Source organism: Erwinia sp. STN24, assembly GCF_041320675.1.
GTDB classification, from domain to species: Bacteria; Pseudomonadota; Gammaproteobacteria; order Enterobacterales; family Enterobacteriaceae; genus Erwinia; species Erwinia aeris.
Genome location: NZ_JBGGPM010000006.1, coordinates 108880 through 165810 on the forward strand (window position 1 = coordinate 108880; position 56931 = coordinate 165810).

Consider the following 56931-nt stretch of genomic DNA (forward strand, 5'->3'; position numbering starts at 1 on the left):
CGTTTTCAGGAAGTAGTCGTTGATATCGAAAATAATTTGCAGATGGCGCGGCAGGATCCTGCCGATCATATCTACCGGCCAGGTTTCCAGCGCTTCCTGCATCAGCGTATGGTTGGTGTAGGAGAAGACCTGACAGGTCACTTCAAACGCGTCGTCCCAGCTGAACTTATGCTCGTCGATCAGCAAGCGCATCAGCTCCGGGATAGCCAGCACCGGATGGGTATCATTCAGATGGATGGCAATCTTATCCGCCAGGTTATCGAACGTCTGATGCATCACCCAGTGCCGGTTAAGAATATCCTGCACCGTGGCCGACACCAGAAAATATTCCTGGCGTAAACGCAGCTCGCGCCCGGAGTAGGTCGAATCATCCGGGTAAAGCACGCGCGAGACGTTTTCCGAGTGGTTTTTATCTTCCACCGCCGCAAAGTAGTCGCCCTGATTAAATTTCCCCAGGTTGATTTCGTTACTCGCCTGCGCGCCCCACAGGCGCAGCGTGTTGGTGGCGTCGGTATCAAAGCCCGGAATGATCTGATCATAGGCCATCGCCAGCACTTCTTCCGTTTCCAGCCAGCGGGAACGGCTGCCCTCTACCTGAATACGTCCGCCGAAGCGGACTTTGTAGCGGGTATTAAAGCGCTGGAACTCCCACGGGTTGCCGTACTCCAGCCAGTAATCCGGCGATTCCGCCTGGCGACCGTCAACGATATTCTGTTTAAACATGCCGTAATCGTAGCGGATGCCGTAGCCGCGTCCGGGCAGGCCCAGCGTGGCGAGCGAGTCCAGGAAGCAGGCGGCCAGGCGGCCCAGACCGCCATTGCCCAGCCCCGGATCGCTCTCTTCGCCGATCAGATCTTCCAGATCGAAACCCATTTCTTCCAGCGCGGCGCGCGCGTCTTCGTAAATACCCATTGCCAGCAGCGCATTGGAAAGCGTGCGGCCTACCAGGAATTCCATCGACAGATAATAGACCTGACGCACATCCTGCGACAGCTGCGCCCGGTTAAAACGCAGCCAGCGTTCCACCATCCGATCCCGCACCGCCAGCAGCGTGGCGTTCAGCCATTCATGTTTGTTGGCAACGGAAGGATCCTTGCCGATAGTGAACATCAATTTATAGGCGATGGAGTGCTTCAGTGCCTCGACGCTGAGCGTTGGGGCGGTATAGATGAAAGGTGCGTTCATATCAATTTTCCTGGGTTCTTTACAGCAGACGTTGATAGAGATCGCGGTAGGCCACGGCGGCCACCTGCCAGCTAAAATCCATTGCCATTGCCTGACGCTGTACGTAACGCCACAGCGAAGGGCGCGACCAGAGCACAAAGGCGCGGCGAATGGCACGGAGCAACGACCAGGCATTGCTGTCTTCAAAGACGAAACCGCTGGCAATGCCGTCGGCCAGGTTCTCCAGCGAGCTGTCGTTGACCGTATCGGCCAGGCCGCCGGTACGCCGCACCAGCGGCAGCGTGCCGTACTTCAGGCCGTAAAGCTGCGTCAGCCCGCAAGGCTCAAAGCGACTCGGCACCATAATCACGTCGGCGCCGCCCATGATGCGGTGCGAAAAGGCTTCGTGGTAGCCAATCTGCACGCCAACCTGACCCGGATATTCCGCGGCCGCCGCCAGGAAGCCCTGTTGCAGCACCGCGTCGCCCGCGCCCAGCAGCACCAGCTGACCGCCCTGCTCCAGCAGCCCAGGCAGCGCCTCCAGCACCAGATCCAGCCCTTTCTGCTTCGTCAGGCGGCTGACCACGGCAAACACCGGGGCTTTTTCGTCAATTTTCAGCCCCATCGCAATTTGCAGCTGGCGCTTGTTCTCCTGCTTGGCGTCTAACACGTCGCGGTTATAACGCGTGGTCAGCAGCAGATCCTGCTCCGGATCCCAGATCAGCGGATCCACGCCGTTCAGGATGCCGGTCAGCCGCCCTTCCATCTGCCGCTGCTTCAGCAGATCTTCCATACCGTAACCAAATTCCGGCTGGGTGATCTCGCGCGCATAGGTCGGGCTGACCGCCGTAATATGATCGGCATAGAACAGACCAGCTTTGAGGTAGGAGATCTGTCCATAAAATTCCAGGCCGTGCATATTGAAGAAAGACCACGGCAGCTGGATTTCGTCCAGATGATGCGCGTAAAACAGCCCCTGATACGCCAGGTTGTGTACGGTGAACACGGATTTTGCCGGACGGCCTCTGGCGGCCAGATAGGCGCAGGTCAGACCGGCGTGCCAGTCGTGCGCGTGAACCACTTCCGGTCGCCAGAAGGTGTCCAGTCCGCAGGCAATTTCGCAGCCCATCCAGCCCAGCAGCGCAAAACGGAGATAGTTATCCGTATAGGCAAACTGCGATTCATCGTGATACGGACTGCCGGGGCGATCGTACAGTCCCGGCGCGTCGATCAGATAGATGCCTACGCCGTCGTACTGTCCATAAAGCAGCTCGACATAGCCGGCAAAAGTATGCAGTCGGGCGACCACTTCAGTATCCGGTATCCCTTTTTTCAAGTCCGGAAACGCCGGGATCAATACGCGAGTATCAATCCCTTGTGCAATTTGCGCCGCCGGTAATGCTCCCACAACATCAGCAAGCCCGCCCGTTTTCAGCAGCGGGAAAATTTCTGAACAGACATGTAAAACCTGCATTATCGGCTCCTTTACCTTGTTCTGACGCGTTCCTCCGCATCAAATACCTGTGCTTTATTTTTGTACTTTATGCGGTTAACTGCGCCAGCCCAGCTTCGCCAGCATGGAACGCGTCACCAGCACAATGCCTTCTTCCGAGCGGTAAAAACGGCGCGCGTCATCATCCGGATTCTCACCGATTACCGTTCCTTCGGGCAGCACGCACGCACGATCTATAACGCAGCGGCGCAGGCGACAGGAGCGCCCCACTACCACATCCGGCGACAGCACAGAGGATTCGATATTGCAGAAAGAATTGATTCTTACGCGTGAAAACAAAACGGAATTCACTACCACCGAGCCGGAAATAATGCAGCCGCCCGATACCAGTGAATTCATCGTCATTCCATGACTGCCTGACCTGTCCTGCACGAATTTCGCCGGCGGCAGCGGCTCCATATGGGTACGGATAGGCCATTCACGGTCGTACATATCCAGCTCCGGCGTCACCGACGCCAGATCGAGATTGGCTTTCCAGTAAGCTTCCAGCGTGCCGACATCGCGCCAGTAAGGCGGCGCGTCTTTATCGCTTTGCACGCAGGACAGGCTGAAGGAGTGCGCCAGCGCTTCGCCGGTCGCTACGATCTTCGGCAGAATATCTTTGCCGAAGTCATGGTTCGATTCGGGAATTTTCAGATCGTCTTCCAGCAGCTGATAAAGATAGTCGGCGTTAAAGGTATAGATGCCCATGCTCGCCAGCGCCAGGGTATCGTTACCCGGCATCGACGGCGGATCGGCCGGTTTCTCCAGGAAATCGACGACTTTGTTCTGATCGTTGACCGCCATCACGCCGAAGGCGCTGGCCTCTTCAATCGGCACCGGCAGGCAGGCAATGGTGCATTTCGCGCCGTTCTCCACGTGGTCCAGCAGCATGCGCGAGTAGTCCATTTTGTAGATATGGTCGCCGGCCAGGATCACGATATATTTCGCTTCATAGCGCCGAATAATATCCAGATTCTGCGTCACGGCATCCGCCGTGCCCCGATACCAGTGCTCGGTAGTCTGGCGCTGCTGGGCAGGGAGCAGGTCGACGAACTCGTTCATCTCCTCGTTAAAAAGCGACCAGCCTCGCTGGATATGCTGCACCAGCGTGTGCGACTGGTACTGGGTGATCACCGCAATCCGTCGGATCCCGGAGTTCAGGCAGTTTGACAGGGCAAAATCGATAATGCGGAACTTGCCGCCGAAATGGACGGCAGGCTTGGCGCGGTTGGCGGTAAGGTCTTTCAGGCGCGTGCCGCGTCCGCCCGCCAGGATCAGGGCTACAGTTTGCGACGGCAATTGTCTTGCCAACATCAGAGGGTCGTTCTTATCTAAAGTGGCCATGCCTGACTCCTGTTATGGTTGTTCCTGGAACACGCACACACCGTGCGCGGCTCCATGCCAGACAGTTAACAGAATGGGGTTGTTTTCCCCGGCGAAGGGCGGAATGGCGTGCCAGCGCCCTGGTGGCAGCGTGATGTCGCACACTTCTTCGGTGGCGTTCATCACGATCAGCCAATGCTGCGACAGCCGGATCTGCATCCTGCGTTCGCCGTGGTGCCAGGCGTCGGCAGACAGCGGCTGACCGTCCGGCCCAAGCCATTCCACGTTGCCGTCGTCAATCTGCCACCAGCGATCGGCCTGAAGCGCAGGAATGCGTTTGCGCAGGTGGATCAGGGCAGCAGTAAAAGTAAACAGTCCGCTGTTGTTGTTTTCCCAGTCGAGCCAGGTCAGCTCGTTATCCTGACAGTAGGCGTTGTTGTTGCCGTGCTGAGTGTGGCCGTGTTCGTCGCCAGCCAGCAGCATCGGCGTGCCCTGCGAGAGCAGCAGCGTGGTCAATAAGCCGTGTACGCTGCGCAAACGGTGCTCGGCTACCAGCAGCGGCGCGTTCAGCCCTTCGACGCCGTGGTTGTAGCTGTAGTTGCCGTTGTGACCGTCGCGGTTATCTTCGCCGTTGGCCTCGTTGTGTTTTTCGTTAAAGCAGACCAGGTCGGTCAGGGTAAAGCCGTCGTGCGCGGTGATCAGGTTGATGCTGGCCGAAGGCAGTCGCCCTTGCTGGTTAAAGATATCGCTGGAGCCGGCGAAACGTTTGGCGAACTCAGCATTGCTGCTGTCGCCGTTCAGCCAGAAGCGCCGCATCGTGTCGCGGTACTGGTCGTTCCATTCGGCAAACGGCGGCGGAAAGTTGCCGACCTGATAGCCGTCCGGGCCGATATCCCAGGGTTCCGCAATCAGCTTGCATTGAGAGAGCAGCGGATCTTCCTGCATCGCTTCAAAAATAGAGGCGTGCGGATGGTATTCCGGCGTGCGGCCCAGCACCGTCGCCAGGTCAAAGCGGAAGCCGTCGACATGGCAAACCTCAACCCAGTACCGCAGGCACTCCAGCGTCCAGTCCAGCACGTTAGGATGGCTGATGTTGAGTGTGTTGCCGCAGCCGGTCCAGTTTTCATACTTGCCCTGCTCGTCCAGCCAGTAGAAGCTTTTGTTATCCACGCCGCGCTTCGACAGCATCGGCCCGGTTTCATCCAGCTCGGCCGTATGGTTAAACACTACGTCCAGCACCACTTCAATGCCTGCCGCATGCAGCGCTTTCACCGCCTGCTGGAATTCATCACGCGGATGCACGCCGTTCACGCCGGAAGCGTAGCGGGAATCCAGCGCATAAGGCGCCAGCGGGTTGTAGCCCCAATAGTTGGTCAACCCAAGCCGCAGCAGACGCGGCTCGTGCGCGAAGAAGGCGACCGGCAGCAGCTCCAGCGTGGTAATGCCCAGCCGCTTGAAGTAGTCGATCATCACCCGATGGCCCAGCGCGGCATAGGTGCCCTGGATTTCTTTCGGAATACCGGGATGGCGTTTGGTCAGGCCGCGTACGTGAGCCTCGTAAATAACGGTGGAGCCCCACGGCACGCGCGGCGATTTGTCGTCTTCCCAGTCGAAATCATCGGCCACGACCACGCTGCGCGGTGCAACTGCCGCGCTGTCTTTGGTATCCAAAACCTGTGGGCCGCACTGAAAACGAGGATCGTCAGTAACTTCACCGATCACTTCGCGCGCGCAGGGGTCAATCAGCAGCTTGTGTGGGTTGAAGCGATGCCCGGCTTCGGGCTGCCAGGGGCCGTGAACGCGGTAGCCATAAAGCTGGCCTGGTTTGGCGGCGGGCAGATAGCCGTGCCAGATATCGCCGGTGCGGGCGGGCAGCTCCATTCGCGTTTCAATGCCTCGCTCGTCAAACAGGCAAAGCTCTACCCGCTCGGCGTGTTGCGAAAACAGCGTAAAATTTACGCCCTTGCCGTCATAGGTCGCGCCTGTCGGCGTGGATTTACCGGGCTGCAATTGACTCATGAGGCCTCCCTGACCAGCCACACCGTAGCAAGCGGCGGCAAGGTCATACTGATTGAGTGTTCGCGGTTATGGCTCGGAATAGCCTCGCTGCTAATCGATCCCAGATTACCGACATTGCTGCCGTGATAATGCGCGGAATCGGTATTCAACACTTCCTGCCAGCTTCCCGCTTGCGTAACGCCGAAACGGTAGTCGTAGCGCGTAACAGGCGTAAAGTTGCTGACTACAATCAGTTCATTGCCTTCACGATCGCGGCGCACAAAAACAAACACCGAGTTATCAAAATCATCCACGACCAGCCACTCAAAGCCCATCTGGTCAAAATCAAGCTGATACAGCGGCGGATGCTCGCGGTAGGTATGGTTCAGGTCGCGCACCAGGCGCTGCACGCCGTTGTGCCAGTTGTCCTCGCCCTCCAGCAGATGCCAGTCCAGGCTGATATCGTGATTCCACTCTTTGCCCTGCGCGAACTCATTGCCCATAAACAGCAGCTTTTTGCCGGGGAAGCCGTACATCCAGCCGTAGTAGGCGCGCAGATTGGCGAACTTCTGCCAGACGTCGCCGGGCATCCGATCCAGGATAGAACGCTTGCCGTGCACCACTTCATCGTGCGACAGCGGTAGCACGAAATTTTCGGTGGAGTTGTAAAGCATTCCGAAGGTCAGATTGTTGTGGTGATGCTTGCGGTAGAGCGGATCTACCTGCATGTAGTCCAGGGTGTCGTGCATCCAGCCCAGGTTCCACTTGTACCAGAAGCCCAGGCCGCCCGTTTCGGACGGACGCGTGACGCCCGGAAAATCGGTGGACTCTTCCGCCACGGTCACGGTGCCGGGCGCGGCGTTGCCCAGCGTGCGGTTGGTGTAGCGCAGGAAAGCGATAGCTTCCAGGTTTTCCCGGCCGCCAAAATGGTTAGGGATCCATTCGCCTTCCGCCCGGCTGTAGTCGCGATAGATCATGGAGGCAACGGCATCCACGCGCAGGCCGTCGATGCCAAAACGTTCGATCCAGTAGAGCGCGTTGCCGGTCAGATAGTTGCTGACTTCACGACGGCCAAAGTTATAAATCAGCGTGTTCCAGTCCTGATGAAAGCCTTCGCGCGGGTCGCCGTGCTCATACAGCTCGGTGCCGTCAAATTTGGCGAGGCCGAAATCATCGGAAGGAAAATGTCCCGGCACCCAGTCCAGCAGCACGTTCAGGCCGGCCTGATGGGCAACGGCAATAAAGTTACGGAACTCGTCGCGCGTGCCGAAACGGCGCGTTGGCGCATACATGCCGGTAGGCTGATAGCCCCAGCTGCCGTCAAACGGATGCTCGTTGATCGGCATCAGTTCAAGATGGGTAAAGCCCATCTCTTTGGCATAAGGCACCAGCTGCTCGGCCAGCTCTTTGTAGCTCAGCCAGTAGTTGTTATCCGTATGGCGACGCCACGATCCGAGATGCACCTCATAAATAGAGATGGGCGCGTCAAAATCGTTGGCCCGCTGGCGCGCTTCCGACATGGTGGTTTTAGGCGGAATGCCGCAAATCATCGAGGCGCTGTCCGGCCGCATCTGCGCTTCAAAAGCATACGGGTCGGATTTCAGCCGCAGCTGCCCGTTTTTATCGATGATTTCATATTTATAAAGCTGCCCCTGCACGGCGCCGGGCACAAACAGCTCCCAGACGCCACTCTCCTGACGCAGCCGCATAGGATGGCGACGGCCATCCCAGAAGTTAAAATCGCCGACCACGGAGACACGACGGGCATTAGGTGCCCATACGGAAAAGCGGGTGCCGATAACGCCGTCAATCACGTCCGAGTGCGCGCCCATGCTCTCATAGGGACGTAAGTGGGTGCCTTCCGCCAGTAGCCAGCTGTCCAGCTCTTTCAGCAGCGGCCCAAAGCGATAGGCATCATCCACCAGGTTTTGCTGACCGTGCCAGGTGACGGCCAGCTGGTAGCGGAACATATTTTTGCGGCGTGGGATCACGCCTTCGAAAAATCCCCGTGAATCAATACATTCCAGCTGAGCACATTTCCGGCCGGTATTGGTTTCGATTACCCAAACTTCGGTGGCGTCCGGCAACAGGGCGCGCACCGTCAATCCCTTTGGGGTTTGATGCATGCCGAGTAGCGAAAAGGGGTCAGCATAATGACCGGAAATTAACGCATTAATTAACCGGCGATCCGTAAGCTCTGACATGACTGTACCTGTAATGTATGGCAGGCGATCCTTTTTCAGAAAAAAACGAATGCGCTGCTCTTCATTGAGCCAAAAGCACGCTGGCGGGTACGGCCTGACATCCTGTGCAAAAAACCGCCGCAGCGTGCGACAACTTCTGTTGAATACTCAAAACGTGATCGGACGTGGCAGACAGCGCCAAACATCCCGTAATCGGGCGATACAGCTAAGCATAGCCAGGGCGCCAGTAAAGCCAGGGTCGAATGAAGAAAAAATATTGCTTTCAGATCAAACTTTCACAGATTAGTAAGCGGCATGGAAAAGCAGGGAAGCCGGAGCGATAAAATTCCCCTCAGGGAACAAATGCAGTTAAGGCGCACGGTTAACCGCTTTCACCGATCGCGACATGTTGACCGTTGATGAATGTTTAAACAGCGCAACTGTTATCGTTAATGTTGGGAAAGATATGGAAATTAAAAATGGAAAAGTAACCTTCGCGGCACGACAGGCACGACCGCGTGCAGGTGAAAGCGCCCTGCCGTTCTGGCAGGGCGAGGCGGTCTTAATCCACCAGCAGTCGTAGCATCCGGCGCAGCGGCTCGGCGGCCCCCCACAGCAGCTGGTCGCCAACGGTAAAGGCAGAAAGATACTCCGGCCCCATATTCAGCTTGCGCAGACGGCCCACAGGCGTTTTCAGCGTGCCGGTCACCGCCGCTGGCGTCAGCTCGCGCAGGGTCAGCTCACGGTCATTTGGCACCACGGTAGCCCATTCGTTATGGGCAGCCAGCAGCTGTTCGATTTCCGCCAGCGGCACATCCTTTTTCAGCTTCAGCGTAAACGCCTGGCTGTGGCAGCGCAGCGCGCCAACGCGCACGCACAGGCCGTCGACCGGAATAGTGCGCGCCGGCTGCAGGATCTTGTTGGTTTCCGCCTGGCCTTTCCACTCTTCGCGGCTCTGGCCGTTTTCCAGCTGTTTGTCGATCCACGGGATCAGGCTACCCGCCAGCGGTACGCCGAAGTTATCGGTTGGCAGCACGCCGCTGCGGCTCATCTCGGTGACTTTGCGTTCGATATCCAGGATAGCGGAGGCCGGATTTTGCAGCTCTTTCGCCACGCCGTCGTGCAGCATTCCCATCTGTGCCAGCAGCTCACGCATATGCCGCGCGCCGCCGCCGGAAGCCGCCTGGTAGGTCGCCACTGACGCCCACTCCACCAGATCCTGGGCGAACAGGCCGCCCAGCGACATCAGCATCAGACTGACGGTGCAGTTGCCGCCCGCAAAAGTTTTAATGCCTTTGTCCAGACCCTGACGAATAACGTGGTGGTTGACCGGATCCAGGATAATCAGCGCGTCGTCCTGCATACGCAGCGTGGAGGCCGCATCAATCCAGTACCCCTGCCAGCCTGCCGCACGCAGCTTTGGATAAATCTCGGTGGTGTAGTCGCCGCCCTGGCAGGTGATAATGATATCCAGCGCCTTCAGCGCGTCCAGGTCATACGCATTTTGCAGCAGGCCCGGAGACTGACCGCCAAACTGCGGCGCGGCCTGACCATGCTGAGACGTGGAGAAAAATACCGGGCGAATGACGTCAAAGTCGCGCTCTTCCGTCATCCGCTGCATCAGCACGGAACCGACCATGCCGCGCCAACCAATTAAGCCTACTGATTTCATATTGCACCTGTTTCAGGCTGGTTTGCCCGTCTGCGAGTAGCCTTGAGCCGCCCGCTGGCGAAAGGCAAACTGTCTGCGACAAAAACGCCTGACCTGTTAGAGTAAGTGATAAGAAAGAAATATGGCTATCACCTTACAAAATGCAGCAAAAGTGGCAAGTGAATTAATTCGATTAGCGCGGCTTTTTTAGCAGAGCTGCTTATAACGGAAGACCAGCCCCGGTGGAAAGAAGGAGAAACCCATGACAGAGATGATTTCGGTGACCATATTATTGCTGCTTATTATGGATCCGCTGGGCAATTTGCCGATTTTTATGTCGGTTTTAAAGCATCTGGAGCCGAAACGTCGTCGGACGGTGCTGATTAGGGAAATGCTGATCGCGCTGGCGATTATGCTGCTGTTCCTGTTTGCCGGTGAAAAAATTCTCGCGTTTCTGAACCTGCGAACGGAGACCGTCTCGATTTCCGGCGGCATTATCCTGTTTCTGATCGCTATCAAGATGATTTTCCCCTCGCACGAAAGCAACAGCAGTGGCCTACCCGCAGGCGAAGAACCTTTTCTGGTGCCGTTGGCCATTCCGCTGGTGGCTGGCCCTTCGCTGCTGGCGACGCTAATGCTGCTGTCGCATCAGTATCCCAACAACATCGGCTACCTGGCGGGCTCGCTGCTGATCGCCTGGGGCGCTACGGTGGCGATCCTACTCTTTTCGGGGCTGTTTTTACGGCTGCTGGGCGAAAAAGGCGTTAACGCGCTGGAGCGTCTGATGGGCCTGATCCTGATTATGCTGGCCACCCAGATGTTCCTGGACGGGATCCGCGCTTATCTGAAGCTCTGATCGGGACACAACCACTGTATGAAATGTTTTGCCGCTTCTGTCGGGCGGCATTGCGCCTTTACCCCCTGAACAGGGCATCAGTTATTCGGTAGTACAGTAACAAACGCTGTCTGTACTCTCTGAAGGTCTGTATAATTTTCAGGCGAATTTATTAACTGACAGCGGATAAGATAAGTCCAAAGGATTGGCAATGATGAAAATTACGGTACAGCCTTTTAAGCTGCCGATGCGTACCCGAAACGTCTGCTATATCGCTACGGTTGAAAAAAGAGCGGATAAGACAGAGGAATACATTATTGATATAGAACGCCTGCCCAGTCAGTTTCATGAAATTTTCGCAGGTGACTATTCTCCTCACACCCTTCAAAACGATTTTTATCTCTTCAATTTTTACACGTTAGAAGCAGTCATGACCGATTCCCCTCTATTTTCGCCGGGTAAAGAAATGAATTTTTCCTGGCTCGAGCTGAAAGAATTTATGTTAAAAGCAGTGGGCGGAGCAATCACGGATTTTGTTGCTAAATACGCGCCGCAGGCCGTGGTAGCTATTCCCGTCCGGCCCGGGCTTGGCAAGCTATATGACGAAGTACTGAGTGAAAATGAACAAAATTCAGGCTATCATTACGTCTCAAAATACAGGGAATGGGGGATCTATGTCATTGAAACCTGATTGTGAAACCGGGCGTTCAGCACACGGGTTAACTCGTGAAGAGGTAATGCGTATGGCTCGACAGCATAAAACCCAGCGAGCAATCGAACTTTCATCTGCCATTCGTGAAGCTGGCGGGATCGGAAATCTGGGTGCACCGTTGCCGGATGCGATGTTACGCCGCTCGGTTCAGAAGTAATTCAGAAGCCGTTGCCTGCATAACAATCAATCGCGACTGTCAAAGAGTGGCTGCTGACGGCAAGATTTTACTGTTTGGGATCGGTCTGGTCGTGGCGTCCGCAGAGCCAACGAAGCCGGCTATTCTCGTGGGATGGTTGCCTTATTAGTTATTGCGCCCTACCTGCTGTTCCCCTTTCTGATTTTTCCTCCTTCAGCAAAAGAAAAAGGCGAGCGGCGCTAAGCCGCCCGCCGATCAATACATTAAGAAAGCAGCGCAAAGGCGATCATACCCACGATAGCGCCGGTAGTGCCGAGGATGGTTTCCATCATCGTCCAGGTCTTCAGCGTCTGCCCTTCGGTTGCGCCGGTAAAACGGCCGAACAGCCAGAAGCCCGCGTCGTTAACGTGGCTGAAAATGATCGAACCGCCCGCGATACAGATGGATAATGCCGCCATCTGCGCGCCGGAATAATGCAGCGGTTCAATTACCGGCATAATCAGTCCTACCGCCGTCAGACAGGCGACCGTTGCGGAGCCCTGAATGATGCGCACCGCGCCCGCCAGGATAAAGCAGGCCAGCGCCACCGGTAGGCCCGCGCCGGTCAGTGCATGCCCCAACGCCGGGCCAACGCCCGAATCCACCAGCACCTGCTTAAAGACGCCGCCCGCGCCAATCACCAGCAGAATGATACCCGCCGGCTGCAACGCGCTGCCGCAAATCTGCATCACCCGCTCTTTATCCATGCCCTGACGATACGCCAGGCCATAGATCGCCAGCAAACAGGCGAGCAGAATGGCGATAAACGGATGGCCAATAAACTCCAGCCACTCATAGAGCGAAGTGCCTTCAGTCGCAAAGCGCGCGCCGATGGTTTTCAGCCCAACCAGCACCAGCGGAAACAGGATCAGTGACAGGCTGAAGCCGAACGAGGGCAGCTTGCTCTCATCAAACTCAGGATGGTTGTCCTCTGTCGGCAGAGTAAATTCCACGTGTCGGCTGATAAAGTTGCCGAACAGCGGGCCGGCGATCAGCATGCTGGGGATCGCCGCGCAGACGCCGAGCAGGATCATCCAGCCGAAATCGACGTGCATCTGCGAAGCCAGCAGCATCGGCGCCGGGCCGGGCAGCAAAAACGCCGCCGCCGCCGCCACGCCAGCAAACAGCGGGATAACCAGCTTGACCAGGTTGTCGCCGGTGCGGCGCGCCACGGCGAAGGCGATGCTGATCAGCAGCACCACCGCCACCTCAAAGAACAGCGGCAGCGCGCAGATCAGCCCGGCGATGCCCATCGCGTAATGCGCGCGGCTTTCACCAAACGTTTTCAGCATCTTGATCGCTATTTGATCGACCGCGCCGGTTTCGTGCAGAATTTTACCGAACATCGCACCCAGCGCGACGACCACGGCCAGGAAGCCCAGCGTGCCGCCCATGCCTTTTTGCATGGTGGCGGCAATGTCATCCAGCGGCATTCCGGAGAAGATCCCGGCGCCGACAGAGACCAGCATCAGCGCCAGAAAGGCGTGCATCCGCGCTTTCATCACGAGGAACAGCAGCAGCAGGACAGAGCCTGCCGCGGTTAATACCAGTGTTGCAGTTGCCATGACACCCTACTTATTTATCGCACCTTCGATGGTGGCGATAGTGGTAGCCACAACTTCATCCAGCGTCTGGTTGATATCCACGACCAGCACGTCGCGCTCGTCGCTGCCCGGCTCCTCCAGCGTTTCAAACTGCGTGACCAGCATCTGCGGCTTGAAGAAGTGCCCTTTACGCGCGCGCAGACGGCCCTCAATGGTATCGAAATCGCCCTTCATATAGATGAACGACAGGTTGTCATTGCCCTCGCGCAGAATGTCGCGGTAGCTCTTTTTCAGCGAGGAACAAACGATCAGCGAAACCTGATTGGTACGCTGCATAGCAAACGCGGCGTCGTTAATCGCCTTCAGCCAGGGACGGCGGTCGTCGTCGTTCAGGGGATGACCGTCCGCCATCTTTTGAATATTGCTGCGAGGATGCAGGAAATCGCCATCCAGGAAGGCCGCTTTCAGATGATAAGCGACGGCATTGGCAACGGCCGATTTGCCGCTGCCGGATACGCCCATCAGCACAAATACATGATTGGACGGAAAAGAGTTGTTCATTGTTTTACTCCGGCGAAGATGTCAGGGACCTGCCCATTATTGTTAGCGTTATGTTGTTATCGGTAACATTGTCTGGACGCCCGTGAAGTATGGCAACAGCCAGAGCGGAAAAAGCTGGTAAATGTGAGATGGTTCAAAAAAATGACAGATTAGGAGTGGCTGCGGCACAAAGGGACAAAGAACCGGGCAGATCGGCTCTATGGGATCAAACAGAGCCGACGGGATCGGCTCTATGGAATCAAATACTGCCGCCTTCAGAAATCGTAAAGCCGACGTCGATCTGCTGCGATCCGGTTTGCTCGCCGCGAATGCGCGCCAGCAGGAGCGAGGCGGAAACCTGCCCCATTTTTTCACGCGGCGTCAGCACGGTGGCCAGCTCTGGCGTGACCACCTGGGTGATGTCGTGGCCGTGGAAGCCCGCGATAGCAATATCCTGCGGCACGCGCAGCCCCTGCCGCTGGCATTCAAACATGGCGCCTATCGCTAAATCATCGTTGGTGCAAAACAGACTGTCTGTATCAGGATAGCGCTGCTGCGCCGCCAGCATCAGCGTGCCGCCCATCGAAAAAGAAGAGGCTTCTTCCATCATGATGCTGCGCGGCTCCAGGTTCGCTTCGCGCATCGCCTGTTCATAACCCTGATGCTTCAGCAAAGTACGTTCGTCCAGCCTCGCCCCCAGATAAACCGTGCGGCGATGTCCCTTGCGCAGGATAGCGTGAGTCATCTGCCGCGCCGCCTCGACGTTATCAAACCCTACCGCCAGATCCAGGCAAGGCGAAACGCAGTCCATCATCTCCAGCACCGGGATCCCTGCGGTTTCGATCATCCGCAGGCTGGCTGGCGTGTGGGTGCGTTCGGTCAGGATCAGCCCGTCGATATTCCAGCCCAGCAGCGAGCGCATCTGTAGCTCTTCTTTTTCCGCGCTGTAGCCAAAATGGCCCAGCATGGTCTGATAACCTGCCGCATCGGTTACGGCTTCGATGCCGCGCAGCACGTCGGCGAAAACCTGGTTGGTAAGAGAAGGCAGCAGCACGCCGATCGCCCGGCTGGTGGCGTTAGATAAAATATCGGGCGCGCGGTTAGGGATATAGCCCAGCTCATCGAGCGCGGCGGCAATACGGCTTTGCAAGGCAACGGAAACCTGATCGGGATTGCGCAGATAGCGGCTGACGGTCATCTTGGTGATGCCCACACGATCGGCAACGTCCTGTAGCACCGGTCTTTTCTTCTTCATTATTTTCAGGGAGTCAGAGGGTGGATCGCTTGAGTGTAACAAAATTGGCGGGAAAACGGTGAAGGGCGCGGCAGGCCGCGCCCAAAGTGTGATCTTAAACCGGCGGCAGATCGAACAGCAGGATTTCGGCGTCGCTGGCGGCTTCCAGGCTCAGCGAAGCTTCATCCCAGATTGCGAAAGCGTCGCTGGTGCCCGCTTTTTCGCCGTTGACCGTGACATCGCCTTTCACCACCTGGATCCAGATACGACGGTTCGGCTCAACCTGTACGGTATCCTGCTCGCCCTGCTTCAGCACCCAGCGGGAAAGCGTCATATCCTGATAAACTTTCAGCGAGCCTTCACGCGCATCCGGCGACAGCACCAGCTGGCGGCCCTGAACATCCGCGAAACGACGCTGATCGTAACGTGGCGTGATGCCCGTTCTTTCCGGAATAATCCAGATCTGATACAGGTGCAGCGGCACGTCTTTGCTGGCGTTGTACTCAGAGTGACGCACGCCGGTGCCGGCGCTCATAATCTGGAACTCGCCCGCCGGGATCTGCTCCTTATTGCCCATGCTGTCTTCATGCTCAACGGTACCGGAAAGCACATACGTCAGGATTTCCATATCTTTATGGGGATGAGTGCCGAAGCCCTGGCCCCCATCAATAACATCTTCGTTAATCACTCGCAGCGCCGAGAAGCCCATAAAGTTGGCGTCGTAGTAGTTAGCAAAAGAAAACGTGTGCCAGCTGTCCAGCCAGCCGTGGTTAGCGTGACCGCGTTCTTGTGCTTTGCGTAAGTAAATCATGTTCAATCCTCCTCAACGTTTTCACATAGTCTGGACCTGTGCTGACCGGGAAGATAGCGGAGAAAATTGTCTCCTCTGTTCAAATTATTCGATGAAATTAACAGGCGTCTTTCAGACCGTTTGCGCAAGCAGATAAGAAGGGAGAAAACGGAGGTTGCCGCCGGGCAGGCAAAAAAAAAGCCAGCACCCGAGCTGGCTAAATAATATTGGAAGCAATGTGAGCAATGTCGTGCCTTCCCGACCGGTCCGTGAAGCCCAAATCGAAAACGCATGACAATAATAATCATTATCATTCGCACTTGTAAAGCCTCTGCGGCATTTTTTTCGCTTGCTTTTGCGCCAGAATCCCCTGAATTTAAGCAGGAAATAACCAAAAGGAGCGAGAGAATGAGTGAGATAGTGATAAGACACGCCGTCGTTGAAGACGCTGCCGCGCTGCATCGTATTGTCAGCCAGCCGGAAACCTACACCGACACGCTACAGCTTCCTCATCCCTCGCTTCAGCTTGTTCAGGAACGTCTACAGAAACTTCAGCCCGGCATGCAGCGGCTGGTCGCCTGCGTTGATGAACAGGTGGTCGGCGACTTATATCTGGAGGTTAATGGCCGCGCGCGTCGGCGGCATACCGCGACTTTTGGACTCTGCGTCGATTATCACTACCGTGGTCGCGGCGTGGCCTCCGCATTGATGCAGGAGATGGTCAGCCTGTGCGATAGCTGGCTGAGCGTCGAGCGCATTGAGCTAACGGTATTTGCCGACAACGACACGGCGGTAAGATTGTATCAGCGGTTTGGTTTTGAAACGGAAGGCGTGGCGCGGCGCTATGCCGTACGCAACGGCAAACAGGTGGATGCGCTCTATATGGCGCGTTTGCGCGCCGCTTAAAACACAGGGGCGATAAAATATCGCCCCCTCTCGTTAATAACCTGCCGTCAGATCGTCAACAGAGCGAGGATCGGAAGCGCCATACAGGGTGCCGTCCGGGCCGATCATAATGCTCTGCGTGCTGCCCATCGCAGGCAGTACCTTAACGTGCTGCCCTTTTGCCTCCAGCAGCTTCAGCGTATCCGGGCTGAAGCCTTTCTCCACGCGCAGCTGATCCGGCAACCACTGATGGTGAAAGCGCGGCGCGTTGGTCGCTTCCGCCACGTTCATACCGAAATCGATGCTGTTAACGACCATTTGCAGCACGGTTGTAATAATACGGCTGCCGCCCGGACTGCCCGTTACCAGCCAGGTTTTGCCGTCTTTGGCGACGATGGTCGGCGACATGGAAGAGAGCGGCCTTTTGTAAGGCTGCACCGCATTTGCCTCACCGCCGACCAGACCATAGATATTCGGCGTGCCCGGCTTGGCGGAAAAATCGTCCATTTCGTTGTTGAGCAAAATGCCGCTCTTGCCCGCCACGATCCCGCTGCCAAAATAGGTGTTCAGCGTATAGGTCACCGCGACCGCATTGCCCTGCTTGTCCACCACGGAAAAATGCGTGGTCTGGTTGCTCTCATAAGGCGCCAGCTTGCCGGGTTTAATCTCTGTCGAAGGCAGCGCTTTGTTCACGTCAATCTGCTGCGCCAGCGATTTTGCATAGGCTTTGCTGGTCAGCGCCTGCCACGGCACTTTCACAAAATCAGGATCGCCCAGATACTCAGAACGATCGGCATAGGCATGTTTTTCCGCTTCCGCCATCACCTGCATGGCGTCGGCGCTGCCAAAGCCCATTTTCGCCAGATCGAAGTTTTCCAGGATATTGAGGATTTCCACAATATGGATCCCGCCGGAAGAAGGCGGTGGCATAGAAAAGACTTCATAACCGCGATAGGTGCCGCTGATGGGCTTACGCTCGACCGCTTTATAATTGGCCAGATCCGCTTTGCCGATCAGGCCGCCGTTCGCCGCCATTTCCGCGGCGATTTCCGAGGCGATCTCCCCTTTATAGAAAGCGTCCGGGCCTTGCGTCGCAATCAGCCGCAGGCTACGGGCAAGATTATGCTGCACCAGCTTTTCGCCGCGCGCGTAGGGCTGGCCGTCTGCTTTATAAAAAACGGCTTTACTGTTGGGGTGCGTAATCAGCACTTCTTTGCCGTACACTTTCAAATCATCAGCCAGCGCTTCGTTAACCACGATGCCTTTTTCCGCCAGCCTGATGGCCGGTGCGATCAGCTGCGCCAGCGGCAACGTGCCGTACTCTTTATTCGCCAGCGCGAAACCGGCCACGGTGCCCGGCACGCCGGAAGCCAGATGGGAGGTCAGCGACTTTTTACCGTCGGCGTTGCCCTGGGCGTCTAAAAACATATCGCGACTGGCTTTAATCGGTGCCATTTCACGAAAATCGATGGCGGTAGCATGGCCGGAAGCGGTGCGGATTAGCATAAAACCGCCGCCGCCAAGGTTACCGGCCTGCGGATGCGTGACGGCCAGCGCATAGCCGACGGCGATGGCGGCATCTACCGCATTGCCGCCGCGTTTCAGCACGTCCACGCCTGCCTGGGTGGCGAGCGCATCTACCGAGGCGACCATGCCGTGCTGCTCTTTTACCGGATGGAAAGTATCGGCGTCCACGCCGTACGAGATTGGCGGCGCGGTGGGCGCTGCCGTCGCGCCCTGCCAGAAAATCAGTCCTGCTATCAGCGATGCTGCCAGCGTCACTCTGCCCTGCCCCATATTCACCTCTTATTAGAATTATTTACGTTTGTTTACCGTCTCTAACTATGCACAAAACAAGCGAAAAGGCGAGAAAACCTACAAATTCAGACTGGCCCTCAGGCCAGAACAGCGCGGCTGACATACACTGGATAGACAGCTTAGGGAGGTATTTAATGAAATGGTTACTCGTGTGTGCCGCGCTGCTGCCGTTAAGCGGCATGGCCAATATGCTAAATAATAATCAGCCTAACCAGCCGGGCTATAACCCCAGCTCGCAGCGGATGCAGCAGCAGATGCAGACGCAGCAGGTTCAGCAACAGCGGAAACTGCAGCAGGATCAGCAGCAGCAAAGCCAGCAGCTACAGCGAAAGGTGCAGGATCAGCGTAACAGCGCTTCCCAGCGCGTGTTGCAGACGCAGCCCGGCAGCACTACTCAGCCGTCGGTGCAGCAGAATACAAATTAAGGTCAGGCCAACAGCCGGATTGCCCCAGTTGGACGATCCGGCGATATCAATCACCGCCCGGTAGCATTACTCAGCCGTTGGTGCAGCAGAATAGGGATTAAGATGGGACTGTAGCCGAATCGCGTCGGTTCGACGATTCGGTGCTATCAATCGCAGCCCGGCAGCACCACTCAGCCAGAATACACATTAAGGTCAGGCCAGCAGCCGACGCGCGTTCAGTAAGGCGCTAGCTGTATCAGCGTCTTCAAGTGAAATCTGCGCCTATCAGGTCAATGCGGTCGGTACAGATGGCGTCAACGCCCCAGTCCAGCAGCTCTTTTGCCCTTTCGGGTTGATTAACCGTATAAACCAGAATCCGCAGCTCCGCCGCTTTGAGTGCCGCCACTCTCTCCCGATCCAGCACCTTATGATTGAAATGTACCGAGACGCAATCCAGCCGCTGCGTCAGCTGCTGCCAGTCGTCATGCCATTCGTGCAGCAGCAACCCGCGCGGCAGCTCCGGCGCGGCCTGCATGGCGGCTTCCAGCGCTTCAAAAGAGAACGAGGAGAGCAGCGGCGCGGTCTGCCGATGCCACAGCTCGCGCGCGGCCAGCGCCACCACGCGTCCGGTTTCCGCTTCCAGACCTGTTGTGGGCTTGATTTCAATATTTGCCATCATGCCGTAAGAGGCGCAGCGCTGCGCCACCTGAGACAGCAGCGGCAGACGCTCGCCGGTGAAATCTTTGCCAAACCAGCCGCCCGCATCCAGCTGGATCAGCTTTTCCCATGGCAGCTGTCCGGCGATGCCCCAGCCGTTGCTGGTTCTGTCGAGCGTGTCGTCATGCAGCAAAAAAATTTCGCCGTCCAGCGAGAGCTTGACGTCGAACTCAATCATCTTGTGCCCCAGCCGCGCGCCGGTATCAATACCGGCGAGGGTGTTTTCCGGGGCCAGCTTGCCGCCGCCGCGATGCGCGACGATGGTCGGGTAAGGCCAGGCTTTAGCAGTCATTCGAGCCGTTGTCCGTTGTCAGTATCAAAGAAGTGTAGCGAATCAGCCGGCAGCTGTAGCCACAGCAGGCTGCCGATGGCCGGGCGCTCGATGTGCGGCAGCCGCACCACCATATTGTGGCCGCCCCAGCGCCCGTGCGCCAGGTTGTCCGCGCCCAGCATTTCCAGCGTATCCACCGTCAGCGCCAGCCCGCTTTGCCGATCGGCCAGTTTAATATGCTCTGGGCGGATCCCCAACGTCAATCGGCGTCCGGCCCACTGCGGCCTGGCCTGAGGCAGCGTCACGGCGCTGTCGCCCAGCAGCAGCCGCGTGCCGGTCGGATCGATCTCGCCTTCCAGCAGGTTCATCGCAGGCGCGCCAATAAAGCTGGCAACGAAGCGCGTGGCCGGACGCTCATAAATCTCTACCGGCGTGCCCAGCTGCTCCAGCACGCCTTTGTTCATCACCATCACCCGCTGCGCCAGCGTCATCGCCTCCACCTGATCGTGCGTCACGTACAGGCTGGTAGTCTGCAGGCGACGATGCAGCTGCTGTAGCTCCAGCCGCATCTGCACCCGCAGCCGCGCGTCCAGATTCGATAACGGCTCATCAAACAGGAAAACCGCCGGTTCGCGAACGATAGCGCGACCCATCGCCACCCGCTGCCGCTGACCGCCGGAAAGCTCGCGCGGACGACGGTGCAGCAGCGCTTCCAGCTCCAGGCTTTTCGCCGTTTCCAGCACGCGCTGGCGGATATGCGCTTTGCCCATGCCGCGAATTTTCAGCCCCCATGCCATGTTTTCTTCCACGCTCATATGGGGATAAAGCGCATAGTTCTGGAAAACCATCGCGATGCCGCGATCTTTCGGCTCCCGCTCGGTGACGCGTTCGCTGTCGATATAGATATCGCCGCTGCTGACCCTTTCCAGCCCGGCGACCATGCGCAACAGCGTCGATTTACCGCAGCCGGAAGGGCCAACCATCACCATAAACTCACCGTCGCGAATATCGACGTCAAGCGGCTGAATAATCTGGTTTTTACCGTCGTACGTTTTGGTAACGGCCTGAAATTTTACCCCTGCCATGCTATTTCTCGCTCTCTACCAGCCCGCGAACGAAAGCGCGCTGCATCACTAAAACAATCACTACCGGCGGGATCATGGTCAGCAGCATTGCGGCCATCACCAGATTCCACTGCGTGGGCGTGCCGTCGCCGGTGCCGATCATGCTGCGAATGCCCGCCACGGCGGTGCCCAAATCAACATCATTAATAATCAGCAGCGGCCAGAGATACTGGTTCCAGCCATAGATAAAGGTGATAACAAACAGCGCGGCCAGATTGGTTTTCGACAGCGGCAGCACAATGTCCCAAAAGAAGCGCATTGGCCCGGCGCCGTCGATGCGCGCCGCTTCGACCAGCTCGTCAGGCAGCGTCATAAAAAACTGGCGAAACAGGAAGGTGGCGGTGGCGGAGGCCATCAGCGGCAGCGTCAGCCCGCTATAGCTATCCAGCATCTTCAGGTCTGCAATCACTTCTACCGTCGGGAAAATGCGCACCTCGACCGGCAGCATCAGCGTGATAAAAATCATCCAGAAAAACAGGCCGCGCAGCGGAAAGCGAAACCAGACCAGCGCAAAAGCGGAGAGGATAGAAACCGAAATCTTCCCTGTAGTTATCGCCAGCGCCATCAGCGTGCTGTTAAACAGCATCCTGCCGAAAGGCGCGCTGTTCTGTCCCACGCCGTGCTGCCAGATAAAGCTCACGTTGTGCCACAGCGAACGGCCGGGGATCAGCGACATCGGTACCCGGAACACCTCGCTGTCGTTCAGCGTAGCGGCCACAAAAGCGACATAGAGCGGAAACAGCACGGTAAGCGCGCCCAGACCCAGCATGATCTGACTGAAAAGGGCCAGCCCGCGTCGGTTTTCAATCATTGGTAGCGCACCTTTTTCTCAACAAAACGGAACTGGATCACCGTCAGCCCGATGACCAACACCATCAGCACCACCGACTGTGCGGAAGAAGAAGAGAGATCCAGACCGGCAAAGCCTTCGCGATAGATTTTGTAGATAAGCGTGGTGGTGGACTGCACCGGCCCGCCGCCCGTGGCGGCATCGATCACTGGGAAAGTGTCAAAGAAGGCGTATACCAGATTGACCACCACCAGAAAGAAGCCCACCGGCGTAATCAGCGGCAGCGAGAGGTAAAAAAAACGGCGTACCGGGCCTGCGCCGTCGATAGCCGCCGCTTCGATCAGCGATTTGGGAATGGACTGAAGCGCCGCAAAAAAGAACAGGAAGTTATAGCTCATTTGCTGCCAGACGGAAGCCAGCACGACCAGCGTCATCGCCTGGCCGCTGTTTTGCGCATGGTTCCAGCTATAGCCCAGCTGCGCCAGAAAATGCGTAATCAGGCCCTGCCCCGGACTGAACAGGAACATCCACAGCACCGCCGCTACCGCAGGCGCTACTGCATAAGGCAGCAGAAACAGCGTCTGGTAAAAGCGCTTCAGGCGCAGGACATGATCGGTCAGCGCGGCAAAAAACAGCGAAACGATCAGGCCGATGACCGTAACCAGGCCGCTAAAAATCAGCGTGGTTTTAAAGGAATCGAGATAGTACTCATCGTCCAGCAGCCTGGTGAAATTTTCCATGCCGACAAACGTGCTGGAAAGACCAAAAGGATCGACGCGCTGCACCGAATACCATAAGGCTTCACCAGCGGGCCACAGGAAAAAAATCAGCGTAATCAACAGCTGCGGCAACATTAATAAATAAGGCAGCCAGCGTGAACGAAAAACAGGGCGTGAAGAGGACATATAAAGCTCGATAACGGTGCGGCGCGAGGGTTTTAGCGAGGCGCTGCCGTACGCTGTATAGCACGGCAGCGCTACAGATTATGGCTTAACGGTTTGCTCAAAGCGCCTGAGCAGGAGATTGCCACGCTTCACTGCGTTATCCAGCGCGGCCTGCGGCGTTTTTTTGCCGGTCCAGACGCCTTCCAGCTCCTCATCCACGATAGTGCGGATCTGCGGCATATTGCCCAGCCGCATCCCTTTAGTGAACGGCAGCGGCGGCTTGTTCAGCATCTGACGCGTAGCGATATCGGCGCCCGGATTTTTCTCGTAGAAGCCCTGCTGACGGGTCAGCTCGTAGGCCGCCGTGGTGATCGGCAGATAGCCTGTTTTCTGGTGCCATTCGGCGGCGATTTCCGGCTGTGTCAGGAACTGCATAAACGATGCCACGCCTTTATAGGTCGCTTCATCTTTCCCTTTCATTACCCACAGGCTGGCGCCACCGATAATGGCGTTTTGTGGGGCGTTCGGCACCGTCTCGTCGTACGGCATCATGCCGACACCATAGTTAAATTTGGCATAGTGACGGATATCGGCCAGCGAGCCGGAGGATGCCGTGGTGATACCGCAGTCGCCGTTATAGAACTTGGCGGTGGATTCGTCTTTACGGCCAAAATAGGTAAAGTCGCCTTTTTTATTCATCTCTGCGAGCTGCTGAATATGGCGTACCTGGGTCGACTTATTAAATTCCAGCTCTGCATCGGTGCCGTCAAAGCCATTGTTTTGTGTAGCGACCGGCAGGCCGTGCCAGGCGCTGAAGTTCTCGATCTGGATCCAGCCCTGCCAGCCGCTGGCATAGCCGCAGCTCATGCCTGCTTTACGCAGCGCTTCGGCATCTTTAGCCAGCGCCTGCCAGGTTTTCGGCGGCTGCTCCGGATCCAGACCCGCTTTTTTAAAAGCGTCCTTGTTGTAATAAAGCACCGGCGTAGAACTGTTGAAAGGCTGGGAGATCAGATGGCCGGTTTTGGCATCGCTGTAATAGCCCGCTACCGTCGGCACAAACTGTTTTTCATCGAAGGCAATACCCGCGTTTTTAAAAACCTCGTACACCGGCACAATTGCCCGTGAAGCCATCATCGTGGCGGTGCCGACTTCATAAACCTGAAGAATGGCAGGTGCGCGGTCAGAACGCACGGCGGCGATCCCCGCAGCCAGGCTTTGCTCGTAGTTACCTTTATAGGTAGGCACTATTTTGTAATCAGGGTGCGATTGGTTAAAGCGCTGCGCCAGCGAATTGACCTCTACGCCCAGCTCGCCCTCCATCGAGTGCCAGAAAGGGATCTCGGTGACAGCCAGCGCCTGTGCGCTAAAGGCCAGCCCCAGTGCAATACATATGGTATGTCGGAAGAACAATGGCATGTCGGTTTCCTGTACCCGGTGTTGTTACGCGCAAAGCCGCGCCCTGTAACGCTTCGGCAGGTAAAATGACATGCAAAAATGACGGAAAGATAACAATGGCATGACAGCCGGATGACGGGCTGGTGACGGAGAGAAGACGGAGGTAGCGACGATAACGGCGATAACGGCGATAACGGCGATAACGGCGATAACGGCGATAACGGCGATAACGGCGATAACGGCGATAACAGCGATAACAGCGATAACGGCGATAACAGGTTATCGTTACAAATACAGCTAAGCACAACATGAAATTCTTCTGCGCGGTTTGATTGAGGAAGTATCAAATATTCATCTCGCCTTCCTCGCTAAAAATTTTGTTAAAACCCTCACGACCATTTTTTTTGTAAATGGTTAAAACCCATTTACTCAGGTCTGACTGATTGTTTAATCTTGTCTCTGGGCGAGATATTTCATACTTATAGTTTCCTCGATAAAAATTATATCCTCTTAGATTACGCCCGAATCCTGTTGTAATAGTCTCCCCAAAGACGCTATACTTTTCCTTTTTTCCCTTATCAACTATTTCAGCTTTAACTTTTTTGCAATCAGTCAAAACTTGGCAGTCACTATCGTTGATATATATATTATAAGCACCTCCGATAAATCTCACATGTTCAAACTCAACCTGCGCGTTTACAGTGCAAAGAAAGGTATAAAACAGTGCCAACAGAATTATAAAAATCAAATTTATTTTCATTTTCTATTTTCCAATAAATATTTTATCCTTTGCCGATTTTCATCATCTTTTTTCAGTCGGGAGTGCGTTTTTATCAGCCTGACAACATCATTCTTGTCATTATTTGAAAAAAATCTGGCCATGCCAGTACGAAGCACGCCCTGGTACTTCATATCAATAAAAACATCTTTAATTCTTTGATCTAAATCCAACCATGAGATCGAGGCAGGCTTGCAGTACTTATTATAAAATATTTTTGCATCAATGATATATTCATCATAGACTGCTTCAAACAGCTTCAGTTGCTGCACTTCGGTTATCTCACCAATTTCATTTTTATGCTGTCTGACAAATTTTTCAGCCTGACAAAATTTAAGCCGGCTACCTGTAGAAATTTTTTCTGCTTTTTTCGCCTCTAACCCGGCCTTTATCAAATAACCATAGGATTCGGCTTTGGTTCTGCTGCCCATATCGAATCCGCGTCCAATCGTCACGCCCGACGCATCCCCCTGACAAGCTGAGGCATTGCCAGGCCAGTGAATAACTCTGGAATAATAACGACTTCCTCTGAAATTATTGCCTTCCGCGCGAAAAGTAAGTAGCCCCTCCTTTGGTTCCGACATAGCCTCTCCTTGTGCTTATTCGTCATTCAAATATGAACAAAAATCATACGCCTGCTTCGTGCATATCCGCAATAGAATTTTAATTATTTATAATAAGTAATGCAAAAGAAGCAGCTATAGAAAAGAGAGTGTTAAATGAAGATAATTAGCTAAAGGAAATTAAAAAATGCTGAAAACCTGAATTTTCTAACCCGAAGATTTATTGATAAAATTTAAAGAATTGATTATTGATAAGGCTTATAAGAAAGTTAATACGCAAAAAGCACCCCAAAAACATTAAATTAATCTAATTTAAAATACTTATAATACTTTGTTTTATTAACATAATGATGCGCCATGCAACTTTCATAGGTAAACAGGTAATCATCTGAGTATTGTTTTTTCAAAGAGGCTTCTGCCGAGCACTCTCTGATTATGTACTTTTCCCATAGCCTCTCGCTTTCTTCAATATTATTGATAAAATCGGTAAAATTATCTATACGCTCTCTTTCAGAGATGATCTTTCTGTAAAATCCATTATAGGTTTTTTTATATTCTTCCTTCTGTACCTGGAAATTATTTATACACACACTTTTAATTTCTGATTTTTTATTCGCATTGCAAAGCGAGTTTAAATTATATCCAGCAGCTACAGCACTGGCAAAACCCACGTTTGTCAGGCCGATAAATAGTAATGTAGGCAGTAATAATTTTATCATGCGCCCTCGCCCAGCAGATAACCTATTCTGTTTCTTCCTGCCAGCATAGCCTCTCCTTGTGCTTGTTTTCCATTCACTGCTGAACAAAAATCATACTCCTACTACGTAGCTATCTGCAATGTTTTAAGGCGGTATTTTCTAAGGTTACGCAGCGTTGGCTTGAAAAATAAATACAGAAAACTTCAGAAAGAGAATAAGCGGGAGAACATTTTAATAACGTGGAAAATAAGCAGACTATTAATTAAAAAGTACCGGAAATAATAAAGGGGCCGGTAAACCAGCCCCGTAATCTCAGCCGCCCAGATAGGCGCTGCGTACCGCTTCGTTAGCCAATAGCGCCTCGCCGCTGTCGCTCAGCACCACGTGGCCGTTCTCCAGCACGTAACCGCGATCGGCCAGTTTCAGCGCCTGATTGGCGTTTTGTTCCACCAGGAAGATGGTCATTCCCTCCTGACGTAGCTGCTCGATGGTGTCGAAGATCTGCTGAATAATGATCGGCGCCAGCCCCAGCGACGGCTCGTCCAGCAGCAGCAGGCGCGGCTGGCTCATCAGCGCGCGGCCAATCGCCAGCATCTGCTGTTCGCCGCCGGACATGGTGCCCGCACGCTGCACGCGGCGTTCATAAAGTCGCGGAAAAAGCTCGTAGACGCGCCTGATACGTGACTGATACTGCTGACGATCGGCAAAAAAACCACCCATCGCCAGGTTCTCATCTACCGTCATGCGGGAAAAGACCCGGCGGCCTTCCGGCACGATGGCTATCGCCTCGCGCATAATGCGCGCCGTTTGCCAGTCGGTAATATCCTTGCCGTCAAAAACCACCCGTCCCTGAGTCGCACGCGGTTCTCCGCAGAGCGTACCCAGAATGGTGGTTTTCCCCGCGCCGTTAGCCCCAATCAACGTAACGATTTCGCCCTGATTGATATGCAGACTGACGCTGTGCAATGCCTGGATTTTTCCATAGTGCGCGCTGACGTTTTCCAGAGAAAGCATAGCCATTTTATGCTTCTCCCAGATAAGCGCGGATCACGTCCGGGTTGTTGCGGATCTCTTCCGGCGTGCCGTTTGCCAGCGGCGTGCCCTGATTGACCACATAGATGCGATCGGAAATGCCCATGACCAGTTTCATATCGTGTTCAATCAACAGTACCGACACCTTGTGTTCGTTGCGCAGCTCGGCGATCAGCTCGTCCAGCTCCAGCGTCTCTTTGGGGTTCAGGCCCGCCGCCGGTTCATCCAGCATCAGGATTTGCGGGCGCGTAACCATACAGCGGGCGATTTCCAGGCGACGCTGCTGACCGTAGGCCAGATTGCCCGCCTGACGGTTAGCGAGCGTCAGTAATCCTACGCGATCCAGCCAGCTGGCCGCCCGGTCCAGCGCTTCGCTTTCCGCTTTACGGAAGCCCGGCGTTTTCAGCAGTCCGGCAAACACGCCGCTTTTCAGATGTTGATGCTGCGCTACCAGCAGGTTTTCAATCACCGTCATTTCACGGAACAGGCGAACGTGCTGGAAAGTGCGCACGATACCCATCCGCGCGATCTCCTGCCCCGCCAGGCCCGCCAGCTGGCGCTCGCCCAGCCTGATACTGCCGCCCGTCGGCCGGTAAAAACCGGTCAGGCAGTTAAATACCGTAGTCTTACCCGCGCCGTTGGGGCCAATCAGCGAGACGATCTCCTGCTCTCGCAGCTCCAGCTCGACGTTGTTGACCGCGAGCAGGCCGCCAAAGCGCATCATCAGGCCGTTTACGGCCAATAAAGGCTTCATGGCTGCTCTCCTTTTTTCACGCTTTTTAACTTCAGGTGCGGACGCTGCATCGGCAGCAGGCCTTGCGGTCGCCAGATCATCATCAGCACCATCAGGCCGCCCAGCACCAGCATGCTGTATTCATTCAGATCGCGCATCAGCTCGCGTGAAACCACCAGCAGCACGGCAGCGAGGATCACGGCGAACTGCGACCCCATGCCGCCTAACACCACGATAGCCAGCACAAAGGCTGATTCGGCGAAGGTGAAGGACTCCGGGCTGACAAAGCCCTGCCGCGCAGCGAACAGACTCCCCGCGAAACCAGCAAAAGCGGCGCTGATGGTAAAGGCGGTGAGCTTGATGCGCGTCGGACTGAGGCCCAGCGAACGACAGGCGATTTCATCCTCGCGCAGCGCTTCCCAGGCGCGACCCAGCGGCATTCTCAGCAGCCGGTTGATCACAAACAGCGTCAGCACAACCAGCAGCAGCGCCACCATATAGAGAAAGATAATGCGGTCGCTGGGATCGTATTTCAGGTTAAAGAAATGGTGGAAGGTGTCCCAGCCGCCGTCGCGCACGCTGCGGTTAAACTCCAGACCGAAAAACGACGGTTTCGGGATCTGGCTGATGCCGTTTGGCCCACCGGTGATCTCGGTGTTGTTCAGCAGCAGAATACGGACGATTTCGCCAAAGCCCAGCGTGACTATCGCCAGGTAATCACCGCGCAGGCGCAGTACCGGAAAACCCAGCAGCAGGCCGAACAGCGCGGCCACGATGCCCGCCAGCGGCAAACATTCCCAGAAGCCCAGACCGAAGTAGTGATTAAGCAGCGCAAAGGTGTAGGCGCCGATGGCGTAAAAGCCGCCGTAGCCCAGCACCAGCAGGCCGGAAAGCCCGACCACCACGTTCAGTCCCAGGCCCAGCATTACATAAATCAGGGTCAGCGTGGCGATATCGACCGTGCCGCGAGACACCATAAAAGGCCAGGCCGCAGCGGCGACGATCAGCAGCAGCAAAAAGAGTTTCTGCTTTGGCGTGGAGCCGTCAATGCCCGGCAGCACCAGCGAAGGCGCGGAAATTTTCTTTAGCCCGCGCTGAAAAACCGGCCGCAGCAGCTGAAAGAAAAAGACCACGGCGCAGCCGAGGGCGATCCAGTTCCAGCGCACGCTGCCGGCGTTGTTAACCACCAGATGCGTGCCGTCCAGGCTAAGGCGCATCCCCATAAAGAAGGCGGCCAGCACCACCAGCATCAGCGCGGAAACAGAGGCGTTAAGCAGGTTTTTCATACCTTTTCTACCTCCGGACGGCCCAGAATGCCGGTTGGCATTACCAGCAGCACAACGATCAGCAGCGCAAAAGAGACCACGTCTTTATATTCAGTGCTGAGGTAGGCGGAGGTCAGCGCTTCGGCAATGCCCAGGATCAGGCCGCCCAGCATCGCGCCGGGAATGCTGCCTATGCCGCCCAGCACGGCCGCGGTGAACGCTTTCATCCCGGCCATAAAGCCGATGTAAGGATTGATGACGCCGTAGAACTGGCCCAGCAGAACGCCCGCTACCGCCGCCATTGCCGCGCCGATCACAAAGGTCAGCGAGATCACGCGATCCGTGTTAATACCCAGCAGGCTGGCCATTTTCAGATCTTCGGCGCAGGCGCGGCAGGCGCGACCCATGCGCGAGTAGCGGATAAACAGCGTAAGGGCCAGCATCGCGACAAAGGTCACCACCCAAATCACTACCTGCATAGTGGAGATGGTGGCGGCAAAACCGTTACTGACGCCCAGCGTCCACTGCCCGCTGACCAGGCCCGGCAGGGCCAGATCGCGCGAGCCCTGAGTCAGGCTGACGTAGTTTTGCAGAAAAATAGACATACCGATGGCGGATATCAACGCGATCAGCCGCTTGGAGGAACGCACGGGCTTATAGGCCACGCGTTCGATGCTCCAGCCATAGGCGCTGGCGATAACGATAGCCACCAGAAAACCGGCGCCGATCAACAGCCAGCTGGCATCAATGCCCATCATCATCAGCGCGGCAATGACGATAAAAGAGACGTAGCTGCCGATCATATACACTTCGCCGTGAGCGAAGTTGATCATGCCGATGATGCCGTACACCATGGTGTAGCCGATGGCGATCAGCGCATAGGTGCTGCCCAACGTGACGCCGTTGAACATCTGCTGCAGGAAATAGAGAAACTGCTCGGACATAAAGAATACCTTACTGCTATCCGCCCAGGCGGAAAGAGAGATGCTTTAACAACACGGGCGGAAAGCAGTCCGTTATCGGGGCCGATCCGGCACCCCGATATTTCCACCCCTTCAAACCCTGGTAAGCAATGATGCGGGCAGCCCGTGAAGCATCGCGCTACGGACGTCAGCGTATGACGTCCGCTATTATTATTTTACCGCGGTAGAAGAGCCGTCGGCATGCCAGGTGAAGATGCCGAACTCAAAGCCTTTCAGATCGCCTTTGGCGTCCCAGCTTAAGTCACCCATTACCGTTGGCACCGGCGCGCCCTCTTTCAGGTTTTTAGCAATCTCTTCCGGCTCGGCGCTTTTGCTGCGCTCCATGCCGGTGGTTAAAGCCTGTAGCGCGGCATAGGTCGTCCAGACAAACGGGCCGGTTGGATCAAGCTTTTTCGCTTTCAGCGCATCGACAACGGGTTGGTTAGTCGGCACCTGATCGTAACGTTTCGGCAGCGTAACCAGCATGCCTTCGGAAGCCGCGCCGGCGATATTAGAGAGCGAAGCGTTGCCTACGCCTTCTGGCCCCATAAAACGGGTTTGCAGCCCGGCCGCGCGTGACTGGCGCAGGATCTGCCCCATTTCCGGGTAGTAGCCGCCAAAATAGACAAAATCGACGTTCTCTTTTTTCAGGCGCGCCACCAGCGTGGAGAAGTCTTTATCGCCTGCGGTCACGCCTTCAAACATCACCACGTTGCCACCCGATTTTTTCAGGCTCGCCTGCACGGAGCGCGCCAGCCCTTCGCCGTACTGCTGTTTATCGTGGATCACGGCGATACGCTGCGGTTTGATTTGTTCAAGAATATATTTCGCCGCGGTCGGGCCCTGATCGGAGTCCAGGCCCGTGGTGCGCATAATCATTTTATAGCCACGGGTCGTCAGGTCGGCGTTGGTGGCCGCCGGAGTAATCATCAGTACGCCTTCGTCTTCATAGATATCGGAAGCGGGCTGGGTGGAAGAAGAGCAAAGGTGGCCGATAACGTAGCGAATACCGTCGTTGATAACTTTGTTAGCGACCGCAACCGCCTGTTTGGGATCGCAGGCGTCGTCATACTGCACGCCGACCAGTTTATTGCCGTTGACGCCGCCTTTGGCATTGATATCGGCAATAGCCTGTTTCGCGCCGGTGAACTCCATATCGCCATATTGCGCAACCGGGCCAGACATAGCGCCAACGATGGCTACTTTAATGTCTTCTGCGGCGGCGGCATGACTGAGCGCCAACGCCATGCAGCCTGCTAAAAACGCGCTACCTTTCATTTTCATCCTGACTACCCCATCTTGTGTTTGCTGTTTTTTATACTGCTCCCGTCGATAAACGCCATAAGAAGAACAGGTTAACGCGGGATACAGCCATTTTTATTAATAAGACTATAAATTTCAGGTTATTAAACAGGAATTTTCTTCTGTAAATCAACTGACTTCATGTGATATTACCGCCAGCTTTAGCATAAATGACTGGTACAAATGCGGGCTGTTTGGGCATTCAGCCAGCGGGTTATTCTGCATTCATCGCATTAACTCAGCGTTTATCTTTAACTTTAAACGCCACCCTGACAGATTGCTTTGTTTTTATACAAAAAAAGTTACGCGCCTCTTCACGTCCGTTTTCGCTACAATCTGCCTCTCACGTCGGCACGGTAACTTTTTATGAAACTGACTATTCTCAGGCTGCAACGCTTAAGCGCTCAGGATCTTGTGGATCTGAGCAAAATCTGGCCGCAAGACGATCCGGCAGATCTGGAAAACAGGCTGGACGATCGTCATCGGCTCTATGCGGCAAAGTTCAACGATCGGCTACTGGCGGCGGTGAAAGTGACGCTGAATGAAGCGCAGGGCGAGCTGAAGGATTTTATGGTGCGGGAAGTCACCAGAAGGCGCGGCGTCGGCAGCTATCTGCTGGAAGAAGTGCTGGCGCAAAACGCGGCCGTAACACGCTGGAGGATGGCGAAGACGGGTGACGAAGGGCTTTCGACTTTTATGCGCAAGCAAGGATTTATCGCCGACGCAGACGGCTGGGTTTGGCAGCGGGCTTAGGCAGCAAGAGCCGCTTCAGGTATAAGGCCTCGGGCTGTAAAGTCCGGGTCAGGGGTCAGGATTCAGGCCCGGGATTAGGATTCTGGCCTGGGATTAGGATTCAGGCTTTGGGATTAAGATTCTGGCCTGGGATTAGGATTCAGGCTTTGGGATTAAGATTCTGGCCTGGGATTAGGATTCTGGCTTGGGATTAAGATTCTGGCCTGGGATTAGGATTCAGGCTTTGGGCTTTGGGTTTTGGGCTTTAGGCTTTGGGGTTCGAACCTGAGGTCTGGCACGTCGGGCCTGGGGTTTCAGCATAAGAAAGCTTAGCAGCGTGCGGAGCCTGAAAACAAAAAAGGCGACCCGAAGGCCGCCTTTTTTACCGCTGCGAATTACGCTTCAATCGCGACGCGCAGTTTTTTCATCGCGTTCTTTTCAAGCTGACGGACGCGCTCGGCGGAAACGCCGTATTTGTCGGCCAGTTCCTGCAGCGTGGTTTTGTTGTCATCGTCCAGCCAGCGGGCACGGATAATGTCCTGGCTGCGCTCGTCCAGGCCCTGCATGGCGTCGCTCAGCTTGTCTGCGGCGTGGTTATCCCAGTTGTCTTCTTCAATGCCGTCGGCAAAGTCAGAAGATTTGTCCTGCAGATAAAGCATTGGTGCCATTGAGCGACCTTCGCCTTCGTCTTCCGGCGTCGGATCAAAGGTCATATCCTGGGCCGCCATGCGCGACTCCATTTCGAGCACGTCTTTGCTGGTTACGCCCAGCTCGCGCGCCACCATTTCAACTTCATCCTGATTAAACCAGCCCAGACGCTGCTTGGCTTTACGCAGGTTGAAGAACAGCTTGCGCTGCGCTTTGGTGGTAGCGACCTTAACGATGCGCCAGTTACGCAAAACGTATTCGTGGATTTCGGCTTTAATCCAGTGCACGGCAAAGGAGACCAGGCGCACGCCCACTTCCGGATTAAAGCGGCGTACCGCTTTCATCAGGCCGATGTTACCTTCCTGGATCAGATCCGCCTGCGGCAGACCGTAGCCGGAATAGTTACGAGCGACATGAACAACAAAGCGCAGGTGGGACAGGATCAGCTTCTTGGCTGCTTCCAGATCGCCCTGGTAATGCAGCCGTTCAGCCAGCGCTTTTTCCTCTTCTGCCGTCAGCACAGGCCAGGCATTAGCCGCCCGGATATAGGAATCCAGGTTGCCTAAAGGAGCAATAGCTAAAGTTTGCATTTCTTTGGTCATTCAAACCCTCTCTGTATTAAGCAATATTGCCGCACTTTCCCTGAGCGGTTCACAAGACTACGTGAACGATAACGAGAAAGGAGAGCAATCTGTGCTACTTCGACTACAAAGTTATCCACAAGTTCACTATCAGCTGTGCGTAATATACACACATTTCTCGGGAAGGGGAGCAGGCCGGAAAGATTTTTACGAGGAGGACTTCCTCTGCGGCACGATGCTCATGCAACAGAGGAATAGTATACCAAAAAAAATGAGAAGAGGTTACTGCGGCGTAAATCGACGTAAATGTTGCACCGTCGCCAGCCAGGCGGCAACCCAGCCGATCATGGCCGAAATCAGCAGCAGCAGCAGGCTTTCATCCCAGGCCAGCCCGTGCAGGCTAAAGGTGGTGCCGAACACGGCGGCAACCTGGGTGACCACCGATTCCAGGCGGAAAACCAGGATTTCGGACAGCGCCAGCGACAGCAGCGCGCCGCAGAAGCCCAGCAGCGCGCCGCCATACAGAAACGGTCGCAGAATAAAGCCGTCGGTCGCGCCGATCAGCTTCTGCACGTTAATCGTGTCGCGACGAGCAAAAATACTGAGCCGCACGCTGTTGCCGATCACCAGGAAGACCGCCACGATCATCAGGATGCCGATCATGGTCGCTACCTGGCCGACCAAACCTGCCAGCGCCGCCAGCCGGGCAAACCAGCTGTCGTCCATTTTTACTTCATCCACGCCCTGCACTTTCGCCACGCGGGAGCTGAGGTTCTTCATGGTGTCTGAGTTTTGAAAATTGATTTGCGGCGTGATGATGGCTACGGCCGGCAGCGGATTCTGCTCCAGCATATCCATCGCGCCGCCAAAGCCGGACCAGTTGCGGAACTCGCCCATCGCTTCTTCGCGCGACAGGTAGTTAACCTTATCCACACCCTCTTCTTTTTTCAGCTGGGCCACAACGTTCTCCGCCGCGTCGTCATCCAGCGTTTTGCTCAGATACACCGTCAGCTGCGGCGCGGGATACCACTGCTGCGCCGCGCTGCTGACGTTTTTCCACACCATAAAGCACACGCTTGGCAAGGTCAGAGAGATGGCGATCACCATCACCGTCAATAGCGTCGCCAGCGGCTGACGCCACATGTCGGACAGGGTGCCGCGCAGCGCATAGCGCCACTGCTCCTGCCAGCCGCCCTTCAGCGCTTTGCTTTTGGAAGGCTGCTTCGCCGCTTTTGGCGCGGCCGGACGCGGGTTACGCTTATTCGCCATAGTTGCCTCCGTGCAGACGCCCCTGATTCAGCGTCATCAGACGATAGTTGCGGCGGGCGATCAGCGCCCGGTCGTGAGTAGCCATCAGCACGGTCACGCCCACGCGGTTGAACTCTTCAAACAGGCGCAGGATATCTTCGGACAGGGCTTCATCCAGGTTGCCGGTTGGTTCATCCGCCAGCAGCACCGCAGGCTTGTTAACCACCGCGCGAGCGATGCCAACACGCTGCTGTTCGCCGCCCGACAGCTGAATAGGATAACTTTTCGCTTTGTCCAGCAGACCGACTTTATCCAGCGCGGCAGACACGCGACGGCGGATATCTTCCCCGCTTGCGCCCGCGATAATCAGCGGAATAGCCACGTTGTCATAGACGGACCTGTCCATCAGCAGATGGTGATCCTGGAAAATCATGCCGATCTGGCGGCGTAAAAAAGGCACTTCCCGGCTCTTCAGGCGGCTGATGTCGTGCCCGCTGAACCAGATATGGCCGGCGCTGGGGCGCTCGATGCCGCAGATCAGTTTCAGCAGGGTGCTTTTCCCCGCCCCGGAATGCCCGGTCAGAAACGCCATTTCTCCCGGTTGCAGATGAAAATCCACTCCCTGTAGCGCTTGCCGACCGCCGAGATAAGCCTTACTGACTTCTTCAAAGCGAATCATCCTAACTAGTCCTCTCGGGCAAATAGTGCCTCTATAAAATCGTCTGCCTTGAACGAGCGTAAATCTTCAATGCCTTCGCCGACGCCGATGTAGCGAATAGGAATACCGAACTGATCGGCCACCGAGAAGATCACGCCGCCTTTGGCGGTGCCGTCCAGCTTGGTCAGCGTGATGCCCGTCAGGCCCACCGCCTCATGGAACAGCTTAGTCTGGCTGATGGCGTTCTGGCCGGTGCTGGCGTCAACGGTCAGCATGACCTCGTGCGGCGCCTGCTCGTCCAGTTTTTTCATCACGCGCGTGATTTTCTTCAGCTCTTCCATCAGGTGCGATTTATTCTGCAAACGGCCTGCCGTATCGGCAATCAGGACGTCGACGTTGCGCGCTTTCGCCGCCTGAATCGCATCGAAAATGACCGAGGCGGAATCCGCGCCAGTATGCTGGGCGACAACAGGAATGTTGTTACGCTGCCCCCAGACCTGGAGCTGTTCGACCGCTGCCGCGCGGAAGGTGTCGCCCGCCGCCAGCATGACCGATTTGCCTTCCGCCTGATACTGGCGCGCCAGCTTGCCGATGGTGGTGGTTTTACCCACGCCGTTGACGCCGACCATCAGGATAACGAACGGCGTTTTGCCGGTGACGTCCAGCGGCGCCTCGACTTTCGCCAGAATGTCGGCCATTTCCTGCTTCAGCAGCCCGTATAGCGCTTCGGCGTCGCGCAGCTGTTTGCGGCTTGCCTGAGCGGTCAGGTTGGTAATGATGCGGCGCGTGGTCTCGACGCCTACGTCGGCGATCAGCAGCTGCTCTTCCAACTCTTCAAACAGCTCATCATCGATTTTTTTACCGCGGAACAGGCTGACGAAGCCGGAACCTAAATTCTGTCGCGTTTTAACCAGGCTGCGCTTCAGGCGGGCGAAGAAGCCTTCTTTGGTCGGGCGCGCCTGCTCTTCCGCAGCCTGCTCCTGCTCTTCAGCGGCGTTAGCCTGCTCAACTTTAACCAGCGCGGCAGCGACGGATTCTTCTTCCTCAATGACCTTCAGCTCAGCTTCTGAGGCACCGGCAGAGAGCGCGGCGGCTTCCAGTTCTTCCGGCGTGATGTCATCGGCCTGTTCGGCGGCGATCGCAGCTTCTTCCGGTTCCGGCGCGTTAGCAACAATCTCTTCAGGCAGAGGTTCCGGCTCCGCCTGTACGGCCGCCGTCTCTTCCGGCAGCCATTCTTCTTCTGGTTCCGCCTTAGCGACCGCAAGCTCTTCCGGCAACGGCTCTTCTTCCGGTTCCGGCCTGGCGGCTACGCTCGCTTCCGGCAGCCACTCTTCTTCTGGCTCCGCCTTAGCGACCGCAAGCTCTTCCGGCAACAGCTCCTCTTTCGGCTCCGTCCTGGCGGCAGGTTTAGCGGCTGCGCGCGCTTCCGGCTCTGTTCTGGCCTGTTCGTTCGGGTCTCGTACTGCCTGCTCGCGAGCGACGGTTTCCGTCACTTCTACAACGGCTTCGGCGCGCTGCTCCACGTCAGGGGGCGTGGCGGCGTCTGCGGTTTCGCTCTGCTGCTGTTCTGACGTTTGGACCTCTTCCTCAGGCGCTTTTTCTTCGCGTCCTAATCCCAGCCAGGAAAAAAAGCCACGTTTTTTATTTTTTGCCATGGTGCAACCACACTCCTCGCGGGGAAAAAAACCGTCAGGTCTCTGAAAATAATCTTAATCCCCTAGTCTAACACTTTCCTGCTGACGCAACACAGCACCCTTTTTACGTTTCCTCTGCCCGGTAAGCCCGTTAAACTGTGCAACAAATTATGAAGAGTTAAGTCAGATGAATAAAAAACCTCGCGGCGGCAGCGCCGGACAGATCCGCATCATTGGCGGCCAGTGGCGCGGCAGAAAGCTGCCGGTGCCCGACAGTGCCGGACTGCGCCCTACCACCGATCGCGTGCGTGAGACGCTGTTTAACTGGCTGGCGCCCGATATTCAGGGCGCGCGTTGTCTGGACTGCTTTGCCGGCAGCGGCGCGCTGGGGCTGGAAGCGCTGTCGCGCCATGCGGCCTCGGCTACGCTGCTGGAGCTGGAGCGCCCGGTCGCGCAGCAGCTGGAGAAAAACCTGGCCACGCTGGGCGCGGCAAACGGCCGCGTGATTAATACCAATACGCTACAGTTTCTGGCGAAGCCTGGCGAACCTCACCAGATGGCCTTTATCGATCCGCCGTTCCGCAAAGGGCTGCTGGAAGAAACGCTGACGCTGCTGGAAAGCCAGGGCTGGCTGGCGGAAGAAGCCTTAATCTATGTAGAAAGCGAAGTGGAAAGCGGCGTGCCGCCCGTGCCGGTAAACTGGCAGCTGTACCGCGAGAAGGTCGCCGGACAGGTTGCCTGTCGTCTTTATGTTCGTCGTTCCCCTGAGAAGAGAGAAAGCCATGCTGATTAATCTGGGCAGAGCGCTGATGGTATGCGTATGGGCCTTTTTGCTGCTCAACCTGATCCATCCTTACCCCGCGCCGCTAAAATATTTTATTAACGTCGCGCTGTTCTTTATGGTGATTATGCACGGCTTACAGCTGGTGCTGATGCGCGCCACGCAGGCTAAAGAGGCGCCAAAACTGAGCGGCGCGCTTCAGGCTAAGATCTTCTTTTTTGGCGTGTTTGAACTGCTGGCCTGGCAGAAAAAGCAGTTTCCCAAACAGTAGGCGGCCGGGTCGTCTTTCCGGCCATGCCGTCAGCGCGGCCGGAAGGCGATAAATCGCGTGCCCTGTACCTGTAGTTCGCCCTTTTCTCCCCGTGCCAGCTGGTGATAGTCGCTGGCTTTCAGTACCAGCTTAAAATCTCCCGCGCCGTTCAGCGGATGGAACCACGCTTCGTATCGCATTGTTTCGACCGGAATATTTTCACGCTGGCGCGAGCGTAGGGCAGAGGTGGAGACTTCCCGTTTGTCTTTGATTTCGACCGGCAGGCTGCGTACGGGCGAAGCATCGTTGACCGCCACTTCCTGTCGCTGTTTGATAAATTGCCGGGTTGCCAGCACGGCGATAATGGCCAGCGTAATAAAAAAAATCAGGGGTGGCTTCACGACTTTTCCTCTTTTTTGCAGCGTAAACAGAAAGAATACAACCAGAGACCTCTCATTGTCACATCGTTGGCCCCTGTCCTAAACTAAAACCAGAACTGTGGAATTTAGCATCTAAAAACAAAGGGACACATTATGATCTGGTCGTTTCTGGCAGTGCTTTTTTCCGGCTGGCTGTACGTTGACGCTACTTACCGTGGCCCGCAATGGCAGCGCTGGGTCTTTAAACCGGTCACGCTTTTACTGCTGCTCGCCTGGGCCTGGCAAGCGCCAGCGTTAAGCGCCACGGATTATCTCATTCTGTTTGGTCTGCTGGCGACGCTGGTCGGCGATGCGCTGATGCTGCTGCCCGAACGGCGGATGCTCTACGCTATCGGCGCATTTTTCCTCTCGCATCTGCTTTATACCATCTGCTTCGCCAGCCATATGACGCTGACGTTCTTCTGGCCGATCCCATTGACCGTATTGGTTATCGGCGCGCTGCTGATTGCGGCTATCTGGACAAAGCTGGAGGATCTGCGCTGGCCGGTTTGCACCTTTATCGGCATGACGCTGCTGATGGTCTGGCTGACCACCGAGCAATACGTTTTCCGGCCGACGGACTACGGTTTCTCATTAATGGTCGGAACGTCGCTGCTGCTGCTCGCCAATATCGTTTGGCTGGTTAGCCACTATCGTCGCCGCTTTGCCGCCGACAGTGCCATCACGGCCGCCTGTTATTTCGCGGGTCACTTTATGATCGTCCGCTCGCTCTATCTCTGATTTATGCCTTGACTCTGGAGTCAGCTCCAGAGTGTAAGATAAGCCTGGCGGGGAAGCAGCCCGTCAGGCTTATCTGGAGGCGTCATGCAACAACACCCATCTTCTCCCTGCCTTTGCGGGCAGCGCCACGCGGCCGGACAGCAAGGTTGCAGCAGGCCGCGTCCCGAACTGGGGAAAATCACCTCTTTTCACATCCAGTGCGCCACCGCCAGCGATCCGCTGCCTGAGAAAGAAGAAAGCATCGGCGCGGACTACAGCTGGCAAATCGGCGGCATGGACTGTCCGGGCTGCGCCAGGAAAATCGAAAACGCTGTAGGCCAGCTGCAAGGCGTCACTCAGGCTCGCGTCCTGTTCGCTACGGAAAAGCTGGTGGTAAGCGCCGATAAAGATGTGCAGCAGCAGGTTGAGCAGGCGGTTGCCAGAGCCGGGTTTACCCTGCGCTCTGCCACGCAGCCAGCGGCAAAGTCAGCCGGGTTCTGGCGGGAAAACGGCATGCTGCTGCTGCTCGGCGGGCTTCTGCTCGCCAGCTGGCTGCTACAGACGATCGATCCGCAGGCCGGGAAAGTCGCGTTTATCGTCACCACGCTGGCGGGCTGCTGGCCCGTTGCCCGTACCGCCCTGCGCCTGATGCGCAGCGGGACGCCTTTTGCCATTGAAACGTTAATGACCGTAGCCGCGCTTGGCGCGCTTTTTATCGGTGCGACCGCAGAGGCGGCCATGGTGCTGCTGCTGTTTATGCTTGGGGAACGTCTGGAGGCTTTTGCAGCAGGGCGCGCGCGCCGTGGCGTAACGGCGCTGATGGCGTTAAAACCCGAGCAGGCGTTGCGCATCCGGAACGAGGTGCGTGAAACCGTGGCCGTGAGCGCGCTACGGCCTGGCGATCTTATTGAGGTTGCCGCAGGCGGGCGCCTGCCTGCCGACGCCAGCCTGGTCACATCCTTCGCCAGCTTTGATGAAAGCGCGCTGACTGGCGAATCCATGCCGGTAGAGCGGCAGGCAGGCGAAGCCGTGGCGGCAGGCAGCCTGAGCGTCGATAGCCTGGTGAGGCTGAAAGTCACGTCAAAACCTGGCCAGAGCGCTATCGACCGTATCCTGCATTTGATTGAAGAAGCAGACGCTAACCGCGCGCCGGTCGAACGTTTTCTCGATCGGTTCAGCCGCATTTACACGCCGCTGGTGATGGCTGTCGCGCTGCTGGTGGCAACCGTGCCGCCGCTGTTCTTTGCCGGCGACTGGCCGTCATGGATTTATAAAGGGCTGACTTTGCTGCTGATCGGCTGCCCCTGCGCGCTGGTGATCTCTACGCCAGCGGCGATCACCTCCGGCCTGGCCGCTGCGGCCCGCCATGGCGTACTGATTAAGGGCGGCGCGGCGCTGGAAAGCCTCAACGGCGTGCGCACGCTGGCGTTCGACAAAACCGGCACGCTGACCGAAGGCAAACCCCGTATTGAGAGCATTCAGGCCTTTGCTGCCCTCAGCGAAGCGGAACTGCTGACTAAAGCCGCTGCCGTTGAGCAGGGTTCTTCTCATCCGCTGGCCAGGGCGATTGTGCGGCTGGCAGAGCAGCGCCAGCTTGTTATACCTGCCGCTACGGCGCAGCGGGCGGTGGCAGGAAGCGGTATAGAAGCAACAGTGAGCGGTCACAAACTTTTAATCTGCGCGCCCGCTGGACTAAGGCTGACAGCAGAACAGCTGAAGATTGTGGCGGAGCTGGAGTCGGCGGGAAATACGGTGGTCATTATCGTACAGGATGCTATGCCGATCGGACTTATCGCACTGCGCGATACGCTACGTGCGGACGCTGTTGCCGCGCTGAGCGAACTTCATGCTTTAAACATAGAAACGGTCATGCTGACCGGCGACAACCCGCGCGCGGCGGCCGCTATCGCCAACGAGCTTGCCATCAGCTATCGCGCGGGCCTGCTGCCTGCGGACAAAGTAGCGGCCATTCATGAGCTAAACCAACGGCGCGCCGTAGCGATGGTCGGCGACGGCATCAACGATGCGCCTGCAATGAAAGCGGCAACGGTGGGCATTGCGATGGGCGGCGGCAGCGACGTCGCGCTGGAAACCGCCGACGCGGCGCTGACGCATAACCGGCTGGCGGGCCTGGCGACGATGATCCGCCTGGCACGCGCCACCCATGCCAATATCCGGCAGAATATTGCGCTGGCGCTCGGGCTGAAGGGGGTATTTCTGGTCACCACGCTGCTGGGCATTACCGGGCTGTGGCTGGCCGTGCTGGCGGACTCCGGCGCCACCGCGTTGGTCACGGCGAACGCGCTACGATTGCTGAGTAAGCGCTAACTTTACAACCTGCCCGTGGTGATACGGGCAGGACGCGGCGCTACAACCCCTTTTTTAACAGATAGCGATAGGGTAATTCCTCGGTTGCCTGTGCCAGCAGCGTATGTTCCATAAAGCGGCAGAAACCGGGGATATCGCGCGTGGTGGCCGGATCGTCGGCGATAACCAGCAGCGTTTCGCCCTCCTGCATATGGCGTACGGCTTTACGCACCATCATCACCGGCTCAGGACAGCGCAGGCCCAAAGCATCCAGGGTTTGGTCGGGATTTGCGAACGGTTCGCTCATAACATTCTCAATCAGACAGGAAATGCCCCTATTTTACCCCCGACGTCGGTATGTGCAAGCCAGGCTATGAACGACAACGTTTGCGCTAAAATTAACCATTGCATTAGCAGGCTGATTCGGTAAGATGCCGCGCAATCGCTCAGGCGAGACAATTTTTTGGGTTCCCTCACCCCATAGTTAAAAAAGGCTACATCGATGATCTCTTTCTCTTCTCGTCAGCGTACACATGCGCTGATCTGGCTATCGCTGTTCCATCTGCTGGTTATTACCTCCAGTAATTATCTGGTGCAGCTGCCCATTTCGATTTTTGGTTTCCATACCACCTGGGGCGCGTTCAGCTTTCCCTTTATCTTTCTGGCTACCGATTTAACGGTACGAATTTTCGGCGCGCCGCTGGCCCGACGAATTATTCTTGCGGTGATGATCCCGGCGCTGTTTATCTCCTATAGCATTTCTGCGCTGTTCTATCAGGGCGAATGGCAGGGACTGGGCGCGTTGGCAAGCGTTAACCTGTTTGTCGCTCGTATCGCCTGCGCCAGCTTTATGGCCTATGCGCTGGGACAAATCCTCGACGTGCACGTTTTTAACCGCTTGCGCAAGCTGCCGCAATGGTGGGTAGCCCCCGCCTCCGCTATGTTCCTGGGCAATATCAGCGACACGCTGGCGTTCTTTTTTATCGCTTTCTACAAAAGCCCCGATCCGTTTATGGCACAGAACTGGGTGGAAATTGCGCTGGTGGACTACAGCTTTAAGGTGCTTATCTGCATGATTTTCTTCCTGCCGGCCTATGGCGTGCTGTTAAACGCCACGCTGAAGCGGATAACGGAAAAATCCTCTGGCGCTCAGGTCAACTTCGGCTAGTCTGTCACTCTGTGGCGTCGCGCCCGGCCATGCATTTTGGCGGGCAGCGCGCCACGGCAGGTTGCTTTTAGCCGCTGATTACTATTGTATAAGTTGCTGAACAGCGCGAACGACTAACGTAAAAGGGATCACGATGCGTAACTTACTGAAATATGCCGGTATCGGTTTACTGGTGGTCGGACTGGCCGCCTGCGACGGCAAAGATGATAAAGCCGCCGCCGATGATAACGGCGTCAGCAGCAGCCAAAGCAGCCAGACCGTTACCCTGATGGACGGCAAGCTCAGCTTCTCGCTGCCGGCAGGCATGTCCGATCAAAGTGGAAAAATGGGCACGCAGGCCAATAATATGCACGTGTACGCCGATGCCAGCGGCCAGAAAGCGATTATCGTGATTGCGGGCGACGCCACGAATGAAAGCCTGGACGTGCTGGCGAAGCGCCTGGAAGATCAGCAGCGTAACCGCGATGCGCAGCTGCAGGTAGTGACCAATAAATCTGTCGAGCTGAAAGGCCAGCCAGCACAGCAGCTGGATTCGGTGATTTCGGCCAAGGGCCAGTCTTCCTGGTCGTCAGTGCTGCTGGCGAAAGTTGACGGCAAACTGCTGACCCTGCAGATTACGCTGCCTGCGGACAATCAGCAGCAGTCGCAGACCGAAGCAGAGAATATTATCAACACGGTAGTGCTGAAATAATTTCCCTTTAAAAAATAGCGCCCGGCGGAAATATCGGGCGCTATTTTTATTTACGCGGCGGTTTTGCAACAGCCTTTTCCCGACCGCGCCGTTTACTAAGTCCTGTTGCCGTTGTGATGGGAAACGCATGCCTGACCATCACTTTCCCGGCTTACTCCTTACTGGCTAACATTTCCCTGTGGGCAATGCCTGACAGATCGGCTTACAGACCTGCGTGTTCGCGAATATATTTTCGGGCCTTAACGGCATATTCGAACGGATTCGCCAGCGCCGGATCCTGCTCCGCCTCCACCACCATCCAGCCTTTGTAACCCGACTCGTCCAGGATTTTAAACACCGGATCAAAATCAATCACGCCATCGCCGGGAACGGTAAAGGTACCTTTTTTTACGCCGTCCAGGAAAGAGAGCCGCTGGCTTCTGACCTGTGCCACCACCTCATCACGCACGTCCTTCAGATGTACGTGATTGATTCGCGGCAGATATTTTTCCAGAATGGCCAGCATTTGCGCCTGGCTGCCTTCCGAGTAGTAGGCATGGCCGGTATCGAACAACAGATAAACGTTGTCCTGGGTCAACGACATAAATTTGTCGATCTCTGCCGCAGTCTGAATGGCCGTCCCCATATGATGGTGCAAACAAACCTGCATGCCTTTTTCCGCCGCCAGCGCGGCCAGCTCGTTATAGCCCTCCGCCGTCAGCCGCCACTCCTCTTCGGTAAAATGCGGCTTCTCTTCCAGCACCGCCAGCGTGGTGCCCTGAATGCTTTTGCTCTGCTCGGAGCAGCCGATCACTTTAGCGCCCATCGCGTGAAGAAAGTCGCGATGGTTGATAAATTCATCAATGGTTTTTGCCCTGTCGCCATTGGCGAAAAAGGTGCTGAACCAGGCGTTGCAGATTTGAATACCGCGAATGTTCAGCATCGGTTTCAGCACCGCCGGATCGCGCGGATATTTACTGCCGACCTCACTGCCGGTGAAGCCAGCCAGCGCCATTTCGCTGACGATTTGCTGGAAAGTGTTTTCTGCACCCAGCTCAGGCATATCGTCATTGGTCCAGCCAATCGGGGCTATCGCCAGCTTTACGTTCTCTTTGTTCATGGTGGTGCCTCAGCGGTCTGTCATTAAGATGGCGCGGCGCGCCTGCCTGGGCTTTCCGCGCGTAGGATCGGCCTGTTGCGCCTGAAGGTTAGCGAAGCAGTTCGCGCTCGATCAGCTCACGGGTTTCCACGGCCTGATATTTCATTTTTTCCGGATAGCCAAACAGCGAGGCGGCAACTATCGACTCGCCGCCGACTTTATAAGTGCGGTTGGCAAAATCCATCTCGCGCAGGGTTTTAAACAGCGTATCGAAATCCACTTCGCCTTCGCCCACGCCCACGTGCTGATGGATGGTGGCATCCACGCCTGGCGGATTGACGATATAGCGGCAGTGTTTGGTGTGGTTCATGGTATCGGCGATGAGCACGTGTGAAAGGTCGCCGCCCGCATATTCCAGCATGCTTTTTACGTCGCCTTTGCCTTTGTCGTAGAAGAAGGTATGCGGCACGCTATAAAGATATTTGACGTTTTCGCTGCGGAACGACTTCACCAGATCGGCAGTTTCGTTGTTTTCTTCGCAGAAATCCCACGGGTGTGACTGAATTTCAATACGAATACCTTCCCGCTCGACGATGGGCAGCAGCTCCTCCATGGAGCGGTAAAACATCTCTTCGCAGATCTCCGGTTCGTTCGGCGTGCCGGAAAGCTCGGTATTGATAACCTGCACGCCAGTTTCCACCGCGATTTCAATCATACGCTTCCAGTTGCGCACGGCCGCCTGGCGACGTGCCTCATCCGGGCCTGACCAACGGTAGACCACGATATAGGAAGAGATTTCCAGCCCGGTTTCACGCAGCGCGTTTTTGTATTCGGTGATGATTTCCCGGCTGGCCCTGGGATGTTTGTAGAACGGATTAATCTGCGGATGCGGCGACTGCTCAATATATTTGTAGCCCCACTCCGCCACCTGGTGAACCATTTTGGTGATGCCCAAATCTTTAATGACGTCTACATCAAAGGCGATTTTCATCGGTTTCTCCCTGCTAATCATTTGACAACCCCTCTGCCTGCGCAGAGGAGTCGGTCGGCATTATTTGTTGTAAAACGCCGGACGCGGCGGCAGCTCAACGCTTTCAATCGCCCCGCTTTCCTGCGCCTTCAGGCAGGCATCTGCCGCTACGGAAGCCGCATAGCCATCCCATGCGGAAGGGCCGTGCAGTTGGCCAGCCGTGACGTCATTGATAAACGCCTGTAGCTCAACGTCATAGGCATCGATAAAGCGATCCTTCCAGTCGGTCAGAATGGAAGTGGAGAGCTTCGCCTCTTTACGCAGCTGGACAGAGGCTGGCTCCGGCAGTCTGGCGATCCCGGTTTCGCCCACGACCTCACACTGAATGTCGTAGCCATAGGCGCAGTTAACGAAGATTTCGACGTCGATGCGCACGCCTTTTTGCGTTTCAAACAGCACGATTTGCGGATCGCGCAGCTTCGCATGCGTATTTTTGGTATCACGCGGGAAAACCACCTGAACCGTTTTATAGTCGTCCTCGGTCAGCCAGCGCAGCACGTCCAGCTCGTGGATCAGCGTGCTGGTGATCGCCATATCGGTGGTATAGCTTTCTGGTACGCTTGGGTTGCGATGGGCGCAGTGCAGCATCAGCGGCTCGCCGATATCGCCGTTGGTGATAACCTGCTTTAACGCGCGATAGCCGGTATCGTAAGGACGCATAAAGCCCACCTGCACCAGACGCTTGCCGTGGGCAATTTCAGCCTCCACCACGCGGCGGCAGCCTTCAGCCGTCAGCGCCAGCGGCTTTTCACAAAATACCGGTTTGCCCGCCGCGATGGCCGCGAGCGTAAATTCTTCATGCGTGGGATCCCAGGAGGTGACGATTAGCGCGTCAACGTCAGAGGAGCGAATAACATCGTGGCCGTTGGCATAGACTTCCGCCTCCAGACCCAGACGGCTAACCACGCCTTTAGCGCCTTCGATATTAATATCGGAGACGGCCACCACTTTCGCGCCCTGCAACACTTTGCTGCAGCGACGAATATGTTCCTGACCGATTGCGCCGGTGCCGATTACGCCAAGTTTCAGTGTCATAACTACTCCGTTCGAATGTAGGGTATAGGGGAGTCTTCCGGACGGGAAAACCCGTCCGGTTCAGGCCACAGAGAATGAATTAGTATTTACGTGCCTGGTCGAGATGCTCGTTCAGCATGTGGGCCACGGCGTTAATGCGTTCGGACTGCGATACCTGCGCGCCGCCCACGTGCCACCAGCTGAAATATTTGTGCACCATGGTTTTTGGCAGCACTTTAATGTCAATCAGCGTGGATACCGGCGACTGACGCGCTTCTTCCAACGCCTGCTTCAGCTGCGCCAGCGTGGTGACGCGCCATGTTTTACAGCCGTAGCCAGCGGCGATGGCGGCGAAATCTACCGGGATCAGGCCGCCGTCCAGCTTGCCGCCTTCGGCATTGCGGAAGCGGAACTCGGTGGTAAAGCTGTCCATGCCGTGTTCCATTTGCAGGTTGTTGATGCAGCCGTTAGTCATGTTGTCGAACAGCACCACGTTGATTTTGGCGTTCTCCTGGAGAGAGGTCACCAGCTCGGAGTGCAGCATCATAAAGGAGCCGTCGCCGACCAGCGTGTAGACCTCGCGGTGCGGCTCGGCCAGCTTGACCCCGAGCGAAGCGTTGACCTCGTAGCCCATACAGGAATAGCCGTACTCAACGTGATAGCCGTTGTAATCCTTATTGCGCCACACGCGTTGCAGATCGCCCGGCAGGCTACCGGCCGCGGCGACGATCACCGCATCCTTTGGGAGATTTTCATTTAGCGTACCCAGCACGCTGCTTTGCGTCAGGAACGAATCGGTCAGCCGGTTGAATTCGGCAAAAACGGCCTCGCGATCCAGACGATCGTCAATCTCCGGCACAAAACCCTCGTTGCTGTAAACCGCCTGATAAACGCGCTGCGTTTCCTTCAATAATTTGCTCTGTGCCTGAGCAATTTTCTCTCCCCAGCCGCTGGTGAAGCCCTGAGCGGCCAGCCGGTTATCCAGTGCGGTAAGCGCCTCGCGCGCATCGGCCACCACCTGTACGCCGTCCAGCTTCCAGGCATCAAAGCTGCTGACGTTAACGTTGAGATAGCTGACGTCCGGGTTCTGGAAGATCCATTTTGAAGCGGTGGTGAAATCGGTGTAACGCGTGCCGACGCCAATCACCAGATCGGCCTCCTTCGCCAGCAGGTTGGCCGCCAGGCAGCCGGTTTCACCCACGCCGCCGACGTTCAGCGGATGATCGGAAAGGATCGTGCCCTTACCGGCCTGCGTTTCCGCAAACGGGATTTGATGACGCTCGGCAAACTGGCGGAGCGCCTCGCCCGCTTCGGAATATTTCACGCCGCCGCCGCAGACAATCAGCGGCTTGCGTTTGCCGGCGATCAGCTTCAGCGCGGCCGCCAGCTGGGCTTCGGTCGGCAGACGGCGATCGAGCAGGTGCACGCGCTTCTGGAAGAAATAGTCGGGATAATCCCAGGCTTCGCCCTGCACGTCCTGCGGCAGCGAAAGGGTAACGGCGCCGGTTTCTGCCGGATCGGTCAGCACGCGCATGGCGTTGATGCAGGCGGTCATCAGCTGTTCCGGGCGGTTTATCCGATCCCAGTATTTGCTGACCGCGCGAAACGCATCGTTGGTGCTGATGCTAAGATCGTGACTCTGTTCAATCTGTTGCAGCACCGGATCGGGCTGGCGGGTAGCAAACACATCGCCAGGCAGCAGCAGTAAAGGAATACGGTTAGCGGAAGCGGTGCCCGCAGCGGTGATCATATTGGCCGCGCCAGGCCCCACGGAAGAGGTGCAGGCGATGATCTCCCGCCGCAGCTTCTGCTTGGCGTAGCCGATAGCGGCGTGCGCCATGCCCTGTTCGTTACGCCCCTGACGCACGATCAGATCGCCGCTGTCCTGCTCCAGCGCCTGCCCCAGTCCCAGCACGTTGCCGTGGCCGAAAATAGCAAAAATGCCCTTCACAAACTTGGTTTCGACGCCATCTACCGACAGATACTGATTGTCGAGAAATCTGACTAAAGCCTGTGCCGTGGTTAATCTGATCTTGCCCATTTGCTCTTCCTTACGGTACGGCGACAGACCGTCGGTCTGCCGCGTTTCGCCCGAGTAATCGCCACTGCGGTAATGGCCGAAAATGAAACGTGAGGCGATTATAAACAAATATTTTTTTCACTAAACCACATTACAGAAGAAACATTTCATTTTGCGAGTGAGATCAAATTATGCCCTGCAACGCACATCGCCGGAATGCCTGGCCCGGCAGCAGCAGCATGGCCTGATGCCAGCAACAAAAATGCGGATTATTTCTTTATATATCAAATAAATAATTAATATAAATACACATTTTTTAACCTGTCTGTTGCCTGGCTGAAACCATGAAAAGAGTGCCGTGACAGCGCCATATCGCCGCAAAATGCGAGAGTTTTAGCCACTTCACATTTTTGGGGTATAAATTTCACTCTTGGTTGAAGTTGAAATATTTATTCCCCATACTGATTTTCACTTCATATCCGGACGCCGCTATGCGTTCAGGAGGATGCGCTGACACAGCGCGGCTGGCCTATCACAGAAGGAAACAGAATGAGTACACAACAGAAGCGGCTTGATGTGATCTGTATCGGGCGCATTGCCGTTGACCTCTATGGTCAGCAGATTGGTGCCCGGCTGGAAGATATGAGCACATTTTCCAAATATCTGGGTGGGTCGTCCGGCAATGTCGCTTACGGTACGGCCATTCAGGGGCTGAAATCCGGTATGTTGGCCCGCGTGGGCGATGAGCATATGGGCCGCTTTCTGCGGGAAGAGCTGCAGCGCGTAGGTGCGGATACCGAATGCCTGATCACGGATAAAACCCGCCTGACAGGCCTGGTGATCCTCGGGATCAAAGATCAGGATACTTTCCCGCTGGTGTTCTATCGGGATAACTGCGCTGATATGGGCCTGACGCCTGAAGATATTCAGGAAGATTACATCGCCTCTTCCCGCGCCGTGGCGGTGACCGGCACGCATCTGTCTCATCCTGATACCCGCGCTGCCGTGCTGAAGGCGTTGGACATCGCTCGTCGCCACGGTCTGCGCACCGCGCTGGACATTGATTATCGTCCGGTTCTGTGGGGGCTGACCTCGCTCGGTGACGGTGAAACCCGCTTTATCGAATCCAGCCACGTGACGCAGCAGCTGCAGGAAGTGCTGCATTATTTCGATCTGGTGGTCGGCACCGAAGAGGAGTTTCATATCGCCGGCGGCAGTACCGATACGCTGACCGCGTTGAAAAACGTCCGTCAGGCAACTAAAGCGACGCTGGTTTGCAAACGAGGAGCGCTGGGCTGCGTGGTGCTGGAGGGCGAAATCCCGACAAGCTGGGAGCAGACGAAACTGCAAAGCGGCGTGCGCGTGGAAGTGTTGAACGTGCTGGGCGCGGGCGATGCTTTTATGTCCGGCCTGCTGCGCGGCTGGCTGAACGATGAGAGCTGGGAACAGGCGTGCCGCTACGCCAACGCCTGCGGCGCGCTGGTGGTTTCGCGTCACGGCTGCGCGCCGGCGATGCCGACCAAAGCCGAGCTGGATGACTTCCTGAGCCGCGATAAAGAAGTTAAGCGGCCCGACCTGGACAGCCGCCTGAATCACCTGCATCGCGTTACCACGCGTAAACAGCAGTGGCCGGAGCTGTGCGTGTTCGCTTTTGACCATCGTAAACAGCTGGTAGATATGGCGAACGAGGCGGGCGTGGACACGACCCGCCTGCCGGAGCTGAAAACGCTATTGCTGCGCGCGGCGCAGGAAGCCGCCACGGAAGCCGGGCTGGATCGCCGTAGCGGCATTCTGGCCGATACCACCTTCGGGCAATCCACGCTGAATGCGATTACCGGCAAAGGCTGGTGGATCGGTCGTCCGATTGAGATGCCAGGCTCAAGGCCGCTGCGTCTGGAGCATGGCAATATCGGTTCGCAGCTGGTGGACTGGCCGCAGGAGCATGTGGTGAAGTGCCTGGTTTTCTATCATCCGCACGACAGCGCCGAGCTGCGTAAAGAGCAGGACGAGCTCATCCTTGACGTCTGGCAAGGCTGTAATAAGACCGGCCATGAACTGCTGCTGGAAGTGATCCTGCCGGAAAATAATCCGGATAAACAAGAGTCTTACTATCTGGAGATGCTGAGCCACTTCTATTCGCTGGGCATCCAGCCGGACTGGTGGAAACTGCCGCCGCTGAGCCTGGAAAGCTGGCAGGCCATCAGCGGGCTGATTGAGCAGCAGGATCCCTGGTGTCGCGGCATTTTGATCCTGGGACTGGATGCGCCGGAAGAGAAGCTGAAGGCGGGATTCGCCGCGGCGGCGCAGGCTCCCTGGGTAAAAGGTTTTGCGGTAGGCCGCACTATTTTTGGCCAGCCTTCACGCCAGTGGCTGCAAGGTGAACTTAATGACGAAGCCCTGATCGCTGAGGTAAAAGGGAATTATCTGCGCCTGATCGACTACTGGCGGGAAGTCCGTCCTGCAACCTGACCTTCCGTGCCTGTACCGCCCGCCAGCTGCATTTTCCGTCCGCTGGCGGTGCGGTTAATTTCACCTGTTTTTTGACTTCCTCCCGGTTTACGTTTTTAAAAAAGGCGAACGTCGGCAAAGCCGCAGCGATCGTGTTTTTTTCTGTGATGGAATTCATATAGCGATGAAATAGAACCGCTGAATTTCGTTAGCAAGTGAAATTTTTTGTTCATCTGATAGAATAACCGCCAGAAGAATATGACTAAAATTTAGCGAGCCTGAGTCAATGACTATTACCCCAACACAGCTTTCCCTGTTACAGGACGATATTCGTCGTCGCTACGATACCCTGAGTAAGCGCCTTAAACAGGTGGCTCGCTATATCCTCGACAACAGCAACAGTATCGCTTTTGACACCGTAGCCTCGATCGCCCAGCAGGCCGACGTGCCGCCTTCTACGCTAATTCGCTTCTCCAACGCATTTGGCTTCAGCGGCTTTAACGAAATGAAGCAGGTGTTTCGTCAGCATCTGATGGAAGAAACCGTTAACTATACCGAGCGCGCGCGTTTGTTCCGCCAGACCTCGACGGATGAAACGGCCACGCCGCCGGAAAACCCGGCTGAAATTCTCAACGTCTTTACCATGGTCAATTCCCAGGCTTTGCAGCAGCTGGCGATGCAGACCAACCCGGAACAGCTGAATAAAGCCGTAGAGCTGCTGGCGCAGGCGGAAAATATCTATGTGATTGGCCTGCGTCGTTCGTTCAGCGTCGCTTCCTATCTGACCTATGCGCTGCGCCATCTGGAACGTCGCGCTTTTTTAATCGACGGCCTGGGTGGGATGTTTACCGAGCAGCTCAGCATGGTGAACCCTAAAGACGTGGTGATCGCTATCAGCTATTCGCCCTATGCGCGTGAAGCCGTCGAGCTGGTTGAGCTGGGTGCTAAACGCGGCGCGCAGCAGATTGCCATTACCGACAGCCAGGTCAGCCCGCTGGCCGCCTTCAGCGACGTCTGCTTTGTGGTGCGTGAAGCCCAGGTTGACGGCTTCCGTTCACAGGTTGCTTCGCTGTGCCTTGCGCAGACGCTGGCCGTTTCTCTGGCGCTGCACAACGTCAAGGACTGATCGGCCGCCTGATGGCGTTAGTGTAAAACCAGGCAGCGGCTGCCCGGGAGTTTAAAGCCGCTGACCCGAGGGTCATAAACCGCCAGGCCTGAAGGTTAGACACAGCCAGACCCGAAGGTCGCAAACCGCCAGGCCTGAAGGTTAGACACAGCCAGACCCGAAGGTCGCAAACCGCCAGACCTGAAGGTTAGAAATAGCCAGTTTTGCGAGTTAAAAGCCGCGGATCCGAGGTTGTAAACCGCCAGAACCGAGGGTTGCAAACCGCCAGGCCTTACGTCAGCGGCGCCGCCGCTTTCGCCAGGCGATCCTTCATTTGTCGATAGCGCTCCGTAACCTGCTGTTCCGCCCACTGCGCATCGGCGATTTTCTCTACCCTGACAGCGCAGTGTTTAAACTCCGGCGTTTTCGCTACCGGATCGACATGATCGAGGGTCAGCTCATTACAGGCACCTATCCACCACTGATAGGTCATATAGACCGCGCCCTGATTTGTTCTGTCGCTGACTTCAGCTCTGCTAAGCACCCTGCCGCGCCGCGAAGCTACCCATACCAGTTCGCCGTTATGGATATTCAGCGCACGCGCGTCTGCCGTATTCATCTGGATCCTGCCGGGTTCATCGGCCTGAGCCGCCAGGGCGTGGCAGTTGCCGGTCATCGAGCGGCAGCTGTAGTGGCCCACTTCACGCACCGTACAGAGCACCAGCGGCCAGGCTTCATCGGTTGCTTCGGCGGGCGGCTGCCAGTCGCAGGCAAACAGCAGCCCTTTACCGGAAGGACGCGAAAAGCGGTTTCCTTCATAGAGGTAAGGCGTGCCGGGATGTGCTTCATCAGGACAGGGCCACTGCACGTAGCCGAACCCGGCCATTTTCTCCCAGGTGGCGCCGGTGTACAGCGGGCAAAGCGCGCGCAATTCATCCCAGATCGCTTTATTGTTTTCGTAGCGCATGGGATACCCCATCGCCTGCGCCACGCGGCAGATAATTTCCCAGTCCGGCAGGACGTCGCCCTGCGGCTCTACAGCTTTTTCAAAGCGCTGGAACCCTCGATCGGCACTGGTATAAACGCCCTCATGCTCGCCCCAGCTGGTGGCGGGCAACAGAACATCCGCCAGCTCTGCCGTTTTGGTCATAAAAATATCCTGCACCACGATCAGATCCAGCTTTGCCATCGCCTGACGCATCAGGGCAAGATCCGGTTCGGTTTGCAGCGGATCTTCGCCCATAATCCAGTAGGCACGCAGCTTGCCCTCCAGCGCTAAATGGGGAACATCGGTAATGGCGTATCCGGGTTTATCACTGAGCGAGTCAACGCCCCAGGCGGCGGCAAATTTTTCGCGTACCGCCTTATCCGTTACGGGCTGATAGCCGGGGAAAACATCTGGCAGAGCGCCCATATCGCAGGCACCCTGAACGTTATTTTGCCCTCTGACCGGCCCCACGCCGACGCCCGGCCGCCCGAAATTGCCGGTAGCCAGCGCCAGGCTGGCCAATCCTTTCACCACATCCACGCCCTGCCCCCACTGGGTCACGCCCATTCCCCATAAAATAGTGGCGTTGCGGGCGCTGGCATAAAGGCGAGCAGCCTGGCGAATAAGCTCCGGCTTGAGTCCTGTGATGGCTTCCACCGCTTCCGGCGAATAGCGCTGGACGCCTTCCCGCCACGCTTCCAGCCCTTCCGTATGCTTATCGATATAGCTTTTGTCCCACAGTTTTTCAGCGATCAGCACGTGAGCAAGCGCGTTCACCAGCGCCATATTGCTGCCGTTTTTTAGCGGTAGCCACAGATCGGCCAGCCGGGCGCTTTCGATATAGCGCGGATCGCAGACGATAATTTTGGCCCCTTTCTCTTTGGCATGCAGAATGCGTCTGGCCACGATCGGATGAGAATCCGCAGCGTTATAACCAAAGATAAGCAGGCAGTCGCTTTCTTCAATATCCTTCATGCCGTTGCTCATCGCCCCATTGCCCAGCGTCGCCCGCAGGCCGGCGACGGAAGGGCCGTGGCACACCCTGGCGCAGCAGTCGATGTTATTGCTTCCCAATACGGCGCGCGCAAACTTCTGCATAACATAGTTGGTTTCGTTTCCCGGCCCGCGTGAAGATCCGGTAACCATAATGCTTTCAGGCCCTGAACGAGCGCGAATTTTTTGCAGCCGCCTGCTGACAAAATCGATAGCTTCCTGCCAGCTGACTTTTTCAAAAGGCCCGCCTCGTTTACGACGAATGGCAGGATGCTGCAAGCGCGGCGTCAGCAGGCGGGTATTATTCAAAAACTCCCAGCCGAAGTAGCCCTTCAGGCAAAGCTTTCCCTCATTGGTTACGCCGGGCGCGCCTTCCGCGCCAACGACTTTCCCGTCTGCAATCTGCAACGCGATTTTGCAGCCGCAGCCGCAGTAGGGACAAACAACAATCGCTTTATCCATGTGTCTCCACCTCCTGTACATAAGGGCCGTTCAGCTGGCTTTCTGCTGCGGCTCGCTGCTGCTTTTGCTGCTGTCGCTGTGTCAGTCCGGCGGCGGTCATCAAAGTCAACGCGCCGGTTGGGCACACGTGGATGCAGGCAGGCCCGTCGGATTGACCCGCGCAAAGATCGCATTTCACTATCAGCGGCTTTTCTTCAGGCTTGCTGACGATTTCAATGGCGCCAAACGGGCAGGCGATAACGCAGCTTTTGCAGTCAATACAGCGGTGACGGCGGGTTGCTATCATACCCAGCTCGCCCTTATACAGCGCCGCAACAGGGCACGCAGAGACGCAGGGCGCGTTATTACACTGATGGCACATAACGGGAACGCTAACCTGCGACGATTTAATAACCTTCAGGCGAGGGAAATAGCGCTGCGCAGCCAGTAACGGCGTGCCCGTATGCGCCACGGCGCAGGCAACCTCACAGGTATGGCAGCCGATACATTTTTCAGGCTGGGCGACGATAAACTGGCTCATAAAGCCGACTCCTTTCTTTCTGCGCGGGTCATTTCCGCGCTCTGTTCAAACATCGCCAGCATCTCCCGCGCGCTGCGACGCCCTTCCGCCATAGCCGTTACCACCAAATCGGCACCGTGCACGGCGTCCCCGGCGGCAAACACTTTTGGATGATGCGTTTGCGTTGTGCGGCCCGCCTGGCCTGTTTTAATCAGCCCCCAACGATCGAAACGAATCGCCTGTCCCGCCAGCCAGGGCATCTCGTGCGCCTGAAAGCCAAAGGCCAGGATCAGCGCGTCGGCAGCCAGCACGAATTCAGATCCTTTGACTGGCTGCGGTCGTCGACGCCCGTCGCTGCCTGGCTCACCGGCAACGGTGCGGATCATCCCTATGCCGCTCAGGCGACCGCCCTTATCCAGCTCGATATATTGCGGCAGCAGGTTAAACATAAATTCCACGCCTTCTTCGCGCGCGTTGGCGACCTCTTTTTTAGAGCCAGGCATACTCTCTTCATCGCGTCGATAGGCGCAAATTACCTGTTTCGCCTGCTGCCGGATGGCGGTACGCACGCAGTCCATCGCCGTATCGCCGCCGCCCAGTACTACGACTTTTTTTCCCTTCAGCGAGACATAAGGCTGCAGTTCATCCTCTGCCAGCCCCATGACCCGTCGCGTATTAGCGGTCAGATAGGGCAGCGCCTGAATAACGCCGGGCGCATCCTCATGCTCAAGGCCCGCCTGCATCAATTTATAGGTGCCCACGCCCAAAAAGACGGCGTCGTAATCCGCCAGCAGACGAGAGAAAGGAAGATCGCGGCCAATTTCGCAGTTAAGGTGAAACTTAATTCCCATTTCGCTGAAAATAGCGCGGCGGGTTGCCATCAGCTGTTTATCCAGCTTGAAAGAGGGGATCCCAAAGGTCAGCATCCCGCCGATTTCGGGATGGCGATCGTAGACATCCACCTGAACGCCGCTGCGCGCAAGGATATCGGCACAGCCCAGCCCGGCAGGCCCGGCGCCCACCACCGCTACCTTTTCACGCCGGGCCTCAATCGCTGGCGGCGTCGGGCGCCAGCCCTGCCTGAACGCTTCATCAGTGATGTAACGCTCGAGGTTACCTATCGAAACCGCGCCCGACCGACCGCTGAGCGTACATGCGCCTTCGCAGAGCCGATCCTGTGGACAGACGCGCCCGCAAATTTCCGGCAGGCTGCTGGTCTGGTGCGACAGCTCTGCCGCATCGATAATTCGCCCCTCCTGCACCAGGCGGATAAAATCGGGAATGGCGTTGTGCAGCGGGCAGGCCCAGCCGCACCACGCTTTTTGCGCGCAATAAAGGCAGCGCTCGGCCTCATAGCCCGCCTGCGACGGCGAGAGGCCCTGATAAATCTCGCAGAAATGCCTGGCGCGCTCCGTGGGTTTAAGCTTGCGGGCGCCAATGCGCGGCAGCTTATCCAGCGCCTTTGCGGCGCGTCCGGCTACTGGCCGCAGCGCTTTATCGTCAGCGGTGGCGTACTGACGGTATTGCCGAAGCCGCGTCAATGTATTTTCATCCATCACCTGCAGCGCCTGGGTCGGGCAGGAAGCCACGCAAGCGGGCTTGCCCTGCTCGGTTTGCTCACAGAGATCGCACTTACTCATTACGTCTTCAGAAGCAGCCGGTTCAATCGCACCAAACGGGCAGGCCAGCAGACAATTTTTGCAGCCTATGCACTTTTCCTCATGCAGCCGCACGCTGTTGTATTGAAAAACAAGCGCCTGAGTTGGGCAACTGGCGACGCAGGGCGCTTTGTTGCACTGACGACAGGTAACGGGGCCGCAGCCTTTGACAAGATGAATGCGCGGCCGAAACTGCCCACGATGGGCTGGCCATTCGCCATCGCCGTGCGCTAGTGCGCAGGCCACTTCACAAACATGACAATCGATACACTCGCTGGGATTAACAGTGACAAACCGGTTCATTTTTACTCCTTTTTATGCCGCACAGATCCCTTTCGTCGGGTTATGCAAAAAAAGGGCACATTTGCGGAAAAAAGCCATTCAGAACTGATTTTTGTGAGGCATTACGCAGTTGCTGACGAGAACGTCGGTTTGACAGAGGGATGTCGCCGCTATGGCAGATGTAAACAGGAGAATTACCGTCTCATTTTGAGAAAAAAACCTCAAAGTGAAACGACTCCAGCGACACACAAG

Annotated in this window: 51 protein-coding genes (1 of these 51 only partly in view); 14 read left to right on the forward strand and 37 right to left on the reverse strand. The window is 56.3% G+C overall.

What is annotated here, in order from left to right; genetic code table 11:
- From glgP to glgB, 5 genes are all read right to left on the reverse strand, one after another.
- Positions 1 to 1185 carry the start of a glycogen phosphorylase gene (gene glgP, locus ACA373_RS18655; RefSeq protein WP_253457565.1) on the reverse strand. It extends 1263 nt beyond the left edge of the window, so the window shows 1185 of its 2448 coding nt (coding positions 1-1185); it begins with the start codon at positions 1183 to 1185; its stop codon lies beyond the left edge, outside the window.
- A gap of 19 nt (positions 1186 to 1204) precedes the next feature.
- Positions 1205 to 2638, reverse strand: coding sequence for a glycogen synthase GlgA (gene glgA, locus ACA373_RS18660; RefSeq protein WP_125289905.1), 1434 nt, complete (start codon positions 2636 to 2638; stop codon positions 1205 to 1207).
- 75 nt (positions 2639 to 2713) lie between these two features.
- Positions 2714 to 4003, reverse strand: coding sequence for a glucose-1-phosphate adenylyltransferase (gene glgC, locus ACA373_RS18665; RefSeq protein WP_253457562.1), 1290 nt, complete (start codon positions 4001 to 4003; stop codon positions 2714 to 2716).
- A gap of 12 nt (positions 4004 to 4015) precedes the next feature.
- A complete protein-coding gene (gene glgX / locus ACA373_RS18670; protein WP_370734947.1) occupies positions 4016 to 6001 on the reverse strand; it encodes a glycogen debranching protein GlgX in 1986 nt (661 codons plus the stop codon).
- A complete protein-coding gene (glgB, locus tag ACA373_RS18675) occupies positions 5998 to 8184 on the reverse strand; it encodes a 1,4-alpha-glucan branching enzyme (RefSeq protein WP_253457556.1) in 2187 nt (728 codons plus the stop codon). The genes glgX and glgB overlap by 4 nt, the downstream gene beginning before the upstream one ends.
- Before the next feature lie 385 nt (positions 8185 to 8569).
- On the opposite strand from glgB, the gene ACA373_RS18680 reads away from it, so the two are divergent.
- Entirely contained in the window at positions 8570 to 8746 is a 177-nt protein-coding gene (locus ACA373_RS18680; protein WP_253457553.1) for a hypothetical protein, read from the forward strand.
- Here the strand turns inward: ACA373_RS18680 and asd are convergent.
- Entirely contained in the window at positions 8726 to 9835 is a 1110-nt protein-coding gene (gene asd, locus ACA373_RS18685; RefSeq protein ID WP_253457550.1) for an aspartate-semialdehyde dehydrogenase, read from the reverse strand. The genes ACA373_RS18680 and asd overlap by 21 nt on opposite strands.
- 241 nt (positions 9836 to 10076) lie before the next feature.
- On the opposite strand from asd, the gene ACA373_RS18690 reads away from it, so the two are divergent.
- Together ACA373_RS18690 and ACA373_RS18695 are read left to right on the forward strand one after the other, a co-directional pair.
- Positions 10077 to 10670 (forward strand): YhgN family NAAT transporter, encoded by a 594-nt coding sequence (locus ACA373_RS18690; RefSeq protein ID WP_125289910.1) that lies wholly within the window; start codon positions 10077 to 10079, stop codon positions 10668 to 10670.
- A 190-nt stretch (positions 10671 to 10860) separates the two neighbouring features.
- A complete protein-coding gene (locus ACA373_RS18695) occupies positions 10861 to 11340 on the forward strand; it encodes a hypothetical protein (protein WP_253457548.1) in 480 nt (159 codons plus the stop codon).
- 420 nt (positions 11341 to 11760) lie between these two features.
- Here ACA373_RS18695 and gntU read toward each other — a convergent pair whose 3' ends face one another.
- From gntU to ACA373_RS18715, 4 genes are all read right to left on the reverse strand, one after another.
- Complete coding sequence (gene gntU / locus ACA373_RS18700) at positions 11761 to 13101, reverse strand: gluconate transporter (protein ID WP_125289912.1); 1341 nt, start codon at positions 13099 to 13101, stop codon at positions 11761 to 11763.
- Between the two features lie 6 nt (positions 13102 to 13107).
- Positions 13108 to 13641, reverse strand: a complete 534-nt coding sequence (gntK, locus tag ACA373_RS18705) for a gluconokinase (RefSeq protein WP_253457545.1) — start codon at positions 13639 to 13641, stop codon at positions 13108 to 13110.
- A 238-nt stretch (positions 13642 to 13879) separates the two neighbouring features.
- Positions 13880 to 14875, reverse strand: coding sequence for a gluconate operon transcriptional repressor GntR (gene gntR / locus ACA373_RS18710; protein ID WP_253457542.1), 996 nt, complete (start codon positions 14873 to 14875; stop codon positions 13880 to 13882).
- A gap of 94 nt (positions 14876 to 14969) precedes the next feature.
- Complete coding sequence (locus ACA373_RS18715; protein WP_253457539.1) at positions 14970 to 15665, reverse strand: pirin family protein; 696 nt, start codon at positions 15663 to 15665, stop codon at positions 14970 to 14972.
- A 387-nt stretch (positions 15666 to 16052) separates the two neighbouring features.
- Here ACA373_RS18715 and ACA373_RS18720 point away from each other — a divergent pair, with 387 nt between their 5' ends.
- Positions 16053 to 16550 (forward strand): GNAT family N-acetyltransferase, encoded by a 498-nt coding sequence (locus ACA373_RS18720; RefSeq protein ID WP_301251861.1) that lies wholly within the window; start codon positions 16053 to 16055, stop codon positions 16548 to 16550.
- Positions 16551 to 16583: 33 nt separating this feature from the next.
- Here ACA373_RS18720 and ggt read toward each other — a convergent pair whose 3' ends face one another.
- A complete protein-coding gene (ggt, locus tag ACA373_RS18725) occupies positions 16584 to 18326 on the reverse strand; it encodes a gamma-glutamyltransferase (RefSeq protein WP_253457532.1) in 1743 nt (580 codons plus the stop codon).
- Positions 18327 to 18481: 155 nt separating this feature from the next.
- On the opposite strand from ggt, the gene ACA373_RS18730 reads away from it, so the two are divergent.
- Positions 18482 to 18772: a DUF2756 domain-containing protein gene (locus ACA373_RS18730; RefSeq protein ID WP_253457530.1), complete on the forward strand. Its 291-nt coding sequence runs from the start codon at positions 18482 to 18484 to the stop codon at positions 18770 to 18772.
- A 244-nt stretch (positions 18773 to 19016) separates the two neighbouring features.
- Here the strand turns inward: ACA373_RS18730 and ugpQ are convergent, their stop codons facing one another.
- From ugpQ to ACA373_RS18795, 13 genes are all read right to left on the reverse strand, one after another.
- A complete protein-coding gene (gene ugpQ, locus ACA373_RS18735) occupies positions 19017 to 19760 on the reverse strand; it encodes a glycerophosphodiester phosphodiesterase (protein ID WP_253457528.1) in 744 nt (247 codons plus the stop codon).
- Positions 19757 to 20824 carry a sn-glycerol-3-phosphate import ATP-binding protein UgpC gene (locus ACA373_RS18740; RefSeq protein ID WP_253457525.1) on the reverse strand — a complete coding sequence of 356 codons (1068 nt, stop codon included), beginning with the start codon at positions 20822 to 20824 and terminating at the stop codon, positions 19757 to 19759. The genes ugpQ and ACA373_RS18740 overlap by 4 nt, the downstream gene beginning before the upstream one ends.
- Before the next feature lies 1 nt (position 20825).
- Positions 20826 to 21674 carry a sn-glycerol-3-phosphate ABC transporter permease UgpE gene (gene ugpE / locus ACA373_RS18745; RefSeq protein ID WP_253457522.1) on the reverse strand — a complete coding sequence of 283 codons (849 nt, stop codon included), beginning with the start codon at positions 21672 to 21674 and terminating at the stop codon, positions 20826 to 20828.
- A complete protein-coding gene (gene ugpA, locus ACA373_RS18750) occupies positions 21671 to 22558 on the reverse strand; it encodes a sn-glycerol-3-phosphate ABC transporter permease UgpA (RefSeq protein ID WP_301730919.1) in 888 nt (295 codons plus the stop codon). The genes ugpE and ugpA overlap by 4 nt, the downstream gene beginning before the upstream one ends.
- A 78-nt stretch (positions 22559 to 22636) precedes the next feature.
- A complete protein-coding gene (ugpB, locus tag ACA373_RS18755) occupies positions 22637 to 23953 on the reverse strand; it encodes a sn-glycerol-3-phosphate ABC transporter substrate-binding protein UgpB (RefSeq protein WP_370734949.1) in 1317 nt (438 codons plus the stop codon).
- A gap of 322 nt (positions 23954 to 24275) precedes the next feature.
- Entirely contained in the window at positions 24276 to 24692 is a 417-nt protein-coding gene (locus tag ACA373_RS18760) for a hypothetical protein (protein WP_370734950.1), read from the reverse strand.
- Positions 24689 to 25294 (reverse strand): pesticin C-terminus-like muramidase, encoded by a 606-nt coding sequence (locus tag ACA373_RS18765; RefSeq protein ID WP_370734951.1) that lies wholly within the window; start codon positions 25292 to 25294, stop codon positions 24689 to 24691. Before ACA373_RS18765 ends, ACA373_RS18760 begins: the two co-directional genes overlap by 4 nt.
- A gap of 281 nt (positions 25295 to 25575) precedes the next feature.
- On the reverse strand, positions 25576 to 26079 hold the full coding sequence (locus tag ACA373_RS18770) for a lysozyme inhibitor LprI family protein (RefSeq protein ID WP_370734952.1): 504 nt from the start codon (positions 26077 to 26079) through the stop codon (positions 25576 to 25578).
- 204 nt (positions 26080 to 26283) lie between these two features.
- Entirely contained in the window at positions 26284 to 26991 is a 708-nt protein-coding gene (gene livF / locus ACA373_RS18775; protein ID WP_253457502.1) for a high-affinity branched-chain amino acid ABC transporter ATP-binding protein LivF, read from the reverse strand.
- A 1-nt stretch (position 26992) separates the two neighbouring features.
- A complete protein-coding gene (gene livG / locus ACA373_RS18780) occupies positions 26993 to 27757 on the reverse strand; it encodes a high-affinity branched-chain amino acid ABC transporter ATP-binding protein LivG (protein ID WP_253457500.1) in 765 nt (254 codons plus the stop codon).
- Positions 27754 to 29022, reverse strand: a complete 1269-nt coding sequence (locus ACA373_RS18785) for a high-affinity branched-chain amino acid ABC transporter permease LivM (RefSeq protein WP_253457497.1) — start codon at positions 29020 to 29022, stop codon at positions 27754 to 27756. The genes livG and ACA373_RS18785 overlap by 4 nt, the downstream gene beginning before the upstream one ends.
- Positions 29019 to 29945 (reverse strand): high-affinity branched-chain amino acid ABC transporter permease LivH, encoded by a 927-nt coding sequence (gene livH, locus ACA373_RS18790; RefSeq protein ID WP_125289933.1) that lies wholly within the window; start codon positions 29943 to 29945, stop codon positions 29019 to 29021. The genes ACA373_RS18785 and livH overlap by 4 nt, the downstream gene beginning before the upstream one ends.
- A 189-nt stretch (positions 29946 to 30134) precedes the next feature.
- Complete coding sequence (locus tag ACA373_RS18795) at positions 30135 to 31247, reverse strand: branched-chain amino acid ABC transporter substrate-binding protein (RefSeq protein WP_253457494.1); 1113 nt, start codon at positions 31245 to 31247, stop codon at positions 30135 to 30137.
- A 384-nt stretch (positions 31248 to 31631) separates the two neighbouring features.
- On the opposite strand from ACA373_RS18795, the gene panM reads away from it, so the two are divergent.
- Positions 31632 to 32018, forward strand: coding sequence for an aspartate 1-decarboxylase autocleavage activator PanM (gene panM / locus ACA373_RS18800; protein ID WP_253457491.1), 387 nt, complete (start codon positions 31632 to 31634; stop codon positions 32016 to 32018).
- 374 nt (positions 32019 to 32392) lie between these two features.
- On the opposite strand, the gene rpoH is transcribed toward panM, so the two are convergent.
- The 4 genes from rpoH to ftsY all read right to left on the reverse strand — a co-directional run bounded on the left by rpoH (position 32393) and on the right by ftsY (position 36787).
- Positions 32393 to 33247, reverse strand: a complete 855-nt coding sequence (gene rpoH / locus ACA373_RS18805) for an RNA polymerase sigma factor RpoH (protein ID WP_125289936.1) — start codon at positions 33245 to 33247, stop codon at positions 32393 to 32395.
- Positions 33248 to 33508: 261 nt separating this feature from the next.
- Positions 33509 to 34495, reverse strand: coding sequence for a permease-like cell division protein FtsX (ftsX, locus tag ACA373_RS18810; RefSeq protein WP_253457488.1), 987 nt, complete (start codon positions 34493 to 34495; stop codon positions 33509 to 33511).
- A complete protein-coding gene (gene ftsE, locus ACA373_RS18815; RefSeq protein WP_125289938.1) occupies positions 34485 to 35153 on the reverse strand; it encodes a cell division ATP-binding protein FtsE in 669 nt (222 codons plus the stop codon). The genes ftsX and ftsE overlap by 11 nt, the downstream gene beginning before the upstream one ends.
- Before the next feature lie 5 nt (positions 35154 to 35158).
- Positions 35159 to 36787, reverse strand: a complete 1629-nt coding sequence (gene ftsY / locus ACA373_RS18820; protein ID WP_370734953.1) for a signal recognition particle-docking protein FtsY — start codon at positions 36785 to 36787, stop codon at positions 35159 to 35161.
- A gap of 166 nt (positions 36788 to 36953) precedes the next feature.
- Between ftsY and rsmD the strand changes: the two genes are divergently transcribed.
- Together rsmD and ACA373_RS18830 are read left to right on the forward strand one after the other, a co-directional pair.
- A complete protein-coding gene (gene rsmD / locus ACA373_RS18825; protein WP_253457481.1) occupies positions 36954 to 37559 on the forward strand; it encodes a 16S rRNA (guanine(966)-N(2))-methyltransferase in 606 nt (201 codons plus the stop codon).
- On the forward strand, positions 37549 to 37818 hold the full coding sequence (locus tag ACA373_RS18830) for a DUF1145 family protein (protein WP_253457478.1): 270 nt from the start codon (positions 37549 to 37551) through the stop codon (positions 37816 to 37818). Before rsmD ends, ACA373_RS18830 begins: the two co-directional genes overlap by 11 nt.
- 29 nt (positions 37819 to 37847) lie before the next feature.
- On the opposite strand, the gene ACA373_RS18835 is transcribed toward ACA373_RS18830, so the two are convergent.
- A complete protein-coding gene (locus ACA373_RS18835; RefSeq protein ID WP_253457475.1) occupies positions 37848 to 38198 on the reverse strand; it encodes a DUF2500 domain-containing protein in 351 nt (116 codons plus the stop codon).
- A gap of 132 nt (positions 38199 to 38330) precedes the next feature.
- Between ACA373_RS18835 and ACA373_RS18840 the strand changes: the two genes are divergently transcribed.
- Both ACA373_RS18840 and ACA373_RS18845 read left to right on the forward strand, forming a co-directional pair.
- The gene (locus ACA373_RS18840; RefSeq protein WP_253457472.1) at positions 38331 to 38957 is read left to right on the forward strand and encodes a lysoplasmalogenase; all 627 of its coding nucleotides are present in this window, start codon (positions 38331 to 38333) and stop codon (positions 38955 to 38957) included.
- A gap of 84 nt (positions 38958 to 39041) precedes the next feature.
- The gene (locus tag ACA373_RS18845) at positions 39042 to 41264 is read left to right on the forward strand and encodes a zinc/cadmium/mercury/lead-transporting ATPase (RefSeq protein ID WP_370734954.1); all 2223 of its coding nucleotides are present in this window, start codon (positions 39042 to 39044) and stop codon (positions 41262 to 41264) included.
- 40 nt (positions 41265 to 41304) lie between these two features.
- Here the strand turns inward: ACA373_RS18845 and tusA are convergent, their stop codons facing one another.
- Entirely contained in the window at positions 41305 to 41550 is a 246-nt protein-coding gene (tusA, locus tag ACA373_RS18850; RefSeq protein ID WP_253457466.1) for a sulfurtransferase TusA, read from the reverse strand.
- A gap of 195 nt (positions 41551 to 41745) precedes the next feature.
- Here tusA and ACA373_RS18855 point away from each other — a divergent pair, with 195 nt between their 5' ends.
- Positions 41746 to 42411, forward strand: coding sequence for a 7-cyano-7-deazaguanine/7-aminomethyl-7-deazaguanine transporter (locus ACA373_RS18855; RefSeq protein ID WP_253457463.1), 666 nt, complete (start codon positions 41746 to 41748; stop codon positions 42409 to 42411).
- Positions 42412 to 42544: 133 nt separating this feature from the next.
- Entirely contained in the window at positions 42545 to 43102 is a 558-nt protein-coding gene (locus tag ACA373_RS18860) for a DcrB family lipoprotein (RefSeq protein WP_125289947.1), read from the forward strand.
- 202 nt (positions 43103 to 43304) lie between these two features.
- Here ACA373_RS18860 and iolE read toward each other — a convergent pair whose 3' ends face one another.
- The 4 genes from iolE to iolD form a co-directional block, all read right to left on the reverse strand.
- Positions 43305 to 44201 (reverse strand): myo-inosose-2 dehydratase, encoded by an 897-nt coding sequence (gene iolE, locus ACA373_RS18865; protein ID WP_253457460.1) that lies wholly within the window; start codon positions 44199 to 44201, stop codon positions 43305 to 43307.
- Positions 44202 to 44289: 88 nt separating this feature from the next.
- Positions 44290 to 45171, reverse strand: a complete 882-nt coding sequence (locus ACA373_RS18870) for a sugar phosphate isomerase/epimerase family protein (RefSeq protein ID WP_301251882.1) — start codon at positions 45169 to 45171, stop codon at positions 44290 to 44292.
- A gap of 60 nt (positions 45172 to 45231) precedes the next feature.
- On the reverse strand, positions 45232 to 46245 hold the full coding sequence (locus tag ACA373_RS18875; RefSeq protein ID WP_253457454.1) for a Gfo/Idh/MocA family protein: 1014 nt from the start codon (positions 46243 to 46245) through the stop codon (positions 45232 to 45234).
- Positions 46246 to 46324: 79 nt separating this feature from the next.
- On the reverse strand, positions 46325 to 48265 hold the full coding sequence (iolD, locus tag ACA373_RS18880) for a 3D-(3,5/4)-trihydroxycyclohexane-1,2-dione acylhydrolase (decyclizing) (protein WP_253457452.1): 1941 nt from the start codon (positions 48263 to 48265) through the stop codon (positions 46325 to 46327).
- Between the two features lie 528 nt (positions 48266 to 48793).
- On the opposite strand from iolD, the gene iolC reads away from it, so the two are divergent.
- Both iolC and ACA373_RS18890 read left to right on the forward strand, forming a co-directional pair.
- A complete protein-coding gene (gene iolC, locus ACA373_RS18885; protein ID WP_253457449.1) occupies positions 48794 to 50713 on the forward strand; it encodes a 5-dehydro-2-deoxygluconokinase in 1920 nt (639 codons plus the stop codon).
- A gap of 265 nt (positions 50714 to 50978) precedes the next feature.
- Positions 50979 to 51818, forward strand: coding sequence for a MurR/RpiR family transcriptional regulator (locus ACA373_RS18890; protein ID WP_253457446.1), 840 nt, complete (start codon positions 50979 to 50981; stop codon positions 51816 to 51818).
- A 271-nt stretch (positions 51819 to 52089) separates the two neighbouring features.
- On the opposite strand, the gene fdhF is transcribed toward ACA373_RS18890, so the two are convergent.
- The 3 genes from fdhF to ACA373_RS18905 are packed head-to-tail and all read right to left on the reverse strand — an operon-like array spanning position 52090 to position 56700.
- Positions 52090 to 54240: a formate dehydrogenase subunit alpha gene (fdhF, locus tag ACA373_RS18895; protein ID WP_253457443.1), complete on the reverse strand. Its 2151-nt coding sequence runs from the start codon at positions 54238 to 54240 to the stop codon at positions 52090 to 52092.
- Positions 54233 to 54760 carry a 4Fe-4S dicluster domain-containing protein gene (locus tag ACA373_RS18900; protein WP_370734955.1) on the reverse strand — a complete coding sequence of 176 codons (528 nt, stop codon included), beginning with the start codon at positions 54758 to 54760 and terminating at the stop codon, positions 54233 to 54235. The genes fdhF and ACA373_RS18900 overlap by 8 nt, the downstream gene beginning before the upstream one ends.
- On the reverse strand, positions 54757 to 56700 hold the full coding sequence (locus ACA373_RS18905) for an FAD-dependent oxidoreductase (protein ID WP_370734956.1): 1944 nt from the start codon (positions 56698 to 56700) through the stop codon (positions 54757 to 54759). The genes ACA373_RS18900 and ACA373_RS18905 overlap by 4 nt, the downstream gene beginning before the upstream one ends.
- Positions 56701 to 56931: the final 231 nt, after the last annotated feature.

Coding starts and splice junctions, on each gene's coding strand:
- glgA (WP_125289905.1), bottom strand. CDS start 2,638: ATGCAGGTTTTACATGTCTGTTCAGAAATTTTCCCGCTGCTGAAAACG.
- glgC (WP_253457562.1), bottom strand. CDS start 4,003: ATGGCCACTTTAGATAAGAACGACCCTCTGATGTTGGCAAGACAATTG.
- glgX (WP_370734947.1), bottom strand. CDS start 6,001: ATGAGTCAATTGCAGCCCGGTAAATCCACGCCGACAGGCGCGACCTAT.
- glgB (WP_253457556.1), bottom strand. CDS start 8,184: ATGTCAGAGCTTACGGATCGCCGGTTAATTAATGCGTTAATTTCCGGT.
- ACA373_RS18680 (WP_253457553.1), top strand. CDS start 8,570: ATGTTGACCGTTGATGAATGTTTAAACAGCGCAACTGTTATCGTTAAT.
- asd (WP_253457550.1), bottom strand. CDS start 9,835: ATGAAATCAGTAGGCTTAATTGGTTGGCGCGGCATGGTCGGTTCCGTG.
- ACA373_RS18690 (WP_125289910.1), top strand. CDS start 10,077: ATGACAGAGATGATTTCGGTGACCATATTATTGCTGCTTATTATGGAT.
- ACA373_RS18695 (WP_253457548.1), top strand. CDS start 10,861: ATGATGAAAATTACGGTACAGCCTTTTAAGCTGCCGATGCGTACCCGA.
- gntU (WP_125289912.1), bottom strand. CDS start 13,101: ATGGCAACTGCAACACTGGTATTAACCGCGGCAGGCTCTGTCCTGCTG.
- gntK (WP_253457545.1), bottom strand. CDS start 13,641: ATGAACAACTCTTTTCCGTCCAATCATGTATTTGTGCTGATGGGCGTA.
- gntR (WP_253457542.1), bottom strand. CDS start 14,875: ATGAAGAAGAAAAGACCGGTGCTACAGGACGTTGCCGATCGTGTGGGC.
- ACA373_RS18715 (WP_253457539.1), bottom strand. CDS start 15,665: ATGATTTACTTACGCAAAGCACAAGAACGCGGTCACGCTAACCACGGC.
- ACA373_RS18720 (WP_301251861.1), top strand. CDS start 16,053: ATGAGTGAGATAGTGATAAGACACGCCGTCGTTGAAGACGCTGCCGCG.
- ggt (WP_253457532.1), bottom strand. CDS start 18,326: ATGGGGCAGGGCAGAGTGACGCTGGCAGCATCGCTGATAGCAGGACTG.
- ACA373_RS18730 (WP_253457530.1), top strand. CDS start 18,482: ATGAAATGGTTACTCGTGTGTGCCGCGCTGCTGCCGTTAAGCGGCATG.
- ugpQ (WP_253457528.1), bottom strand. CDS start 19,760: ATGACTGCTAAAGCCTGGCCTTACCCGACCATCGTCGCGCATCGCGGC.
- ACA373_RS18740 (WP_253457525.1), bottom strand. CDS start 20,824: ATGGCAGGGGTAAAATTTCAGGCCGTTACCAAAACGTACGACGGTAAA.
- ugpE (WP_253457522.1), bottom strand. CDS start 21,674: ATGATTGAAAACCGACGCGGGCTGGCCCTTTTCAGTCAGATCATGCTG.
- ugpA (WP_301730919.1), bottom strand. CDS start 22,558: ATGTCCTCTTCACGCCCTGTTTTTCGTTCACGCTGGCTGCCTTATTTA.
- ugpB (WP_370734949.1), bottom strand. CDS start 23,953: ATGCCATTGTTCTTCCGACATACCATATGTATTGCACTGGGGCTGGCC.
- ACA373_RS18760 (WP_370734950.1), bottom strand. CDS start 24,692: ATGAAAATAAATTTGATTTTTATAATTCTGTTGGCACTGTTTTATACC.
- ACA373_RS18765 (WP_370734951.1), bottom strand. CDS start 25,294: ATGTCGGAACCAAAGGAGGGGCTACTTACTTTTCGCGCGGAAGGCAAT.
- livF (WP_253457502.1), bottom strand. CDS start 26,991: ATGGCTATGCTTTCTCTGGAAAACGTCAGCGCGCACTATGGAAAAATC.
- livG (WP_253457500.1), bottom strand. CDS start 27,757: ATGAAGCCTTTATTGGCCGTAAACGGCCTGATGATGCGCTTTGGCGGC.
- ACA373_RS18785 (WP_253457497.1), bottom strand. CDS start 29,022: ATGAAAAACCTGCTTAACGCCTCTGTTTCCGCGCTGATGCTGGTGGTG.
- livH (WP_125289933.1), bottom strand. CDS start 29,945: ATGTCCGAGCAGTTTCTCTATTTCCTGCAGCAGATGTTCAACGGCGTC.
- ACA373_RS18795 (WP_253457494.1), bottom strand. CDS start 31,247: ATGAAAATGAAAGGTAGCGCGTTTTTAGCAGGCTGCATGGCGTTGGCG.
- panM (WP_253457491.1), top strand. CDS start 31,632: ATGAAACTGACTATTCTCAGGCTGCAACGCTTAAGCGCTCAGGATCTT.
- rpoH (WP_125289936.1), bottom strand. CDS start 33,247: ATGACCAAAGAAATGCAAACTTTAGCTATTGCTCCTTTAGGCAACCTG.
- ftsX (WP_253457488.1), bottom strand. CDS start 34,495: ATGGCGAATAAGCGTAACCCGCGTCCGGCCGCGCCAAAAGCGGCGAAG.
- ftsE (WP_125289938.1), bottom strand. CDS start 35,153: ATGATTCGCTTTGAAGAAGTCAGTAAGGCTTATCTCGGCGGTCGGCAA.
- ftsY (WP_370734953.1), bottom strand. CDS start 36,787: ATGGCAAAAAATAAAAAACGTGGCTTTTTTTCCTGGCTGGGATTAGGA.
- rsmD (WP_253457481.1), top strand. CDS start 36,954: ATGAATAAAAAACCTCGCGGCGGCAGCGCCGGACAGATCCGCATCATT.
- ACA373_RS18830 (WP_253457478.1), top strand. CDS start 37,549: ATGCTGATTAATCTGGGCAGAGCGCTGATGGTATGCGTATGGGCCTTT.
- ACA373_RS18840 (WP_253457472.1), top strand. CDS start 38,331: ATGATCTGGTCGTTTCTGGCAGTGCTTTTTTCCGGCTGGCTGTACGTT.
- ACA373_RS18845 (WP_370734954.1), top strand. CDS start 39,042: ATGCAACAACACCCATCTTCTCCCTGCCTTTGCGGGCAGCGCCACGCG.
- tusA (WP_253457466.1), bottom strand. CDS start 41,550: ATGAGCGAACCGTTCGCAAATCCCGACCAAACCCTGGATGCTTTGGGC.
- ACA373_RS18855 (WP_253457463.1), top strand. CDS start 41,746: ATGATCTCTTTCTCTTCTCGTCAGCGTACACATGCGCTGATCTGGCTA.
- ACA373_RS18860 (WP_125289947.1), top strand. CDS start 42,545: ATGCGTAACTTACTGAAATATGCCGGTATCGGTTTACTGGTGGTCGGA.
- iolE (WP_253457460.1), bottom strand. CDS start 44,201: ATGAACAAAGAGAACGTAAAGCTGGCGATAGCCCCGATTGGCTGGACC.
- ACA373_RS18870 (WP_301251882.1), bottom strand. CDS start 45,171: ATGAAAATCGCCTTTGATGTAGACGTCATTAAAGATTTGGGCATCACC.
- ACA373_RS18875 (WP_253457454.1), bottom strand. CDS start 46,245: ATGACACTGAAACTTGGCGTAATCGGCACCGGCGCAATCGGTCAGGAA.
- iolD (WP_253457452.1), bottom strand. CDS start 48,265: ATGGGCAAGATCAGATTAACCACGGCACAGGCTTTAGTCAGATTTCTC.
- iolC (WP_253457449.1), top strand. CDS start 48,794: ATGAGTACACAACAGAAGCGGCTTGATGTGATCTGTATCGGGCGCATT.
- ACA373_RS18890 (WP_253457446.1), top strand. CDS start 50,979: ATGACTATTACCCCAACACAGCTTTCCCTGTTACAGGACGATATTCGT.
- fdhF (WP_253457443.1), bottom strand. CDS start 54,240: ATGGATAAAGCGATTGTTGTTTGTCCCTACTGCGGCTGCGGCTGCAAA.
- ACA373_RS18900 (WP_370734955.1), bottom strand. CDS start 54,760: ATGAGCCAGTTTATCGTCGCCCAGCCTGAAAAATGTATCGGCTGCCAT.
- ACA373_RS18905 (WP_370734956.1), bottom strand. CDS start 56,700: ATGAACCGGTTTGTCACTGTTAATCCCAGCGAGTGTATCGATTGTCAT.